43 protein-coding genes and 1 pseudogene (1 of these 44 running past the window's edge) are annotated in these 57,671 nt (G+C 62.7%); 27 read left to right on the forward strand and 17 right to left on the reverse strand.

Annotated elements, in window-relative coordinates; translation table 11 throughout:
- Positions 1-333 precede the first annotated feature (333 nt).
- Positions 334-1,443: a substrate-binding domain-containing protein gene (locus NTD85_RS23965; protein WP_262143370.1), complete on the forward strand. Its 1,110-nt coding sequence runs from the start codon at positions 334-336 to the stop codon at positions 1,441-1,443.
- 212 nt (positions 1,444-1,655) lie between these two features.
- Positions 1,656-14,162: a filamentous hemagglutinin family protein gene (locus NTD85_RS23970; protein ID WP_262143371.1), complete on the forward strand. Its 12,507-nt coding sequence runs from the start codon at positions 1,656-1,658 to the stop codon at positions 14,160-14,162.
- Between the two features lie 45 nt (positions 14,163-14,207).
- Here NTD85_RS23970 and NTD85_RS23975 read toward each other — a convergent pair whose 3' ends face one another.
- From NTD85_RS23975 to NTD85_RS23985, 3 genes are all read right to left on the reverse strand, one after another.
- Positions 14,208-14,576, reverse strand: a complete 369-nt coding sequence (locus NTD85_RS23975; protein ID WP_315975172.1) for a type II toxin-antitoxin system RelE/ParE family toxin — start codon at positions 14,574-14,576, stop codon at positions 14,208-14,210.
- Complete coding sequence (locus NTD85_RS23980) at positions 14,482-14,676, reverse strand: stability determinant (protein WP_095136765.1); 195 nt, start codon at positions 14,674-14,676, stop codon at positions 14,482-14,484. Before NTD85_RS23980 ends, NTD85_RS23975 begins: the two co-directional genes overlap by 95 nt.
- A 253-nt stretch (positions 14,677-14,929) precedes the next feature.
- Positions 14,930-15,877: a transporter gene (locus NTD85_RS23985; protein WP_262143372.1), complete on the reverse strand. Its 948-nt coding sequence runs from the start codon at positions 15,875-15,877 to the stop codon at positions 14,930-14,932.
- Positions 15,878-16,087: 210 nt separating this feature from the next.
- On the opposite strand from NTD85_RS23985, the gene NTD85_RS23990 reads away from it, so the two are divergent.
- The 11 genes from NTD85_RS23990 to NTD85_RS24040 all read left to right on the forward strand — a co-directional run bounded on the left by NTD85_RS23990 (position 16,088) and on the right by NTD85_RS24040 (position 26,917).
- Positions 16,088-17,125, forward strand: a complete 1,038-nt coding sequence (locus tag NTD85_RS23990) for an AraC family transcriptional regulator (protein WP_262143373.1) — start codon at positions 16,088-16,090, stop codon at positions 17,123-17,125.
- Positions 17,126-17,357: 232 nt separating this feature from the next.
- The gene (locus tag NTD85_RS23995; protein WP_003225622.1) at positions 17,358-18,245 is read left to right on the forward strand and encodes a Dyp-type peroxidase; all 888 of its coding nucleotides are present in this window, start codon (positions 17,358-17,360) and stop codon (positions 18,243-18,245) included.
- 25 nt (positions 18,246-18,270) lie between these two features.
- Entirely contained in the window at positions 18,271-19,239 is a 969-nt protein-coding gene (locus tag NTD85_RS24000; protein WP_262143374.1) for a Gfo/Idh/MocA family protein, read from the forward strand.
- Between the two features lie 223 nt (positions 19,240-19,462).
- The gene (locus NTD85_RS24005; RefSeq protein ID WP_047597718.1) at positions 19,463-20,209 is read left to right on the forward strand and encodes a GntR family transcriptional regulator; all 747 of its coding nucleotides are present in this window, start codon (positions 19,463-19,465) and stop codon (positions 20,207-20,209) included.
- A gap of 1 nt (position 20,210) precedes the next feature.
- Positions 20,211-21,941, forward strand: coding sequence for a fumarate reductase/succinate dehydrogenase flavoprotein subunit (locus NTD85_RS24010; protein WP_262143376.1), 1,731 nt, complete (start codon positions 20,211-20,213; stop codon positions 21,939-21,941).
- A gap of 25 nt (positions 21,942-21,966) precedes the next feature.
- The gene (locus NTD85_RS24015; RefSeq protein WP_003225615.1) at positions 21,967-22,212 is read left to right on the forward strand and encodes a ferredoxin family protein; all 246 of its coding nucleotides are present in this window, start codon (positions 21,967-21,969) and stop codon (positions 22,210-22,212) included.
- Between the two features lie 276 nt (positions 22,213-22,488).
- The gene (locus tag NTD85_RS24020) at positions 22,489-23,913 is read left to right on the forward strand and encodes an ABC transporter substrate-binding protein (RefSeq protein WP_262143378.1); all 1,425 of its coding nucleotides are present in this window, start codon (positions 22,489-22,491) and stop codon (positions 23,911-23,913) included.
- Positions 23,914-24,052: 139 nt separating this feature from the next.
- Positions 24,053-24,835, forward strand: a complete 783-nt coding sequence (locus NTD85_RS24025) for an ABC transporter permease (protein ID WP_226499161.1) — start codon at positions 24,053-24,055, stop codon at positions 24,833-24,835.
- Entirely contained in the window at positions 24,835-25,683 is an 849-nt protein-coding gene (locus NTD85_RS24030; RefSeq protein WP_103484088.1) for an ABC transporter ATP-binding protein, read from the forward strand. The genes NTD85_RS24025 and NTD85_RS24030 overlap by 1 nt, the downstream gene beginning before the upstream one ends.
- Positions 25,680-26,642 (forward strand): HEAT repeat domain-containing protein, encoded by a 963-nt coding sequence (locus tag NTD85_RS24035; RefSeq protein ID WP_262143379.1) that lies wholly within the window; start codon positions 25,680-25,682, stop codon positions 26,640-26,642. The genes NTD85_RS24030 and NTD85_RS24035 overlap by 4 nt, the downstream gene beginning before the upstream one ends.
- Positions 26,639-26,917: a DUF971 domain-containing protein gene (locus tag NTD85_RS24040; protein WP_262143380.1), complete on the forward strand. Its 279-nt coding sequence runs from the start codon at positions 26,639-26,641 to the stop codon at positions 26,915-26,917. Before NTD85_RS24035 ends, NTD85_RS24040 begins: the two co-directional genes overlap by 4 nt.
- A 55-nt stretch (positions 26,918-26,972) precedes the next feature.
- Here NTD85_RS24040 and NTD85_RS24045 read toward each other — a convergent pair whose 3' ends face one another.
- A complete protein-coding gene (locus NTD85_RS24045) occupies positions 26,973-27,710 on the reverse strand; it encodes a TorF family putative porin (RefSeq protein ID WP_262143381.1) in 738 nt (245 codons plus the stop codon).
- Between the two features lie 184 nt (positions 27,711-27,894).
- Positions 27,895-29,637, reverse strand: a complete 1,743-nt coding sequence (locus tag NTD85_RS24050) for an amidohydrolase (RefSeq protein WP_262143382.1) — start codon at positions 29,635-29,637, stop codon at positions 27,895-27,897.
- Positions 29,638-29,740: 103 nt separating this feature from the next.
- On the opposite strand from NTD85_RS24050, the gene NTD85_RS24055 reads away from it, so the two are divergent.
- The 8 genes from NTD85_RS24055 to NTD85_RS24090 all read left to right on the forward strand — a co-directional run bounded on the left by NTD85_RS24055 (position 29,741) and on the right by NTD85_RS24090 (position 38,508).
- The gene (locus NTD85_RS24055) at positions 29,741-30,658 is read left to right on the forward strand and encodes a LysR family transcriptional regulator (RefSeq protein ID WP_262143383.1); all 918 of its coding nucleotides are present in this window, start codon (positions 29,741-29,743) and stop codon (positions 30,656-30,658) included.
- 110 nt (positions 30,659-30,768) lie between these two features.
- Positions 30,769-31,386 (forward strand): transcriptional repressor LexA, encoded by a 618-nt coding sequence (gene lexA, locus NTD85_RS24060; protein ID WP_003225601.1) that lies wholly within the window; start codon positions 30,769-30,771, stop codon positions 31,384-31,386.
- Entirely contained in the window at positions 31,386-32,003 is a 618-nt protein-coding gene (gene imuA / locus NTD85_RS24065; protein WP_262143384.1) for a translesion DNA synthesis-associated protein ImuA, read from the forward strand. The genes lexA and imuA overlap by 1 nt, the downstream gene beginning before the upstream one ends.
- 7 nt (positions 32,004-32,010) lie before the next feature.
- Positions 32,011-33,426, forward strand: coding sequence for a Y-family DNA polymerase (locus NTD85_RS24070; protein WP_262143385.1), 1,416 nt, complete (start codon positions 32,011-32,013; stop codon positions 33,424-33,426).
- Entirely contained in the window at positions 33,402-36,500 is a 3,099-nt protein-coding gene (locus tag NTD85_RS24075; protein ID WP_262143386.1) for an error-prone DNA polymerase, read from the forward strand. Before NTD85_RS24070 ends, NTD85_RS24075 begins: the two co-directional genes overlap by 25 nt.
- A gap of 268 nt (positions 36,501-36,768) precedes the next feature.
- Positions 36,769-37,455 (forward strand): CsgG/HfaB family protein, encoded by a 687-nt coding sequence (locus NTD85_RS24080; RefSeq protein ID WP_262143421.1) that lies wholly within the window; start codon positions 36,769-36,771, stop codon positions 37,453-37,455.
- 28 nt (positions 37,456-37,483) lie between these two features.
- A complete protein-coding gene (locus tag NTD85_RS24085; protein WP_003225593.1) occupies positions 37,484-37,852 on the forward strand; it encodes a DUF4810 domain-containing protein in 369 nt (122 codons plus the stop codon).
- Positions 37,849-38,508 (forward strand): DUF799 domain-containing protein, encoded by a 660-nt coding sequence (locus NTD85_RS24090; RefSeq protein WP_262143387.1) that lies wholly within the window; start codon positions 37,849-37,851, stop codon positions 38,506-38,508. The genes NTD85_RS24085 and NTD85_RS24090 overlap by 4 nt, the downstream gene beginning before the upstream one ends.
- Before the next feature lie 164 nt (positions 38,509-38,672).
- Here NTD85_RS24090 and NTD85_RS24095 read toward each other — a convergent pair.
- Positions 38,673-38,783, reverse strand: a pseudogene (locus NTD85_RS24095) (flavin reductase family protein); the annotation flags it as partial.
- A gap of 90 nt (positions 38,784-38,873) precedes the next feature.
- Here NTD85_RS24095 and NTD85_RS24100 point away from each other — a divergent pair.
- The 3 genes from NTD85_RS24100 to NTD85_RS24110 all read left to right on the forward strand — a co-directional run bounded on the left by NTD85_RS24100 (position 38,874) and on the right by NTD85_RS24110 (position 44,636).
- Positions 38,874-39,563, forward strand: coding sequence for a GntR family transcriptional regulator (locus tag NTD85_RS24100; RefSeq protein ID WP_045122485.1), 690 nt, complete (start codon positions 38,874-38,876; stop codon positions 39,561-39,563).
- Between the two features lie 133 nt (positions 39,564-39,696).
- Complete coding sequence (locus tag NTD85_RS24105) at positions 39,697-41,808, forward strand: PAS domain-containing sensor histidine kinase (RefSeq protein ID WP_262143388.1); 2,112 nt, start codon at positions 39,697-39,699, stop codon at positions 41,806-41,808.
- Between the two features lie 194 nt (positions 41,809-42,002).
- Complete coding sequence (locus tag NTD85_RS24110) at positions 42,003-44,636, forward strand: excinuclease ABC subunit UvrA (protein WP_262143389.1); 2,634 nt, start codon at positions 42,003-42,005, stop codon at positions 44,634-44,636.
- A gap of 243 nt (positions 44,637-44,879) precedes the next feature.
- Here the strand turns inward: NTD85_RS24110 and NTD85_RS24115 are convergent, their stop codons facing one another.
- From NTD85_RS24115 to NTD85_RS24140, 6 genes are read right to left on the reverse strand one after another with little or no spacing between them, the layout of a single operon-like run.
- Positions 44,880-46,823 carry a response regulator gene (locus tag NTD85_RS24115; protein ID WP_262143390.1) on the reverse strand — a complete coding sequence of 648 codons (1,944 nt, stop codon included), beginning with the start codon at positions 46,821-46,823 and terminating at the stop codon, positions 44,880-44,882.
- Positions 46,813-47,688: a sensor histidine kinase gene (locus NTD85_RS24120; protein ID WP_003225574.1), complete on the reverse strand. Its 876-nt coding sequence runs from the start codon at positions 47,686-47,688 to the stop codon at positions 46,813-46,815. The genes NTD85_RS24115 and NTD85_RS24120 overlap by 11 nt, the downstream gene beginning before the upstream one ends.
- Entirely contained in the window at positions 47,681-48,691 is a 1,011-nt protein-coding gene (locus tag NTD85_RS24125) for an ATP-binding protein (protein ID WP_262143422.1), read from the reverse strand. Before NTD85_RS24125 ends, NTD85_RS24120 begins: the two co-directional genes overlap by 8 nt.
- Positions 48,688-49,092, reverse strand: a complete 405-nt coding sequence (locus tag NTD85_RS24130) for an anti-sigma regulatory factor (protein WP_003225570.1) — start codon at positions 49,090-49,092, stop codon at positions 48,688-48,690. Before NTD85_RS24130 ends, NTD85_RS24125 begins: the two co-directional genes overlap by 4 nt.
- Positions 49,089-49,451, reverse strand: coding sequence for an STAS domain-containing protein (locus NTD85_RS24135; RefSeq protein ID WP_003225568.1), 363 nt, complete (start codon positions 49,449-49,451; stop codon positions 49,089-49,091). The genes NTD85_RS24130 and NTD85_RS24135 overlap by 4 nt, the downstream gene beginning before the upstream one ends.
- Positions 49,452-49,455: 4 nt before the next feature.
- A complete protein-coding gene (locus NTD85_RS24140; RefSeq protein ID WP_201137441.1) occupies positions 49,456-50,307 on the reverse strand; it encodes an STAS domain-containing protein in 852 nt (283 codons plus the stop codon).
- A 249-nt stretch (positions 50,308-50,556) separates the two neighbouring features.
- Here NTD85_RS24140 and NTD85_RS24145 point away from each other — a divergent pair, with 249 nt between their 5' ends.
- Positions 50,557-50,826, forward strand: a complete 270-nt coding sequence (locus NTD85_RS24145) for a hypothetical protein (RefSeq protein WP_262143391.1) — start codon at positions 50,557-50,559, stop codon at positions 50,824-50,826.
- 65 nt (positions 50,827-50,891) lie between these two features.
- Here the strand turns inward: NTD85_RS24145 and NTD85_RS24150 are convergent, their stop codons facing one another.
- Positions 50,892-51,413 (reverse strand): DUF4142 domain-containing protein, encoded by a 522-nt coding sequence (locus tag NTD85_RS24150; RefSeq protein ID WP_201137443.1) that lies wholly within the window; start codon positions 51,411-51,413, stop codon positions 50,892-50,894.
- Positions 51,414-51,617: 204 nt separating this feature from the next.
- Between NTD85_RS24150 and NTD85_RS24155 the strand changes: the two genes are divergently transcribed.
- Together NTD85_RS24155 and NTD85_RS24160 are read left to right on the forward strand one after the other, a co-directional pair.
- A complete protein-coding gene (locus NTD85_RS24155; protein WP_027613686.1) occupies positions 51,618-51,860 on the forward strand; it encodes a DUF465 domain-containing protein in 243 nt (80 codons plus the stop codon).
- 108 nt (positions 51,861-51,968) lie between these two features.
- On the forward strand, positions 51,969-52,133 hold the full coding sequence (locus NTD85_RS24160; protein WP_003225559.1) for a hypothetical protein: 165 nt from the start codon (positions 51,969-51,971) through the stop codon (positions 52,131-52,133).
- Between the two features lie 498 nt (positions 52,134-52,631).
- On the opposite strand, the gene NTD85_RS24165 is transcribed toward NTD85_RS24160, so the two are convergent.
- The 4 genes from NTD85_RS24165 to NTD85_RS24180 all read right to left on the reverse strand — a co-directional run.
- Positions 52,632-53,702 (reverse strand): SMP-30/gluconolactonase/LRE family protein, encoded by a 1,071-nt coding sequence (locus tag NTD85_RS24165; RefSeq protein WP_262143392.1) that lies wholly within the window; start codon positions 53,700-53,702, stop codon positions 52,632-52,634.
- Complete coding sequence (locus NTD85_RS24170) at positions 53,699-54,844, reverse strand: sterol desaturase/SRPBCC family protein (RefSeq protein ID WP_262143393.1); 1,146 nt, start codon at positions 54,842-54,844, stop codon at positions 53,699-53,701. The genes NTD85_RS24165 and NTD85_RS24170 overlap by 4 nt, the downstream gene beginning before the upstream one ends.
- A 112-nt stretch (positions 54,845-54,956) precedes the next feature.
- Entirely contained in the window at positions 54,957-55,820 is an 864-nt protein-coding gene (locus NTD85_RS24175) for a LysR family transcriptional regulator (RefSeq protein WP_045122483.1), read from the reverse strand.
- 262 nt (positions 55,821-56,082) lie between these two features.
- Positions 56,083-57,671, reverse strand: partial view of a hydrogenase maturation protein gene (locus NTD85_RS24180; protein WP_262143394.1) — the 3' portion only. Its footprint extends 130 nt past the window's final position; 1,589 of the gene's 1,719 nt are visible here — the last part of the coding sequence; the start codon falls outside the window, past its right edge — the gene reads right to left on this strand; its stop codon occupies positions 56,083-56,085.

A 57,671-nucleotide genomic window follows, 5' to 3' on the forward strand; every position in this document is an offset into this window, starting at 1 on the left:
TACCAGGACTTCAGCATCACCCGACCCTCATTTCCCCCATCCTCGGGTTCTCCTTTCTGTCATCTGCAACCACCCCGCAACGGCTGCAGCCAATTTCAGCCAAACACCCAATCCAGACCCCTCGCAATCCCGCGCAAACACCCGAGAAAACCGCCGGAAAATCAGCGCGCAGCTCCCGAGGTTTTTTCCTTTATCTGTCACCGGAAACTGCGAATTTCTCAGTGCGACTTAACCACGGACCCCGCTTGCGAAGGTCGGCGGTGAGTCCTCCCAGTGTCATGCAAGACCCCTGAAAACCTGTGTTCACAACCATCGTTGAAAAGGAGATTCTTCATGTTCAAGCGCACTCTGATCGCAGCTTCCCTGACCGTCGCCGCGCTGGCTTCCGCTCAAGCCATGGCCGTTACCGGTGGTGGCGCTACTCTGCCAGCCGCTCTGTACAAAGGTTCGGCCGACAGCATCCTGCCTGCCAACTTCAGCTACGCCGCCGTGGGTAGCGGTGCCGGCAAGACTGCCTTCCTGACCAACGTCGCCACTGGCTTCGGCACTACCGGTACTGTGCACTTCGCCGGTAGCGACTCGGTACTCAGCGCTTCGGAAATCAGCACCTACAACACCAACTTTGGCGCTGCCTACGGCCCGCTGATCCAGCTGCCATCGGTTGCCACTTCGGTTGCCATCCCGTACAAAAAATCCGGTCAGACCGCGCTGAACCTGACCAGCGCTCAACTGTGCGACGCTTTCTCGGGCACCGTCACCACTTGGGGCGGCCTGCTGGGCACTGCTGACACCACCCCGATCCGCATCGTTTATCGCAACGTGTCCAGCGGTACTTCGGAAATCCTCACCCGTCACCTGAACGCTGTCTGCCCAACCAAGTTCACCACCAACTCGACGTTCGTCAACGCCCGTCCAGCCGGTTCCGCCCTGCCATCGAACTGGGTTGGCGTCGCCAACACTGCTGACGTGGCACCTGCTGTGGCCGCGGTTGACGGTTCGCTCGGCTATGTCGGTCCGGACGGTGTAGATGCCACCAGCAACGCGCTGGTTGCCCGCGTCAACAACGTTCAGCCAACTTCCGCCAACGTTGCGCTGGCACTGTCCTCGGTGACCCCACCTTCGACCGCTGCCCTGGCTGCCGACCCGACTCGCTGGTCGCCGGTGGTGGCTAACCCGGCCATCGGTTACAAGCTGGCGGCCTACACCAACTTCATCGTCGGTCAGTGCTACAAGGATGCAGCCGTGGCCAACGACGTGAAGGCTTTCCTGACCACGCACTACAACACCACCACCAACGACCTGGCGGTCAAGAACCACGGCTTCGTGACCGTGCCTGCCGCCTGGAAAACCAAGGTGTACGAAACGTTCGTCAGCAACGCTGCCGGCTACAACCTGGACATCAACAACACCAGCGTCTGCAACACCATCGGTCGTCCTTTGTAAGACGTTCGATTCAACCCGCAACACGAATGGCGGCCCTTCGGGGCTGCCATTTTTTTTGCCCGCACAAGTCGCCTGCGCCCCGCGAATACTCCGCCAACATGAAGTTTGTGTGACATCCGTTCGGTCGCGGGCCGCGCCAACTGCCTATGTCGTAACAGCAGGTTTTTGCAGGCCTGCGGCCTCGTGTGGCAACTCAAAAGGATCTCGTAGTGATGCTCGCTCGCCCATCCCGTCGTCGTAGCAACGCCCAGTCATTCAAGCGTGAACTCGCGGAGCCGGCGCTGTGGTTGCTCAAGCCGTTGGCACACGCCGTGGCGTTGTGTCTGGTGGCGGGCAGTGCGCAGGCGCAGACGGCGTTCAGCTCGGGCTGGTTTGCCGCCAAGGGCGCGGCACAGCAAGCAGCCGCTGCGCGTCCGAGCGTCGGTGGTTTGCCGGGAATGACCCCGCCGTTGGCGCAGCAGCAGAAAGCCAGTCAGCAGTTGCAGCGTTCGATCCAGACCCTGAACAACACCGTGGCTGCGATTGCCGCGCAACAGGCGGCCCAGGCCGCCGGACGTGCCACGGCGCTTGGCACTGTGCAAACGGTGCCGGATGGCTTGGGCGAGGGTGGCCTGAAGGTCGATAACAGCCTTACGCAAGGTTGGCAGAACGCCAAAGGCCCGCAACAGACTCAGGCCGACGGCAAGACCACGGTGAAGATCGAGCAGACTGCCGACAAGGCCATCCTCAACTGGGAAACCTTCAACGTCGGGCGTAACACCAGCGTCGAATTCGCCCAGCAGTCGGACTGGGCCGTGCTCAACCGGGTCAACGATCCGAATGCGCGCGCCAGTCAGATTCAAGGTCAGATCAAAGGTGACGGCACGGTGATGCTAATCAACCGTAACGGCATCGTGTTCAGCGGCAGCAGTCAGGTCAATGTGCGCAATCTGGTGGCGGCCGCCGCGAATATCACCGACATCCAGTTCCGAGAGCGTGGCCTGTATTTCGACAGCAACGGCACGCAGCCGACGTTCACCGAGGCCGCCGGCAAGGTGTTGGTGGAACGCGGTGCGAGCATCGCCACGCACAAACCGGCAGCGTCCACCGATGCTGGCGGTTATGCCTTGCTGCTCGGCAGCGAAGTGCAGAACGACGGCAGCATCAGCACCGCCAAGGGCCAGACCGTGCTGGCCGCCGGTGATCGCTTCTACATTCGCAAGGGTTCGGGCACCGAAGGCAATGCGCTGTCCACGACCTTCGGCAGCGAAGTCATTCCGGGCTTCAAGGCCGGCGTTGCTGCGGGCAAGGTCAGCAACAACGGCCTGATCCAGTCCGCCACCGGCGACATCACCCTGACCGGCCACGAAGTGGTGCAGAACGGCGTATTGCTCGCCAGCACTTCGGTGGCGACACGCGGCACGATTCATCTGAGCAACCCGAGCACCGACAGCAGCGGCAGCGTCGCGCTGGGGCAGGGCAGCGCGACGGCGATCATGCTCGACAGCAGCGACCTGACGGCGCTCGACAGCCAGCATGACGCCGCCCTGACCGGCGTCAGCGCGAACAACCGGATTCGTGGCGATCAGTCGCGCATCGAGATCCAGAGCGGCGGCAGCGTCGAGTTCCAGAACGGCTCGATCACTCTGGCCACCGGCGGCCAGGTCGCTGTCAGCGCACAGCGCCGCAGCCTGGTGCGTGACGGCGCGTTGATTGATGTGTCAGGTGCGGTTGGCGTCAACGTGGCGATGGAAAACAACAGCATCAAGATCAACGTGCAGGGCAACGAGCAGCGCGATGCGTCGGTCAACCGCGAGAAGGGCGCGCTCAACAGCAACGACATCTGGGTCGATGTGCGTGAGCTGGTGTACGTCCCGGCCGGCACCAACGGCTATGCCACGGATCGCTGGTACACGGCCGGTGGCTTGCTTGAAGTCGGCGGCTATCTCGGCACCCAGGGTCACAGCATCGGCGAGTGGATGGCCCAGGGCGGTACGGTGAGTTTTGCCGGCAATGACGTGGTCACCGAGAAGGGCTCGTTGATCAATCTGTCGGGCGGCACCCTGGATGTGCAGGGCGGCGAGATTCGCCAGAGCTGGCTGCGCGGCGCCGACGGCAAATTGTATGAAGTCTCCCGTGCCCCGGGGGATCTGCTCTACACCGGACTGTACAAAGGTTATGAAGACAGCAGCGAGCGCTGGGGCCAGACCCATTATTACTACAGTCCGCTGATCGCGCCGCGCTCGCGTTTCGAATCGGGTTACACCGTGGGACGCGACGCCGGGCAACTGGTGATCTCCACCGCCAACGCCGTGCTCGATGGGCAGATGCTCGGCGAGGTGTATCAGGGCGAGCGGCAGAACCAGGCGCCACAAGCGGTACTCGATGGTTACGACCAGAGCCAGAACGCACTGGCGCGTCGTGCGCAACTGATCATCGGCAGCTATGACCCGGCCTACGTGGCAGCGGCCAGTGGCCTGTTGTACTCGCTCAATCCCCTGCTTGATCAAGTGCAGATTGGCGGCCAGCGCCCAGTCACCGGCACTGACCCGGATCTGACCGGAGCCGTGGCGGACTCGCGCAAGGGCAAGCTGTTTCTTGATAACGATCAGCTCAACGGTTTCCGTCTCGGCGCGCTCAAGGTCGCGGCCCGGGACCAGATCGCTGTCGCTGGCGCGCTGGGTGTCGACAACGGTGGCGACATCACCCTGTATGCGCCGGATGTGCAGGTTGACGCCAACCTGAGTGCGCGCAGCGGCAGCTTGCATCTGGGCAACGTGCTCAACCAGTTCAACGGCACCGAGCGTACCGATACCCGGCTCACGGCGAAAACCGACAAGGTCACGCAAGTGGCGGTGGCCGCAGGCGTACACCTCGATACCCGTGGGGTGTGGAGCAATCTGCGCACCAATCCCGACGCCAGCGCCGGCCTTGGCGCTCTCAACGGTGGTCTGCTGTCGATCCGCAGCAGTGGCGATATCGACATTGCCTCTGACAGCCTGCTCGACGTTTCTTCGGGCGGCGCGCTGCTCGCCAACGCCAAGACCCGGGGCGGCAAGGGCGGCGATCTGACGCTGGAGTCCAGTGCGATTTCTGCACCGGGCCAATCGCATTTACGCCTGGAGGGTGAACTGCGTGGCTATGGCGTCACGGGTGGCGGCACGCTGACCGTGCAGGCCAACAAGATTCAAATCGGCCAGGCCGATACGTTGCCCGCGACCAACACGCTGCAACTGTCTGCGGACCTGTTCGGCAAGGGTTTCTCGGCTTACAACCTCATTGGCTTGAATGGCCTGGACGTCGCCGAAGGTACGGCGATTGATGTGACGATGCCGGTCTATCGCTATGCGGATTCGGCACCCAATCTGGCCAGCGGCGTCGATCCGCAATCGGCGCTGGAGCTGTGGACGCCGGCGCTGTACCAGGAGAATCCGACCAAGGGCGTCCTGACGCAGCGCGGCGGTGCCAGCCTGACGCTGCAAGGCGGGGCCAGTCTGATCAACCTGATCGATGCGGCCAACAGCCCGCTGACCATTGGCCGCGGCGCGCGCATCAGTGTCGATCCTGGCCAGAGCATCAAACTGCGCGGGGCCGGGCAGATCACCGTGGACGGCGAGCTCAATGCCTGGGGCGGCACGATCGACATTCGCCAGCAGCAATTGGGCTCGATCAAACCGGCCACCTCCGATCAAAAGGCTGACCCGAACGCACACAACCGTTCGATCTGGATCGGTGAACACGCGGTGCTCGACGTGGCCGGGCGGGCCAGCACTGCCGTCGATGCGTTGGGGCGCCGTTACGGTCAGGTCGGCAAGGGCGGCAGTATCATCCTTGGCGGCGAGATCGACGCGAAACTCGCCACGGCCACGGCGGCCGATGCCTACGTGATCGTGCGCCAAGGTGCGCGTCTGGACGCTTCCGGCAGCGAAGCGCTGCTCGACATCGCCGGTCAAGGCCCGACCCGCGTCGCCACGGACGGCGGGCGCATCAGCCTGAGTTCCTACAACGGCCTGTTCATCGACGGTGATCTGCGGGCAACGGCCGGTGGCGTCGGGGCGGCGGGCGGGCGTCTGGAGATCGCTCTGGAAACGCCGCTGTACGCCGACTCGGCGGATAACAGCGTACGAGCGCCGAGGGAGATGATCATCGGCCAAGGCATGTCTGAAGAGCGGCTCGCGGCGGATCTGCGACCGGGGCAGGGCGCCGCTGGCTTGCGCTATGGACAGGCGCGCTTGAGCGCCGATGGCCTGATGGCTGGCGGCTTCGATAATCTGAGCCTGTTGAGCAACGGTTTGCTGTCATTCGATGGCGACGTCAACTTGCACATGAACCAGAGTCTGAGCCTGTACGCCGGTGCGCTGTCGCTGGCTGAATCGGCGAAGGACACTGCGCGTGTCGACGTGAGCGCACCGTATCTGCGCTTGTCCGGTGTTGGCAGCTACTACGGCATCGTCGGTGCGATTCGGCCACGCTTGACGAATAACCCGACCACGCAGTTGTCGCAGGCGCAGTTCAACGCCTCGGCCGACATGCTGGATCTGGGCAATGGCCTGTCGTTCGGTACTCAGGGTTCGATTCTGCAACTCAAGGCGCCGGCCGCTGAATACAGCCGTCGGGCGTTCGGGCAGGTGAGTCTCGACAGCCGTGGCGATCTGCGTTTCCTGGCACCGACCGATGGCGCGCAGAAGTCGCGGTTGTGGACCCCGGGCGACTTGAACCTGAGCGCCGCGCAGATCTATCCCGCCAGTGGTGTTCAGGCCGAGGTGCGCGTCGGTTATCAGGGCGCCGTCCCGGTTTCCCAACACACCTTGCGCATCAGCGGCCACGGCGCGGCACCGGCAGCGATGCCGTATTCGGTGTTTGGCAGGCTGGAACTGTCAGCCGCTTACATCGAGCAGGGCGGCGTGCTTCGTGCGCCGCTCGGCATGATCACCCTGGGCGACGATTTGCTGACGACCACCCGCGAAGTTCGCTTGTTACCCGGCAGTGTGACCTCGGTCAGTGGCGCCGGACTGGTCATGCCTTATGGCGGCACCACCGACGGCATCGACTATCGCTATGACGGCAAGTCTGTGGAGTTGAACGGCATCACTGGCGAGACCGCTGGTGTGTCGATGCGCTCGCAATTGATCGATGTGCAGCCTGGCGCGTTGCTTGATCTGTCGGGGGGTGGTGACCTGCGTGGCGCCGGTTTCGTGTCCGGACGCGGCGGTTCCACCGATGCCCGGTTCAACCCGCTGGTGCGCAACGCCACCGACGGCACGTTCAGCCTGCCGGGGCTGGCGAGCAATCCGGTGTACGCCATCGTGCCGGGCAATCAAAGCATTTACGCACCGATGCTCGCCGAAGGCGGCGCGGTTGATCCGCGTATCGGCCAGCAAATCACGCTCGGTGCCGGTGTCCCGGGGTTGGCCGCTGGCACCTATACGCTGCTGCCTTCGACCTTTGCCCTTTTGCCCGGCGCGTTCCGGGTCGAGGTCAATGGCCAGGCGACGGCGGCAGCACCAGGAGCGGCGTTGGCGCTGCGCAATGGTTCATGGACCAGCAGCGGGCAGCTGTCGATCGCCAACACCGGTTTGCGCGACAGCCTCGCCAGTCAAGTCATCCTGACCTCCGCCGACGTGTTGCGTCGTTACTCGCAATACAACGAAACCAGTTTCACCCAGTTCATCCAGAGCGATGCGGCACGCCGCGGCGTACCACGCGCGCTGGCCCCCATGGACGGCAAAACGCTGGACTTGCGTCTGGTGGCCGGTGGCGAGCAGGACATCGCCTTGCAGTTCAACGGGCGCGCGCAATTCAATGCTGTCGAGGGAGGGCTGGTCGGCACGGCGGCGGTGCGCAGTGGTAACGCCCGCACCCGCTTCGAAATCCTCGGGGCCGGTCAGGCACCGACCCAGGATTTCGACGGCATTTCGCTGTACGCCGACACCCTCAACCAGTTGGGCGCCGCACGCTTGACCCTCGGTGCGTTGCCGACGGTGAACTACAACACCGCCGGCAACATCATCAACTTCACTGGCGACACCAGCGACATCGTGTTGCGTCAGGGGGCCGTTCTTTCGGCACCGGAAGTCTTGTTGCGCACCAACTCCGCGCAGGGCGCGATCACCATCGAAGCCGGTGCCGGTATCAACACGCTGGGGCGCGGCAACGTCGCTTACGACTCGACGGCCGGCTACATCTATCAGCCCGGTGCCGCGAGCCTGTTGGTGATGTCCAACGGCTGGACCAACGTGCTCGCTCCCGAGGCGGGCAGCAATGCTTTCGCCGCTGGCGACATCCGCATCGGCGTCTGCTCGACGGGGCTGTGCAGCAGCCCGACCCAGCTCTATTCCAACGGCAGTATTACCGCCGCCACCGACCGACAGTTCGAACTCGGCGAAGCGGTGCGCTTCGGCACGCGTCACCTGGCGCTGGCCGTCGGTGCGGTGAACGCCGGCAGTGCCGAAGCGCTGGCCGCTGCGGGTAACCGGGTGCCGGCCGGGCTGACCTTGAACCAGAACGTGCTGGATCGCCTGATGCGCGGTGATAGCCAATACGGTGCGCCCGCTCTGGAAACCCTGAGCCTGACCACCCGCGATGCCTTCAATCTGTACGGCAGCGTGACCCTCGACACCCTGGATCCGCAGACCGGACAGAGCAAATTGCAGAATCTGGTGCTCGCCACCCCGGCGATTTACGGGGCGGGCAATGCCAATGATGTGGCGACCATCCGTACCGCCAACCTGATCTGGAACGGCGCGACTCAGGATCCGGGCAGTGTGATCGCCGGTGGTGCCGGCACCGGCAGCGGCACGCTGGAGATTCAGGCTCAACGTATCGAACTGGGTTACGGCCCGATGCCGCAACCGAACGGGCTGGATCACAACGCCCGTCTGGCGCTGGGGTTTGCCAACGTCAACCTGACGGCGAGCGAACGCATTACCGCCAACCACAAGGGCAGTCTGGCGGTATATCAGGAACAGGGCGCTTACGATCCGCTCAAGGGCTACCTCTACAGCGGCGGCAACCTCAATCTGCGTACGCCGTTGCTTACCGGCGAAGCGGCGTCGGTCAACCTGCTCAAGGCTGGTAACAACCTGACGCTCAGCGGCACTGGCGCCGGCAATTCTGCCGCGGCGGATGCCCTGGGCGCCGAGTTGAATCTGCAAGCCGAGCGCATTGTGCTCGACAGTCGTATCGCGCTGGCCAGCGGCAAACTGGCGGTCACGGCCGAGCACGATCTGACCCTCGCCAACGGCGCGCAGCTGGACCTCGCCGGGCGCACCTTGCCGTTCAACGATGTCAGCAAGTACAGCTGGGGCGGCGACGTGTCGCTGTTGAGCCAAAGTGGCAATATCCGCCAGGCGCCCGGTTCGCGCATCGACCTGTCGGCGAAAAACAATCAGGCCGGCAACCTCAGTGCGGTCGCGTTGGCGAGCGCGGCGGGCATCGTCGACTTGCAGGGTGAAATTCGCGGTGGCAGCAGCGGCTATTACGACGCTGGCGGCACGCTCGTGCCGTACAAGTCCGGTGGCGTGGAGATTCGCGCCCAGCGTCTGGGCGCAGACGCGAGTGAACAGTTCGCCGCCCTCAATCAGCGTCTGAATGCCGGTCAGGTTTTCGGCAGTCGCAGCTTGCAGCTCAAACAAGGTGATCTGTTTATTGGCGACGGCATGAAGGCGAGCGAGGTCAATGTATCGGTGGACGCCGGCAAGCTGACGGTCGGTGGTCTGATCGATGCCAGTGGCGAGCGTGTCGGCAGCATTCGGCTGTCGGCCAGGGACGGTCTGACCCTGGCCGGCAACAGTGTGCTCGACGCCCATGGCCGCGTGTTGCGCGTCGACAGTTACGGCAAGATCATTGATGCGCCGAACCGCGCGATGGTCGAACTCAACTCCGGTGACGGCGTGTTGACCCTGGCTTCCGGCGCACGCATCGACCTGCGTCATGGTACCGATGCGGTACCGGGGTATCTGGCGGGGCAGCATGACCAGATGCTGCGTGGCACGCTGGAACTGAACGCACCGCGCCTGGGTGTCGGCGACATTGCCATTGATGCCAGCGGCACCCTGACTATTCAGGGCGCGCGTTCGATCGGCCTCAATGGCATGCGACGTTACACCGATGCTCGCGATGGGCTCGATCCGGCAGTCAGCGGTCGGCCTTATCAAGTGATCGATCAGGCCCTGTTCGAGCGTATCGATGGCGACAGCACTACGTTCATCAATGCCGCGCTGGGCAACACTGATCTGCTGCAACGCAAACTGGCGGGGCTGAACAATGCCACTTACGCCGATGCGTTCCATCTGCGTCCCGGGGTCGAGATCGCCAGTAAAACCGCCGATGGCGATCTGGTGGTGGAGGGCGACATCGATCTGTCCCGTTACCGCTATGCCAGCCTCAACCCGCACACGCAGAAAGTCGCCGGCGTCTACGGCTCGGGCGAGTCCGGCAGTCTGGTGATTCGCGCCGGCGGTAATCTCGATATCTACGGCAGCCTCAACGACGGCTTCGCGCCGCCACCGGAAACCGCTGACGATGCCGGCTGGAAACTGTTGCCGGGCGTGCAACCGTTCGGGGGCGACCTGATTGTGCCGGGCACCGGCGTGACGCTGGCTGAGGGTACGCAGTTCCCGTCGGGTACCACGCTGAACTACGACTTGCCGATCCAGGCCACCACGCTGGTCAGCGGCACGCTGTTGCCGGTTGAGGTGCAACTGGCCGCGCCTTATACCTTCAATGCCGGCACCGTGTTGGCGGGTTCCGTGCACGACGCATCGGGCAATCTGTTGTACGCCGCCGGAACGCTGCTCAGCGAAAACCTGACCTTGCCCGCCAACAGCCGTCTGGGCGCCGGCATTCGTTTGAACCGTAATACCGCCTTGCAGGCGATTAACTGGCCAAAAGGTGTACCGCTGCCGGGGGCGTTCGACGCCGATACCGGCAGCAACAAAAACCTGCTGTTGCGCGGTTCGCTGGCGCTGTTGCGCGGCTCGTTGATTCCGTCCATGACCAACGTGGTCCTGGCTGACGGCGCTGCCTTTGTCGAACTGCGTCCGTTGGCCGGGACACGCCAGGGCGCGAACTGGGCGTTGGCAAGCATGTTGCCGGCGGGCAGCTCGTCGTGGTCGATGCGCGTGGTGGCGGGCGCGGATTTGGGTGCGGCGGATAACCGTGCGGTGCAGCCGCTGACCCGCGAAGGCAACCTGCGTCTGGCGGACACTCATTACGGCGCCAAGGTGACGCAGGGCAATCCGAAACCGGTGTGGTCGGAGACCAATCAGTACGGCTTTCCGGCCTTTGAACCGGTGCCTGAAGAGTATCTGGTGCTGTGCGACATCGACCCCGGAGCCTGTGCACCGATGGCGCGCTGGACCTGGGCGCCGGGCAATATGTTCGGGTTCCAGGATTACGCGCCGATTCCCGAAGAGTATTTGGCCCTGTGCGACAGTTATCCGGAAGTCTGTGTCGAGAGCAATCCGGCGACCAGTGCGCGGATCCACAGCCAGATGTTCAGTGTGCTGCGCACCGGCACCGGGGATCTGGACCTGTTGGCGGCGGGTAACCTGAGCATGAATTCGCCGTTTGGCGTGTACACCGCCGGTACGCAGTCGAGCGATGTCGATGCACGTTTCAATCAAGTGCGCGGACGCCTGTCGGACGACGGATCAGTGCTGGGCAGCGCTGGTGCTGACTCCGAGAAGTGGGTCAACGGCGGCACCGAAAGCCTTTATCAGGCCTGGTACCCGCAAATGGGCGGCAACCTGACGGTCAGCGCTGGCGGTTCTGTTTCCGGTGACAGCCTGGGGCGTCGGGAGACCGCTACCGGTGGCACTTACCGGGAGCAGCAGTCGAGCGTGGCCGTGGGTAACTGGCTGTGGCGTCAGGGCACCGGCAGCAGCGATGTGCCGACCGCGTGGTGGATCAACTTCGGCAGCTACGCCAGTCAACCGCTGCCGGATGAAGGCGCCGACGCCGCGCCATACCTGGTGGGATTCACCGGTTTCGGCACGCTGGGTGGCGGCAACATCAGCCTGCGCGTCGGTGACGATGGCGGCATGCTCAGACCGCTGGGCGATTCCCGGGTCAATCTGCGCAGTCAGGGGCTGATTGTCGCCGTGGGCAGCACCGGCCGGGTCGGCAGCGATGGCCGTCTGGAGTTGACCGGTGGCGGCGACATGGATATTCGTATCGGCGGCACGCTCAATCCGTCACTGCAGGCCCGGGCGGGTGCGCTGGGTACCAGTCAGCCGAAGCACGACCTGCAAGGCGCCCTGATCAATCTGCGCGGCGCTGCGCAATTGACCGGCAGCGCGGTGGGCGGGATCAACCTGCAATACGGCGCGAACAAGTCAGTTCACGATGCCCGTGAAACCCGCGCGGCCGATCCGTTTACCTCGACCAGCAGCAATGCTTCCGGTGGCCTGGTGCTGATACCCGGTGACTCGGGCATGCGCATCAACACCCGGGGTGACCTGGTGCTGGGGGGCGCGGTGGACCCGGGCCGGGTGCAGTTGCAGAACGCCACGCCGCTGTTCGACAGCGACGGCACGGTCAGCAAGGGCGGGCTCCTCAGCGGTTTCTCGCTGTGGACTGCGCACACGGCCATCGATCTGTTCTCGGCCGGGGGCAACCTCACGCCGAGCACGCAATTGGCCGAAACCGATACCAACGGGCCACTCACCGGTCACAACACGTCGCCCACCGACAGCCGTTTCGTCTACCCGTCGATACTGCGTGCGGTGGCCGCACAAGGTTCGATCTATGCCGGGTCGTCGGCCACCTACGGGGTGGGCAATGAAGCGCCGGCGATGGGTTATTCGCTGCTGTTGGCACCTTCGACTGCCGGTCAGCTCGAGTTGCTGGCCGGTGATTCGATTTATGCCGGCGGCTATGCGATCAACCAGTCCGGTGCCAGCCCGTTGGCGATTGCCACACCGTTCGCCCCGGCGTTCAACGGGTTTGCCAGCAACAAGTCGCAAACTCCGTTCATCAGCAACAGCGGCAGCGATGGCGTCGCGGCCGATGCCAACAGGCGTTACCCGTTGTTCGCGTTCGGCAGTAACACCTATTCGGGTCTGAATGACGTGCAGGGGCCTGCGCGCTTCTATGCGTTGACCGGCGATCTGGTCGGCGTGCGCAGCGGCGAGACCCTGCGGGCGAGTGATTCGCTGCGTACCTGGTACGAAGCTGCCGGCCCGGTGTGGATGCTGGCCGGTCGCGACATCGTGGCGTCCGGCACCAACCTGGGCAGTCCGACGACGTCTGCCAAGGACGGGGTCGGCACCACCAAGGACACGATCTACTCCACCGGCAACCTGTTCGTGCATAACGATCCACGGGATGTTTCGAAGGTTTCAGCCGGGCGCGACATTCTGTACAGCAGCTTCGACATCGCCGGCCCCGGCACGCTGGAAGTCAATGCCGGGCGCAATATCCTCATGGAGGATCGCGCCAGTATCACCAGCACCGGGCCGCTGGCGCCAGGTGACAAGCGTGCCGGGGCAAACGTGGTGTTGCAGGCCGGGGTTGGTGTGCAGGGGCCGGATTATTCGCGGTTCATTGCCCGTTATCTGAATCCGCAGAACGTTGCCAATGTGGACGTGGCGCTCAGTGCGCAACCGGGCAAAGTGGTCAAGACCTACCTCGACGAGTTGCAGAGCTGGCTGAGCCTCGGCTACGGCTTCAGCGGCAATCAGGAGCAGGCGCAAGCGTTCTTTGCCGCGCTGCCGAGTTCCGCGCAGGCGATCTTCGCGCGGCAGGTGTACTTCGCCGAATTGCGCGCCGGCGGCCTGGAATACAACGACGTCGACGGCCCGCGCAAAGGCAGTTACCTGCGCGGTCGCAACGCCATCGCCGCGCTGTTCCCGACCACCGACGTGGCGGGCAATCCGCTCCGCTACGACGGCGACATCACGCTGTACGGTGGTGCCGGGGTCAAGACCCTGTTCGGCGGCGACATTCAGATGCTCACGCCGGGCGGCGGTCAGGTGTTCGGCATCGAAGGCGCGGCGCCACCGTCCACCGCCGGGATCATCACCCAGGGTTCGGGCAACATTCAGCTCTACTCGCAGGGCAGCATTCTGCTGGGGCAAAGCCGGATCATGACCACCTTCGGCGGCTCGATCCTCGGCTGGTCGGCAGAGGGCGACATCAACGCCGGTCGCGGCTCGAAAACCACGGTGGTCTACACCCCACCGAAACGCGTGTACGACACCTGGGGCAACGTAACCCTGTCGCCATCGGTGCCGAGCACTGGCGCGGGTATCGCCACACTCAACCCCATCGCCGAAGTGGCGCCGGGCGACATCGACCTGATTGCTCCGCTGGGCACCATCGATGCGGGGGAGGCGGGGATTCGTGTTTCGGGCAACGTCAACATCGCCGCGCTGACCGTGGTCAACGCCGCCAACATCGCGGTGCAGGGCAAGACCAGCGGCGTACCGGTGGTGGCGTCGGTGAACACTGGGGCGATCACCTCAGCCAGTTCGGCGGCGTCTTCGGCAACCCAGGCCGCTGAGGACGTGGCGCATCAGCAGCAAGCAGCGGCGCGGCAGAGCCAGGCATCGGTGTTCACCGTGCAGGTGCTGAGTTTCGGCAACGAGCAACTGGCGCCGAACCGCGATGGAGCAAGCCGTGCGCCGACGACCGGCTACAACCCGAACAGCCCGGTGCAGGTGCTGGGCGCCGGGGCGCTGGATGAACAGGCGAAACAGCAGTTGACCGAGGAGGAGCGGGGCCAACTGACGTTGTAAAAGACTCTCGTGTAGTACTTTGGGCGGCCTGATGGCCGCCCTTTTTTATGTTGATGAGGTTCGTGGGTATTGTCGTCGGGTGTGGACTAACGTCAGTATTTTGATGCGCCCGTTCACTCGATAGACCAGCAGATAGTTCGGATTGACCACCATTTCCCGAGTGCCTGGCACTCGACCGGCCCGGTAACCATAGGGGATTGATGAAAGCCTTTGCGTTGCTGCACCAACCTTGTGCTGTAGAGCCACTGAAGCGTTGGAGTTGTATTGTTCAACGTAATCGATAATGTCAGCCAGATCGTTCAGAGCTTGATCGCTCCATTCAAGCAGCAGCGCGGCGCTTCCTGCGCATCTCTTCCAGCATCTGGTCAAGCATTGCCATAGCTTCATCATGGGGAATGCCAGGGCTGGGGTCATCGAGTGCCTCCTGCACCTTGGCACGAAACCAGCGATCGTAGCTCTCTGCCTCTTCTTCGGATTCGAAGTCAGAGTAAAACGGGGAAAGTAATAAGCTCATAGTGATCTCCGTGATCAATCTCAGCAGTTTAAGGGGGAATGGCCCATTGTCGTCACTGGCAGACGATGTACCCCATGAGCTCTCGAAGAACCATGGGATAACGAAGCCCAGTATCTGCAAGCGCCCCTTTGGAATCTGCCGGACGTTTCCCTCCGTTGTCCGGCAATCTCGACCGCCGTTGTAGGCCTATTCCTCCACTCTGTTTTTCAGGTTTCCAGCCTACAAATCCGCGCGCACCTTCCTACAAATGCACTCAGAACGCATACGGAATACTCACCTTCGCCCACAACATTTCCCCCTCTGGCCGGTTCTCCACGTCAAACTCCTTGGCCCAGCGAATCTCCGCGCTGGCGTACTTGAGAAAGGTGAAATGCAGCGCCGGGCCAATCGCGAAGACTTTGCCGCGCACGCCGTCGTCCACATCCTGCCCCGCGAACTGCACAGTGTGGCCGTACTGTTTGTCGTCGGTGGTCTGCTTGAGGTAGTAGCCGTTGAGGCCGAACATCACATCGTCGGTGATCTTGTAGCTGGCCGAATAATCGAAGTGGAAGATCTGCCCGGACTTGTAGTCGGTGTCCTTGTTCTTCTCGTTGAAGCTGTAGGTGGTCTTCATCGACACTTCGGTCTTGTCGGTCGGCAACCAGGTGAAGGAGAACAGCGGCTTGTAGGTGTAGAAATTGTTGCTGGTGTTGGCCAGCCGATCGACGCTGTATTCACCCGTGGGCAAGGTGACTTCAAGGGCGGCGCCGAGGGTCAGGTTCTTTCCCATGTCCCACAGGATGATCGGCGCAATGGTGGTATCGCCCATGCCTTCGCGGGTATCGCTGACGCCGTAGACTGAGACTTCCTGCTTCAGCCATGGCTGGGCGATGTAGCCGGCCAGACGTCCGCCGAACACTCGTATCGGGCTCAGGTAATCAATACGCGGGATCACCGCTGTGGATTCGATCTCGACATTCGGCACTTTGCCGCCCAACGAGCTGATGTTGAGCTTCGTCGACTTGTAATGGTTGTAGTAGAGGTTGAACGCGACCATGTTCTCCGGAAGGCTGTCGACCTCCAGCGGCAGCATGAAGAACCCGTCGGTGCCGGGGCCGATGTTGTCGACCCCGGCTTCGGTGGCCAGGGCCGGCAGGGCCGCGGAGCAACCGAGCAGAGTCAGTGCCAGACGCAAGGGGAATGTGGCGCGGTTCGGGCTCATGGCTGTCCTCATTATTATTGTGTTGGGACGTGGCGCCGGTACGCAGAACGTCCGGCACCATAGAAATAAGCGCTTGGCGCCCGACGGGGCAGGGTATTGGCGGACAGTTAGGGGGGCTTCTGCGGACAGTCGGCCAACCCTGTGCTAACTTCCTTCGACATAACCGGTTACAAAAATAACAATCAAGCGTGATCCGGAATGTCAGCCCCCATGAACGTAAAAGTCCAAGACCCCACTTTTGAACTGGCGCTGGTCTCGCCGTTTCTCCTGCAAACCCTCGCCGAAGTCGCGCAGAACAAAGGCATCGACCCCGAAAGCCTGTGCCGTGGCCTGGGTTTCACCTTTGAAGATCTGCAGGATCCGGCGCAACGCATTTCCTACCGCCAGGCCGTGGCGATGATTCAACGCGCGCTCAAAGTGCTGCCCAATCAGGGGCTGGGGCTGTGGGTCGGGGCGCAGAATGTGTTGGGTACGCTGGGGTTGCTCGGGCACGTGCTGTCGCTGTGCAAGACCTTGCGCGATGCCTTTGCATTGGGTATCCGCCACCAGCACACCTCCGGCGGAATCGTGGTGTCCAGTGTCGATGTGGTCGGCGACCAGGTGCGCCTCGATGCCGAATGTCGCTTGCCGTTCGCCGATGTGCAGGTGTTCGCCGTCGAAGAGTTTTTCGCCAGCCTGCTGGTGTATGGCCGGGCCTTGGTGGGCCATGAGTTCAAGGCGATTGCCGTGGAGTTCGTGCACGCCGCGCCGGATTACCTGAGCGAATACCACCGCCTGCTCGGGCCCGATGTGCGCTTCGGCTGCCTGCACAATCGCATGCTGATCGATGTCCAGTGGCTGGACGTCAATCTGCCCAATCATCATTCACTGGCGCTGCGTCAGGCGGTTGCCTTGCTAGAGCTGGAAGCGGCACAGGTACATCAGAAACTCGATCTGATCCAGGCAGTGGAACGGGCGATTGCCCGGGACTTGAGCCGGGGCAGCCATATCGAAAAAATCGCCGGCGACCTGAACATGAGCAGCCGCACCCTGCGCCGCCGTTTGACCGAGCATGCACTGACGTTCGAGGGGCTGCTGGAACAGGTGCGCCAAGCGCGGACCATGAGTCTGCTGGCCAATCCTGAGATGCCGATTGAACGCATCACCGAAGAGGTTGGCTACAGCGACGTGCGCAGTTTTCGCCGAGCGTTCAAGCGCTGGACGGGGATGAGCCCGAGTGCGTGGCGCCAGGATGCAAGCACCGCTTAGACATCGGTCCCCTGTGGCGAGGTAGCTTGCTCCCGCCGGGCTGCGCAGCAGACCCAAAACCTGCCACGCCATTCCTCCAGACACACCTTGCCGGCGGGGTTTGCGGGTGCTTCGCCCCCGAGCGGGAGCAAGCTCCCTCGCCACAGGCTTCCGTGCGCCACTCACCAGTATTTCAACCCCACAAACCCTCCGGCCACAGGTAAACTCCCGCGCACTTTCCCAAGGAGTTCACATGAGTTACTACCAGCCGGGCATTCTCGCCACCCCTGTTCCTGCGCAAGCACGTCACCTGTTTTTCGCCCTTGAGTCGGTAGCCGCACTGCCGCAGGCGATCGACAACCTGATGAATCTGGTGGACGGCAAATCGGCTGTGATCGGTTTCGGTGAATCCCTGACCAAGGCCCTGAATGTGCAGATCGACGGTCTGCGCAGCTTCCCGGCCATGACCGGCGTCGGCGTGGAAAACCCGTCGACCCAGCACGCACTTTGGGTCTGGCTGCACGGTGTCGACCGTGGCGAACTGCTCAATCGCTGCAACGCCTTCGAAGCCGCGCTGGCCCCGGCGCTGCGCCTGGTGCAGGCGCAGGAAACCTTCCGCCACAAGGACGGCCATGACCTGACCGGCTACGAAGACGGCACCGAAAACCCGCACGATGACGCCGCGATTGCCGCCGCGTTGCTGGGCGAGGGCGCTGATGGGCTGGTCGGTGGCAGTTTCGCCGCGATCCAGCAGTGGCAGCACGACCTCAAGGGTTTCCACAAGCTGTCCGCCGAAGACAAGGACAACATCATGGGCCGTCGCCTCAGCGACAACGAAGAGATCGACGACGCGCCGGTCTCCGCCCACGTCAAACGCACCGCCCAGGAAAGCTTCGCCCCCGAAGCCTTCGTCGTGCGTCGTTCGATGCCGTGGATCGAAGGCGAGCGTGCCGGCCTGATGTTCCTCGCGTTCGGTGTTTCGCTGGACGCCTTCGAAGCCCAGCTGCGGCGCATGAGCGGTCTGGAAGACGGCATCACTGACGGTCTGTATCGCATCAGCCGGCCGATCACCGGCGGCTACTACTGGTGCCCGCCGCTGAAGGACGGCCACCTCGATCTGCGCGCGTTGCGCATCGGCTGAGTGTTTCAAACAAAGGGAGTTGAGCATGGACGTGGTGCGGTGGGGCATGATCGGTTGCGGCAGCGTCACGGAACGCAAGAGCGGGCCGGCCTTCTACAAAGCGCCCGGCTCGGCGCTGGTGGCGGTGATGGGCCGCCGCCTTGAAGCGGTGACCGATTACGCCGCGCGCCATGGCATCGCTCGGGTTTATACCGATGTCGATGCATTGATCAACGACCCCGAGGTGGACGCGGTGTACATCGCCACGCCACCCGACAGCCACCACGTCTACAGCCTGAAAGTCGCCGCCGCCGGCAAGCATTGCTGCGTCGAGAAACCGATGGCGCTCAACGCCGGGCAAAGTCGCGAGATGCAGCAGGCATTTGCCGACACCGGTTTGCACCTGTTCGTTTCCTACTACCGCCGTTCGTTGCCGCGTTTTGCCCAAGTGCGGCAATGGCTGGAGCAGGGCCGCATCGGCGAGGTGCGGCACCTGAGCTGGACGCTGACCAAGGCCCCATCGGCAGCAGATCTGGACGGCAGCGCCAACTGGCGAACCGATCCGAGCGTGGCCGGTGGCGGTTACTTTGCCGATCTGGCCAGCCATGGTTTCGACCTGTTTCAGTATTTGCTCGGCGATATCGTCGAAGTCGCCGGTTTCACCGCGCGCCAGGCCGGTTTGTATGCGGCGGAAGACGCGGTCAGCGCCAGTTGGCGCTTCGCCTCCGGAGCGCTGGGCATGGGCTGCTGGAGCTTTGTCGCGGATCGGCGCGAGGATCGGGTCGAGATTATCGGCAGTGGAGGGCGCATCAGTTTTTCCGTATTCGATGAGCATCCGGTCCAGCTATTTGCCGACGAACAGATCAGTCTGGAAATCCCCCATCACGAACACATTCAGTGGCATCACGTCCTCGGCATGAATGCGCACATCCGTGGCGATTCGCAACATCCGGCGGTGGCCGAACAAGCCCTGAAGACCGATTGGGTGATGGACCAAATCCTCAAACGGTACTGATCCTCCAGACCACAACACCATTTCCTTGTGGGAGGGGGCTTGCTCCCGAAGAGGCCGGCATTGCTGGCATTTCCATCGCCTGAGACACCGCCTTCGGGAGCAAGCCCCCTCCCACAAAGGTCTGTGTGTCGTCGTGTCTAAGGTTATGCCCATTCGGTATTTCTCAAGCTTGTCATAACGTCTCTAAGATCACGTCATAACTCGTTATAACAAGTGATCCCTGATGACCGATAACGTCCTGTCCCTCAGTAGCGTCCCGCTGCACACCCAACTGCGTGACGTCCTGCGCGCACGCATTCTTGATGGCGAATACCCGCAAGACAGCCAGATGCCGTCCGAAAGCGAACTCGGCACGCTGTTCAAAGTCAGCCGCATCACCGTGCGCCAGGCGCTGGGTGATCTGCAGAAAGAAGGGCTGATCTTCAAGATCCACGGTAAAGGCACCTTCGTCGCCAAGCCGAAAACCTTTCAAAACGTCAGCAGCCTGCAAGGCCTCGCCGAGTCCATGACCGGGCGCGGTTACGAGGTGATCAACCGTCTGCGCAGTTTCAAATTCATCCCCGCCGACAAACGTGTCGCCGAGCGCCTGCAAGTCGCCGAAGGCGAGACCGTGGCGCAGATCAAACGCGTTCGGCTGATCAACCGCGAGCCTATTTCGCTGGAAATCACCTACCTGCCCAAAGCCATCGGCGAACGGCTGGAGAAGGCCGATCTGGTGACTCGCGACATCTTCCTGATTCTGGAAAACGACTGCGGCATCGCCCTCGGTCACGCCGATCTGGCGATCGACGCGGTGCTGGCTGACAGCGACCTGACCCAGGCGCTGAACGTCGAGGCCGGCTCGCCGATCATGCGCATCGAACGTCTGACCCACGACGCCAACGGCCAGCCGCTGGACTTCGAACACCTTTACTACCGTGGCGATGCGTTCCAGTACCGCCTGCGGATCGACCGGCAAAAAGGGGCGTGACATGACCCGCAAGACCTTAGAGCAGGAATACGACATCGTCGTGATCGGCGGTGGCACCGCCGGCCCGATGGCGGCAATCAAGGCCAAAGAGAAGAACCGTGATTTGCGCGTGCTGCTGGTCGACAAGGCCAACGTCAAACGCAGCGGCGCGATCAGCATGGGCATGGACGGCCTGAACAACGCGATCATCCCCGGCCACTCGACGCCGGAGCAGTACACCAAGGAAATCACCATTGCCAATGACGGCATCGTCAATCAGGCGGCGGTGTACGCCTATGCGACTCACAGTTTTGAAACCATCGAGCAACTCGACCGTTGGGGTGTGAAGTTCGAGAAGGACGAAACCGGCGATTACGCCGTGAAAAAAGTCCACCACATGGGCGCCTACGTGCTGCCGATGCCGGAAGGGCACGACATCAAAAAGGTCCTTTACCGCCAGTTGAAACGTGCGCGGGTGAGCATCACCAATCGCCTGGTCTGCACCCGTTTGCTGACCGACGAGGAGGGCGCGGTCAACGGCGTGATGGGCTTCGACTGCCGCACTGCCGACTTCCATGTGATCAAGGCCAAAGCGGTGATCCTCGCCTGCGGCGCGGCCGGTCGCCTAGGCCTGCCGTCCTCAGGCTACCTGATGGGCACCTACGAGAACCCGACCAATGCCGGCGACGGCTACGCGATGGCGTATCACGCCGGGGCCGAGCTGGCGAACCTCGAATGCTTCCAGATCAATCCGTTGATCAAGGACTACAACGGCCCGGCCTGCGCCTATGTCACCGGCCCGCTCGGCGGCTACACCGCCAACAACAAGGGCGAACGCTTCATCGAGTGCGACTACTGGAGCGGGCAGATGATGTGGGAGTTCCACCAGGAACTGGAAAGCGGCAACGGCCCGGTGTTCCTCAAACTCGATCACCTGGCCGAGGAAACCATCCAGAACATCGAGGAAATCCTGCACAGCAACGAACGCCCGAGTCGCGGCCAGTTCCACGCCAATCGCGGCACCGATTACCGCACGCAGATGGTCGAGATGCACATCTCGGAGATCGGTTTTTGCAGCGGCCATTCGGCGTCCGGGGTGTGGGTCAACGAGCGTGCCGAGACCTCGGTGAAAGGTTTGTACTCGGCAGGTGACATGGCCGCTGTGCCGCACAACTACATGCTCGGCGCGTTCACCTACGGCTGGTTCGCCGGGCACAACGCGGCGGATTTTGTCGCCGGGCGCGAGTTTTCCGCGCTGGATGCCGCACAGATCGAAAAGGAGCAAGCGCGGGTCTACGCACCGCTCGATCGAGAGCACGGGCTGCCGCCGGCGCAGGTCGAGTACAAGCTGCGGCGCTTCGTCAACGACTACCTGCAACCGCCGAAAGTGACCAAAAAAATGCAGATCGGTCTGCAGCGCTTCAGCGACATCGAACGTGATCTTGAGCAGATGAAAGCCAACAACGCTCACGAGCTGATGCGTGCCATGGAAACCAGTGTGATCCGCGACTGCGCCGAAATGGCCGCGCGCGCTTCACTGTTCCGCGCCGAGAGCCGCTGGGGCCTGTACCACTGCCGCGTCGATCACCCGCAGCGCAACGACAGCGAGTGGTTCTGCCATTGCCATCTGAAGAAGGGTGAAGACGGCCGCATGACCAGTTTCAAGAAACCCGTCGAGCCGTACATCATCCCGCTCGATGCCGAAGAAATGCAGGCTTACGACCGCTTGCGGGTGGGCGCGTTCGCCGCTTGATGCATCACCAGAGAGAGTCCGAACCATGGCCTATCAAGCCCAGGAAATCTTCTTCCGCTCCAACGCCCCGGTCACCGTGGACGAGGACAAATGCATCGCCGAAAAAGGCTGCACCGTGTGCGTCGACGTCTGCCCGATGGACCTGCTGGCAATCAACCCGGCCACACAAAAGGCCTACATGGCGTTCGATGAATGCTGGTACTGCATGCCGTGTGAGAAGGATTGCCCGACTGGTGCCGTCAAGGTCGACATCCCTTATCTCCTGCGCTGATCCTGCTCGAAATGTGGGAGCGAGCCTGCTCGTGAAAGCGGTGGGTCATTTAGCAATGATGTCGACAGATACGCCGCTTTCGCGAGCAAGCTCGCTCCCACAATGGATCGAGTTACTGCACAAATTGAGTACGCCAAAACCCTGTGGGAGCGAGCTTGCTCGCGAAGAGGCCCGCCCAGACAACCCAAAGCCATCCGGAAACCCCGGACGCTGGATTCACCGAAACCCCTCGTTTCCCACCGCGCCCTGATCGCGGCGGAGACGAACATCCAATAAATGATTCGAGGGGAAACACTCATGTTGCGTGCAGCAATCGCCGGTCTGGTACTGGCTTCATTCACTCTGTCGGCCTCGGCCGAAACCATCCGTATCGCCATCGGCACCCAGGACACCACCATCAACTGCGCCGCCGGCGGACTGTTGATTCGTGAGCTCGGTCTGCTCGACAAATACCTGCCGCACGACGGCGCCTATAAAGACGCGAAATACGACGTGCAGTGGAAGAACTTCACCAGCGGCGCGCCGCTGACCAACGAAATGGTCGCCGGCAAACTCGACTTCGGCGCCATGGCCGATTTCCCAGGCGCGTTCAACGGTGTGGCGTTCGAAACCGCCGGCAAGCACAGCCTGTTCATCAGCGTGTTGTCGGGCAGCATCAAGGGCAGCGGCAACGGCATCGTGGTGCCGAGTGCGTCCGGGGTGCAGGCGCTGAGCGAACTCAAGGGCAAGACCATCTCGGTGCCGTTCGCCTCGACCGCCCACGGCATGCTGCTGCGCGCGGTGGCGGAGCAGGGCTGGGATCCACTGAAAGACGTGAACATCATCGCTCAGCCACCGGAAGTCGCCGGCTCCGCGTTGCAGGCCGGCAAGATCGACGCCCACGCCGATTTCGTGCCGTTCGCCGAGCTGTTCCCGAGCCGTGGTTTCGCCCGCAAGATCTACGACGGCGCCCAGGCCAATGCGCCGACTTTCCACGGCGCGCTGGTCGATCAGGCCTACGCGAAACAGTACCCGGAAATCGTCGTCGCCTACCTGCGCGCGAGCATCGAGGCCAACCAGTTGCTGGCCGCTGAACCTGAGAAGTACAGCGAGCTGATCGCCAAAGTCACCGGCGTCGATGCCGAGGTCAACTACCTGTTCCACGGCCCGCTCGGCGTACAGACCCGCGACCTGAGCTGGAAGCCGGAGTACCGTCAGGCGGTGGGTACGGCGATCGACACCCTGAAGCTGCTGAAGAAGGCTGATCGCGGCCTCGACCTCAACACCTTCATCGACGATCAGTACATCCGCGCCGCCTTCAAGGCCTCGAATCTGGACTACACCGCGCAACTCGCCAATTACGCGCAGACGCCGTTGAAAGCGCTGGATGCGGCCAGCGGCAAAGCGATCACTGACTTCAGCCACGTCGCCGAAATCTGGGTGCGCGGCGAAGACAAGGTGCGCCAGTACGCCTCGGCTGAATCGGCGTTCACTGCGCTGGCCGCGTTGAAGCAGGAAGGCAAAAACATCCGCGCGGTGTATGCCCAGGCCAGTGACAGCGGGATCAAGTTGCTCGCCGATCAGGCGTGGTTCGCCAGTGATGCCAAGGGCCGCCTGAGCGCGTTTCTGCTCAAGGGCCAGGCCCAGCAATATGCGGCGGCGCAGGGTGGCAAGGTCTTCGATTTCACCGATGCCACGACCCAGGCTGTGGCCGTGCGCTGATCTTAGGCACACCACATTCCCTTGTGGGAGCGGGCTTGCTCGCGAATCCGGTGTATCAGTAAGCAAATGATTGCCTGACACCCCGCATTCGCGAGCAAGCCCGCTCCCACAAGGGGGATCTCGGTTGAGAGGAAAAATTGTGTACCGATCATTTTCACGCTGGGTTCCAAGGGCCGCTTCTTTGCTGCTCTGCCTGCTGTTCTGGCAACTCGCCGCCAGCCACCACTGGAACCTTGGCCTGGTCACCTTCGCCAACGTGCCCACTCCACTGGCCGTGATCGAAGCGGCGCTGGGTCTGGGCGATTCCGGCAAGTTGCTGCAACACTTGACTGCCAGCCTCAGCCGCGTGTTCGCCGGCTATCTCGCGGCATTGATCATCGGCATCGCCCTGGGTCTCGCCATCGGCCGCTCGAAATGGGCCGAAGACCTGCTGTTGCCACCACTCGAAGTGCTGCGTCCGATTCCGGCGGTGGCATGGATTCCGCTGGCGATCCTGATGTTCCCGTCGTCGGAGCTGTCGATGGTATTCATCACCTTCACCGGTGCGTTGTTCCCGATTTTGCTCAACACCGTGCACGGGGTGGAAGGGGTCGACCCACGGTTGATCGCCTCGGCAAAAAGCCTCGGGGCAGGGCGCCGGGCGATTCTGCTGGAAGTGATTTTGCCGGGTGCCGCCCCGAGCATCATTACTGGCCTCGCCATCGGCATGGGCACCTCGTGGTTCTGCCTGGTCACGGCGGAAATGATCTCCGGCCAGTTCGGCATCGGTTACTACACCTGGGAGTCCTACACCATTCAGAACTACGCCGACATCGTCGTCGGCATGCTGCTGATCGGTGTGCTGGGCATGGGCAGCAGTCTGCTGATCAAGCGTCTGGGCGGGCTGTTCACGCCCTGGCACCGACCACGAGGAAAAGCCTGATGAGCGCAATGCAAACCCCCGAAGGGCGGATCGATATTCGCCAGTTGTCGATCGTTCTCGGCGAAGGCCAACACGCTTTCGAAGCCGTGCAGGGGCTGGATTGTCAGATCGAGCCGGGCCAGTTCGTGTGCATTCTCGGCCCGTCCGGTTGCGGCAAATCGACCTTGCTCGGTGCACTGGCCGGGCACCTGCAAGCCCATGCCGGCAGCCTCAAAGTCGATGGCGGCGAGGTCTGCGGGCCGTCGCCGCAGCGCGGCATGGTGTTCCAGCATCACACGCTGTTTCCGTGGCGCACGGTGCGCGACAACGTCGCTTTCGGCCTGAAGATGCGCGGCATCGGCAAGGCTGAGCGCCATCGCGCGGCGGATGAAATGCTCAAACTGGTCGGCCTCGACGGCTTCGCCGAACGCTGGCCCGATCAGCTTTCCGGCGGCATGCAACAACGGGTCGAGATCGCTCGGGTGCTGGTCAACCGTCCACGGCTGTTGTTGATGGACGAACCGTTTGGTGCGCTGGATGCCTTGACCCGCTTGAACATGCAGGAACTGCTGCTGGACATCTGGACGCGCATCCGCACCACCGTGGTGTTCGTTACTCACGATATCGACGAGGCGCTGTTTCTCGCCGATCGCTTGCTGGTGATGAGCGCGCGACCGGGGCGAATCATCGAGGACCTGCGCCTGGACTTCCCGCGTCCGCGTACCAGCGAACTGGTGACCAGCCCCGAATTCTCCCGCCTCAAACGCCATTGCCTCGACCTGCTGCGCCACGACAACCCCCGACCGCTGCCGCGCCTCAACCCGCTCGGCCTGCCTCCCGAAAACCCTTTGCCGCGATTTGCACTATGACCTCATTTTTTGCTGTGACCGATAACGACGACATCCTTGCCCTGCAACCGCGTCTGACCGCTGACGATGCCGGTGTACGGCGCATTGCCCTGATCGAACTGGCTGATCTGGAAGAGCCGGACGGGCTGCTGTGGCTGGTTGAAAAACTGAGCGAAGATCCTGCCGAAGAAGTCCGCGCCGAAGCCGCGCGGCTGCTGGAAGCCTGGGAGGACGAACCGGTGGTGGCTGCGCTGTGCCGGGCGCTGACCGATCCGTCTCCGGCCGTGCAGGCGGCCGCCGCGCAAAGCCTGAGTCTGCTCAAAACCGAAGCGGCAGGCCGGGTGATTCTGCCGTGGACCGATCACGCCGAAGTCAGTGTGCGAATCGCCGCGTTCCGTGCCTTGCGCGAACTGCGTTTCGCCGACGCCGCACCGGCTGCAATTGCGGCACTCAACGACAGCGACGCCAACGTACGCCGCGAAGCCGTGGGCGTTCTGGGCTGGCTCAAACAGCTCGACGCACTGCCGGCCCTGGCGCGACTGGCCAGCGCCGACCCGGACACCGAAGTGCGCCGCGCCGCCACCGGTGCCCTCGGTCTGGCGTCCGGTGCCGAAGTGCTGCCGGCCCTGCGTCAGGCGCTGCAGGACGCTGCCTGGCAAGTGCGCGAAGAAGCGGCCACGACGCTGGGCAAAGTCGGCCACAGCGACGCTGGTCCGGCGTTGATCGCCGCCCTCGGCGATGACTATTGGCAAGTGCGCTTGCGCGCCACTCGCAGCCTCGGTCGTTTGCGTTTTGCACCGGCGCTGGACGCTCTGATCGAGACCCTCGGCCATCGCATCAGCAACCTGCGCAAGGAAGCCGCGCTGGCCCTCGGTGAGTTGAATGATCGCGGCGCGGTGGCGGCGTTGCAGGCGGCGCAGGATGACGGTGATCCGGAAGTGCGCAAAGCGGTGCGGATTGCCTTGAGTCAGCTGCAATGAACCCGCTGTCGCTGGGCAATTCGCAGAGCGAGCAGACCCTGCGCCTGAGCTGGCCGGACGGCCGCGAGTCGCTGTTCAATCACGCCGAACTGCGCCGCCAGTGCCCGTGCTCGCAGTGCCGCGCGTTTCGCCTGAAAGGTGTTACTCCGCTGGTGGATGACCGTGTTCGTCTGATCGAGATCAACCCGCAGGGGTATGGCGTGCAACTGGTGTTCAGCGACGGCCATCAACGCGGGATCTACCCGTGGGGCTATCTGGCACAACTTGGTTCTTAGCTTCACCACAATCATCTGGGGGAGCAAGCCTGCTCCCACAGGGGAATCGTGATTTTCAGAAGGATTGACTCAGGCTGGCGACGACAGTGGCGGTGCACACATCCTTGAATCCCCAGTTGCTCAGGCACTGGCTCTGCGACAGATCGGTGTCGATGTAGCTCAGGCCCAACACCACCCCGGCCAGATTGTGGGTCACTTTGACCTCCCATTCGCGATAGCTGTTCTCGCCATGCCCGGACGCCGAGTACAGGTGCGGGTCCTTGAAGTCCATGTTGCCGTAACGCAGTTTCAGCCCGGAATCGAACGGCAGCTCGGTTTCATAACCGACATAGGTGTAGAGCGAGCTCTGCTTGCTGTCGACCCCCGGCGCATCGCTGGAGTAATACGCCGCCAGCTTCACCCCGTAGACGCCGAGAATCCCGTAGACCTCGCTCTGGTTGAACTGGCTTTCCTTGGGGTAGGCGTACTTGAGGTAACCCAGATCGAGGCTGACGTCCTCGGTGGCCTGCCACAGCCAGCCGGCGTAGTAATCGACTTCCTGACGGGTTTTCAGACCACCGCCGAAATCGACGTTGGAGCTCCAGGCACCCGCGTACAAACCGCTGCTGTGCGTCAGGGTCAGGCCGGCTTGCAGGGCCGGGTCGTTTTGCGTTTGCGAGATGCCGCGGGTCCGGTAGTCGCTGGCCAGAGTCAGGTCGACCAGCACGGCGAAGTCGTCGTTCAGGGGGATCGCCTGGCTACTCAGGGGCAACAGACTCAAGGAACTCAGGGCGAGCAAGGGCAAGGCTTTCATGTGAAGTCCCGATGTTGTGATTGTTATAGGGGCTGGAAAATGCAGTGGAAATGCTTGGGTAGGGTGAAAGTCCCTGTGGGAGCGGGCTTGCTCGCGAAGACGGTGGGTCAGGTATCGAAATGTTTGCTGACCGGACGCCTTCGGGAGCAAGCCCCCTCCCACAAAAGAGGGAGGGATCCTGTTGTTATTGGGCGGCGGTGTAGACCTGACGCCCACCAAACCAGGTCTGCAGGACCTGGGTGTCATGCAGGGCTTTTTCGTCGACGCTGAACACGTCGCGGTCGACCACGATGAAATCGGCCTGTTTGCCCGGCGTCAGCGAGCCGATCTGCTGGTCGAGGCCGATGGTCCGCGCCGCGTTGGCGGTGTAGGCGTAGAACATGGTTTCGCGGTCCAGACGCTCGTCGGCATTCAGCACCCCCAACGGGCCGACGCGGGTGATGGCCTGGGCCATGGCGTTGAACGGATTGGGCGACGACACCGGCCAGTCGCTGGCACCGGCAATCGTCGCGCCCTGTTTCAGCAGCGAGTGCGCCGGGTATTGATAGCGGAAGGCGAGTGCGCTGACGTAGGGCTTGATCATGTCGGTGGTGTAGTCATCGGCGCTGGCCCACAGCAATTGCATCGAGGCGACCACGTTCAGCGGTTTGAAGCGGGCGAACTCTTTTGGATTGACCATTTGCAGGTGGGTGATCGAGTGAGTAATGCCGCTCTGCCGATCCTTGCGCGCGCGTTCGATGCCATTGAGTGATTCCCGCACCGCACGGTCGCCGATGGCGTGGATGTGCACCAGCCAGCCGCGCTGGTCGATGGCGCTGACCAGTTCGCCGAAATGCTGCGGGTCGATCAGCAGCTCGCCCTGTTTGTGCGAGTTGCGGTACGGATCGATCATCGCCGCGCTCTGCGCCGGGTACTCGATCACGCCATCGGCGAAGATCTTGACTCCGGGCAGGGTCAGGTTGGGGATGCCCTGAAATTGCTGGCGCACCTTATCCAGCGTATCGAGATCGGCCGGCAGGCTTTTCGGGTTGGCGACCAGCAACGCTGCAACGTGCACGCTCATGTCGCCGCTTTCCGACAGCGCTTTGTAGGCCGGCAGCACGCCGACGGTTTTCTCGGTGGGTTTGAGGGCGAAGACCGGCTCGCCCGGTGCGGCGTTGGCGGCGGGGTCCATCCACGCGGTGATGCCGAGGCTGTTGTTGAAGCGCACAGCGGATTTGGCCGCGGTGAGCATATCGGCCGGGCTCGGCACCGGCATTTTCGCGGCGACCCGATCCCAACCGGCATCGACCAGAAAACCGTTGGGCTCGCCGCTGGCCAGTTTGCCGATCGTGTCTTGTTCCGCAGCGGGCAGGGTCTTGAGCAACGCCGCGTCGATGCCGGCGCGCTTGAGCATCACGTTGTTGGCCCACGCGGTGTGGTGATCGCTGCCGGTGAACACCACCGGCACGTCAGCCCATTCGCCGTGGTTGAAGGTCTTGCCCAGCGCTTCGGCCTGCGCCCAGTACGCTGAACTCATGCCGGCAATGCTCAGCACATCGCCATGTCTGGCCTTGCCGTCGTCACGCCAGGCGCGCAGGCGTTTTTCCAGTTCATCGAGGGCGACGACTTCGTCTTCCATGTTGGCAGAGACCATTTCCAGGCCACCGAAAATCGCGTGGGAATGGCTGTCGATCAAGCCAGGCATCAGCGTCTTGCCGCCGAGGTCGATGACCTGGGTGCCGGGCTCGATCAGCGCCTTGATCTGTGCGTCGCTACCGACTTTCAGCACTTTGCCGTTTTCCACGGCCAGCGCCTGCACCTCCGGTTGTGAACGATCGGCGGTGAAAATCTTGCCGTTGACCAGTACCAGATCGGTGGCGGCCATGGCTTCCATCGAGGCAAAACTTATAGCGGTAACCAACAGGCTCGGGATGAATCTTTTCATTGAAGATTTCCTTGTTATTGCGTCTGATGGCCAGATTAGTGGCTGACACTGGCCGACAGAACGCCTTCCTCACGAAAAACGTTTTTGCCTGAATGGAAAAAGCATGGACAAGCTGGGTGCACTGAAAATGTTCGTGGTCACCGCACAGCTCGGCAGTTTCAGCCGTGCGGCCGAGCAACTGGGCAAGACTCCGTCGGCCCTGACCAAAGCGGTCAATCACCTGGAAACGGAACTCGGCGCGCGACTGTTCGAGCGCAGCACACGGCGGATTCTGCTCACCGAAATCGGCCGGGTCTATCTGGAAACCGCGCGGCTGGTGTTGCAGCGGCTGGAGGAGGCCAGCGAGGAAATCGAGCAGTTGCAGCACGGTCTGCGCGGCAGCCTGAAAATCACCGCACCGCTGGCGTACGGGCGAGCGTTTCTCGATCAGGTGTGCGACGGCTTTTTGCAGCAATACCCGCAGATCAGCCTGCAAGTGGATCTGTGCGACGCGTTCGTCAATCTGCTGGAAAGCGGCTATGACCTGGCCTTGCGCGAAGGCCATGACGACCTGCCGGGGCTGATTGCCCGGGTGGTCGGCAGCAACCGTCTGGCCTTGTGCGGCAGCCCGGACTATCTGGCGCGCAAAGGGTTGCCGGTCACCCCGCAAACCCTCGAACAGCATGAATGGCTGCTGTATCAGCATCCGTTGCTCAGCCGCGAGTTCTGGTGGGCCGAACGCGACGGCCAGCGCCTGAGCCTGGCGCAACCGACGGCGCCGCGCTTGCGCAGCGACAATTACGACCTGTTGCTGGCCAGCGCGCTGGCCGGACGCGGCTTGCTGCACACGCCGCTGTGGAGCGCCGCGCCGTACATTGCCGATGGGCGTCTGGTGCGGGTCATGGCTGACTATGAAATCGACCCCGACACCTTCGGCCCGCACATTCTCGCGGTGTACCCGAGCCATCGACGGGCCACGGCCAAGGTCGTCGCATTCATCGATTACATCGCCTCCTTCCTCGCCGAACGTGGCCTCAACTGACACCCCGTTCCCCTGTAGGAGCTGCCGCAGGCTGCGATCTTTTGATCTTTGTGGAAGGTCGGCTTGGGCCGACTGGCGGTGCTTGTCAGTAAAATCCCACAGGAGTACAAATGTACTCCATGACCAATTTGACTCCCCGCCGTACCGCCATCCTGACCTTTATCCGCGAACGCATCGCCGAACACGGTCAGCCCCCAAGCCTCGCTGAAATCAGCGAGGCTTTTGGTTTTGCCTCGCGCAGCGTGGCGCGCAAGCATGTGCTGGCGCTTACCGAAGCCGGGTTTATCGAGGTCAATCCGCATCAGGCCCGGGGCATTCGCCTGCTCGGGCAGCCGGCGCGGCCGGAGCTGCTGGATATTCCGGTGCTCGGCCGGGTGGCCGCCGGTGCGCCGATCGGTGCCGATGCCGATATCCATAGCCGCTTGATGCTCGACCCGGCGCTGTTCTCCCGTACCCCCGACTACATGCTGCGGGTGCAGGGCGACTCGATGATCGAGGACGGCATTCTCGACGGCGATCTGGTCGGCGTGCGGCGCAATCCCGAAGCGCTCAACGGCCAGATCGTGGTGGCGCGGCTCGACGGTGAAGTGACGATCAAACGCTTCGAGCGCGTCGGCGATGAGGTTCGGCTGCTGCCGCGCAACCCGGCGTACCAGCCGATTGTCGTGCGCGATGATCAGGACCTGGCCATCGAAGGCGTGTTCTGCGGTCTGGTGAGGCAAGGCTGATGGGCGCCGTCGTTGCACTCGATACGCTGTTCAATGGCGGCCAGGTCTGGAAGGGCCGGCCTGCGCCGCCGACGACCAGCCCGCAACCCACCGGCCATGCCGCGCTGGATGCGGCACTGCCCAGCGGTGGCTGGCCGGAAGCGGCACTGAGCGAAATCCTCCTGGCCGGCCCCGGGGTTGGCGAGCTGCAACTGGTGTGGCCGACGCTGGCGCGGCTGTCGACGGCGGGCGAGCGCATTGTGCTGGTGGCACCACCGTTCGTGCCGTACCCGCAGGCGTGGGCGAACGCCGGGGTCGATCTGCGTCAGTTGTCGGTGATTCAGGCCAGCGAACGCGATGCCTTGTGGGCGGCGGAACAATGCCTGCGCTCGGGCAGTTGCGGCGCGGTGCTGTGCTGGCCGCACAAGGCCGATGACCGCGCGTTGCGGCGCTTGCAGGTGGCGGCGGAAACCGGCCAGACCCTGGCGTTTGCCTGGCGCCCGTTGAGCGAGGCGATCAATCCCTCGCCGGCCGCGTTGCGCATCGCCATCGACGCCAGACCGGCTCAGTTGCGCGTGCTCAAGTGCCGTGGCGGGCTGGCGCGCACGGCGCCGATTGCGTTTGCCGTGGGGCACTGAGGTCGTCATGCGCTGGGTGTGTATTCTGTTCCCGCAATTGGCCCTCGACGCCGTGCTGCGTCAGCGTGCCGATCCCTCTGAGCCGTTGGTGCTGCTCAGTGGCCCGGCCCAGCGCCGGGTGCTGCAAGCGGTCAATCCGGCGGCGCGTCAACTCGGCCTGCGCGCCGGTCAGTCGATGACCGCCGCGCAGGCCCTGAGCAAAGGCTTTGCCACCGCCGATTACGACCTGGCCGAGGTCGAGCGCTGGCAGCAGTTTCTCGCCGCGTGGGCTTACCGGTTCAGCGCGCAGGTCAGCGTGCATTACCCGCGCACCGTGGTGTTCGAGATCGAGTCGAGCCTGGGTCTGTTCGGCTCCTGGGCGCAGTTCGAAGCGCGGCTGCGCAAGGAACTGACTGAGCTGGGTTTCCGGCATCGCATCGTTGCCGCGCCCAATCCGGTGGCGGCGCGGGTGCTGGCCAACGCCTACGACGGCCTCGTAGTACCGGACGGCGAAGCCCTGCAGCATCACCTCGGGCAGTTGCCTGTCGACCGCGTCGGGCTGGAGCCGCAGGTCGCCACCGCGCTGACGCGTATGGGCCTGCGCAACCTGAACCAACTGCAGAGCCTGCCGCGTCAGGCCCTGGCCCGGCGCTTCGAAGCATCGATGCTCAAGCATCTCGACACCTTGTTCGGCGCACGGCCGCTGGCCTTGGCGTTCTATCTGCCGCCGGATCGTTTCGATGTGCGCATCGAACTGAATTTCGACGTGCAATCCCATCAGGCGCTGCTGTTCCCGTTACGGCGTCTGACCGCTGACCTGTCGGCGTTCCTCTGCGGGCGTGACAGCGGCGTGCAGCGTTTCGACCTGCATCTGGAACACGCCGGGCTGCCGGACACGCTGATCAAGGTCGGCCTGCTCAGCGCCGAGCGCGATCCGGCGATGCTTTTCGAACTGGCCCGTGGACGACTGGAGCAAGTCCAGGTCGAGGCCCCGGTGCGCGGCTTCCGCCTGCGTGCCGAAGATCTGCCGAGTTTTGTGCCGCAGTGTCAGGAACTGTTCGATGACCGTCCGCAACAGACCTTGCCCTGGGAGCAATTGCGCGAACGTCTGCGTGCACGGCTCGGCGATGACGCGGTGCAGGGCCTGCGCTTTCAGGCCGACCACCGCCCGGAATGCGCGTGGCAGCACGGCGTCGACAAGCAGCGTTGCAGCGGTTTGCCGAGCGTGCAGCGACCGGGCTGGCTGCTCGGCGAACCGCAGAGTGTGCCGGAAGGTTCGGCGCGAATCCTCATGGGCCCGGAGCGCATCGAATCCGGCTGGTGGGACGGTGACGATGTGCGTCGCGATTACTACCTGATCCAGAACCGTGCCGGTCAGCAAGGCTGGGCCTATCGGGCCGTGGGCGAGGGCGGTCCGTTGTGGCTGCAGGGCTGGTTTGCATGAACGACGGCTATGCCGAGCTGCACTGCCTGTCGAACTTCAGTTTCCAGCGCGGCGCCTCCAGTGCCCTTGAGCTGTTCCAGCGGGCGAAAAAGCACGGCTATCAGGCGCTGGCGATCACCGATGAGTGCACGCTGGCCGGGATCGTTCGCGCCTGGCAAGCGGCGAAATCGGTTGAACTGCCGCTGATCATCGGCAGCGAAATCCGCATCGACAACGGCCCGAAACTGGTACTGCTGGTGGAGAACCTTGCGGGCTATCAGGCCTTGTGCGGCTTGATCACTCAGGCCCGACGGCGTACGCAGAAGGGCCAGTACCAAGTGCTGCGCGAGGACTTCAGCGAGCCGTTGCCGGGTTTGCTCACGCTGTGGGTGCCGGATAGCGTCGATGACGTGGAGGAGGGGCGCTGGCTGAAGCAGACCTTCGGCGAGCGCCTGTATCTGGCCGTGCAATTGCATCGCGGGCAGGACGATCAGCGTCGGCTGGCGGCACTGTTGAGTCTGGCCGATCAGTTGCAGATTCTCGCCGTGGCCAGCGGCGATGTGCACATGCACGCCCGTGGCCGGCGCGCCCTGCAGGACACCATGACCGCGATCCGCCATCACGTCCCGGTGGCCGAGGCCGGGTTGCGCCTGCACCCCAATGGCGAGCGGCACCTGCGCAGCCTCGAGGTGTTGCGCGAGCTGTATCCGCCGGTGCTGCTCGACGCCTCGGTGCAACTGGCCCGGCGCTGTACTTTCGAGCTGAGCGAGTTGCGCTATCAATATCCGAAAGAGCTGGTGCCAGAGGGTCACACCGGCAGTTCCTGGCTACGTCAGCTGACTAAAGAGGGCATCGCCTGGCGCTGGAAAAAAGGCGCGCCCTTCAAGGTGCTGAGGCAGATCAACAAGGAACTGAAGCTGATCGCCGAACTCGGCTACGAAAGCTACTTCCTCACCGTGCACGACGTGGTGCGCTTTGCCCGCGATCAGCAGATTCTCTGTCAGGGCCGCGGTTCGGCGGCCAATTCGGCGGTGTGTTTTGCCTTGGGCATCACTGAGATCGACCCGGATCGCACCACGCTGCTGTTCGAGCGTTTCATGTCGAAAGAACGCAACGAGCCGCCGGACATCGACGTCGACTTCGAGCACGAACGCCGTGAAGAAGTCCTGCAATACGTGTTCCGCCGTTATGGCCGGCAGCGGGCGGCGCTGACGGCGGTGGTCAGCACTTACCACGCCGCCGGGGCGGTGCGTGACGTGGCCAAGGCCCTCGGTCTGCCGCCGGATCAGATCAATGCACTGGCCGATTGCTGTGGCCACTGGAGCGACGAAACACCGCCACTGGCGCGTTTGCTGGAAGGCGGGTTCGACCCCGACAGTCCGGTGCTGCGTCGGGTGCTGAGCCTGACCGGGCAACTGATCGGCTTCCCCCGGCACTTGTCGCAGCATCCTGGCGGCTTCGTGATTTCCGAGCAACCGCTGGACACGCTGGTGCCGGTGGAAAACGCCGCCATGGCCGAGCGCACGATCATTCAGTGGGACAAGGACGACCTCGATGCGGTCGGGCTGCTCAAGGTCGATATCCTCGCCCTCGGCATGCTCAGTGCCATCCGCCGTTGCTTCGATCTACTGCGTCGTCATCGCCATCTCGATCTGAGCCTGGCGACGATTCCAGACAAAGACAAACCGACCTACGAGATGATCAGCCGCGCCGACACCATCGGCGTGTTTCAGATCGAGTCGCGGGCGCAGATGTCGATGCTGCCGCGGCTGAAACCGGCGAAGTTCTACGATCTGGTGATTGAAGTGGCGATCGTCCGCCCAGGGCCGATTCAGGGCGGGATGGTCCATCCGTACCTGCGCCGGCGTAACAAGGAAGAACCGGAAACCTATCCCTCGCCGGAACTTGAAGTGGTGCTCAAACGCACCCTCGGCGTGCCGCTGTTTCAGGAACAGGTGATGCAGATCGCCATCGTCGCCGCTGACTACAGTCCCGGCGAGGCCGATCAGTTGCGTCGTTCGATGGCCGCGTGGAAACGCCACGGCGGCCTGGAGCCGCATAAGGAGCGCCTCGCCGCCGGCATGAAGAAAAACGGCTACACCGAGGAATTCGCCGCGCAGATCTTCGAGCAGATCAAGGGTTTTGGCAGCTATGGATTTCCCGAGTCCCACGCCGCCAGTTTCGCCTTGCTGACCTACGCCAGTTGCTGGCTCAAGTGCCACGAACCGGCGGCGTTTGCCTGCGCGTTGATCAACAGTTGGCCGATGGGTTTTTACAGCCCGGATCAGATCCTTCAGGACGCCCGTCGGCATCAGTTGCAGATCCGTCCGGTGGACGTGCGCGCCAGCGACTGGGATTGCAGCCTGGAACCGATCAGCGGCGCGCAGCCGGCGATCCGCATGGGCCTGCGGATGATCAAGGGCTTTCGCGAGGATGACGCCCGGCGCATCGAAGCGGCGCGGGCGCGCGGGGCGTTTGCCGATGTCGCCGATCTGGGCGAGCGGGCCGCGCTCGACAGTCGCGCCCAGGCGCTGTTGGCTGACTCCGGCGCGTTGCGCGGCATGGCCGGGCATCGGCATCGCGCACGCTGGGAAGTGGCCGGGGTGCAGAAACAGCTGGGCCTGTTTGCCGGGTTGCCGAGCCAGGAAGAGCCCGATGTGCTGCTGCCCAAACCGAGTGTCGGTGAAGACCTGCAGGCCGATTACGCGACCATCGGCACCACGCTGGGGCCGCATCCGTTGGCGCTGCTGCGTGGCGAACTGAAGGCGCGACGTTGTCGCAGTTCGCAGGAGTTGCTGGACGTCGAACACGGGCGGCCGGTGAGCGTCGCCGGGCTGGTCACCGGGCGGCAGCGACCGGGCACTGCCAGCGGCGTGACTTTCGTCACCCTCGAGGACGAGTTCGGCAACGTCAACGTGGTGGTCTGGCGCGATCTGGCCGAGCGTCAGCGTCAGGTGCTGGTCGGCTCGCAACTGCTCAGGGTCGATGGCCGCTGGGAGCGCGAGGGCGAAGTGCGGCATTTGATCGCCGGACGGCTGAGCGACCTGAGTCCGCTGCTGGATGGCATTCGCGTGCAGAGCCGCGATTTTCACTAAATCCAGAACACCACAAATCTCCCCTGTGGGAGCGGGCTTGCTCGCGAAGACGGTGTGTCAGTCAGCACAAATGTATCTGACAGAACGCCTTCGCGAGCAAGCCCGCTCCCACAGGGGATTTGTGTGCGTCCAGACAAGCCAATTCATTGGCGTCAAAAATATCTGTCGCCAATGATGGCACTTTGTCATAATGCCGCCCCTTTTCCGCTCCCCACCGCCTTGCCGTGCCGGGACACACCGTTTTTTTCAGAAGGAATGCACAGTGAGAATGATCTCCCGGATGTTGGTCTCAGGCGTTGCGATTGCCGTGCTCGGCACTATCGCCGGCTCCCTTGCCGGCTGCGCCACCGAAAGCTCCCGCGCACTGCCGGTGGCCAAGGTCGAGAGCGCCACGCAAGCCTGGACCGGTGCTCGCGTACCGATGGCGGTGGGCAAGTTCGATAACCGCTCCAGCTACATGCGCGGGATTTTCTCCGATGGCGTTGATCGTCTCGGTGGCCAGGCCAAGACCATCCTGATCACTCACTTGCAGCAGACCAACCGTTTCTCGGTACTGGATCGCGACAACATGGGCGAGATCCAGCAGGAAGCGGCGATCAAGGGCCAGGCCCAGCGCCTCAAGGGCGCCGACTACGTGGTCACCGGTGACGTCACCGAGTTCGGCCGCAAGGAAACCGGCGACCACCAGCTGTTCGGCATTCTCGGCCGTGGCAAGACCCAGGTCGCCTACGCCAAGGTCAACCTGAACATCGTCAACATCAGCACGTCCGAAGTGGTGTATTCGACTCAGGGCGCCGGCGAATACGCCTTGTCCAACCGTGAAATCATCGGCTTCGGCGGCACCGCCGCGTACGACTCCACCCTCAACGGCAAAGTCCTCGATCTGGCCATGCGCGAGGCGATCAATCGTCTGGTTGATGGCATGAATGCCGGCGCCTGGAAACCGGGTAACTGATCGACACCCATTGCAAGGAGCAACACCCATGAATCTGACTTTGTCGCGGTCGCTGCTGGCCCTGACGCTGGCCGCCAGCGCCTTGCTGGCCGGTTGCAGCAGCCCGAAAACCCTGTACCAGTGGGAAGATTACCAACCGCAGGTTTACGAATACTTCAAAGGCGAAGAGCCAAAAGAAGCCCAGGCCGAAGTGCTGGAGCGCGACCTGCAGAAGATCCGTTCCACCGGCAAGGCCGTACCGCCGGGTTACCACGCGCACTTGGGCCTGCTGTACCTGAGCATGGGCAAGGACGATCAGATGGTGCAGCAGTTCCGCACCGAGAAAGCGCTGTTCCCCGAGTCCGGCCCGTACATGGATTTTCTGCTTAAAAACGCCAAGACCGGAGACGCCAAATGATCTCGCGTACCCTTAAACTGCTGGCCGCCGGATTGGCCCTGACCGTGCTCGGTGGCTGCGTCGCACCGAAAACCGTCGACTATTCGGCGTACAAGCAGGCGCGCCCGAAGACCATTCTGGTGCTGCCACCGCTGAACACCTCGCCGGACGTCAAGGCTTCCTACAGCTTGCTGTCGCAGGTGACGTTCCCATTGGCCGAAGCCGGTTACTACGTGCTGCCGATCACTCTGGTGGATGAAACTTTCCGCCAGAACGGCCTGACCACGCCGGATGACATTCATCAGGCACCGGCCAACAAGCTGAAGGAAATCTTCGGCGCCGACGCTGCGCTGTACATCACCGTGACCGAGTACGGCACGCGCTACATGGTCATCAGCAGCGAAACCGCCGTGACCGCCACCGCCAGACTGGTGGATCTGAAATCCGGCACCACGCTGTGGACCGGTTCGGCACGGGCGTCGAGCGAAGAGGGCGGCAACAACAGTGGTGGCGGACTGATCGGCATGCTGATCACCGCCGCGGTAAAGCAGGTGATCAACAGTTCGACCGATGCCGGATACCCGATTGCCGGGGTGGCGAGCAATCGCCTGTTGTCGGCCGGTCAGCGCGCAGGCCTGCTGTATGGCCCGCGTTCGCCGAAGTACGGTACTGACTGACAATTACCGGCACGCCTGAAATCTCCTGTGGGAGCGGGCTTGCTCCGGGCGGCGTTCCGACGAAGACGGTGTGTCAGCCACTTATTTGCCAACTGACACACCGCTTTCGCGAGCAAGCCCGCTCCCACAAGGGGAAGGCATTTCTCAGCCGATTTATTTGGCGTCGGCCAAAACCGCTCGCCAACGCCCGGTGCTTCCGTCCACGCTTGCAATGAGCGGGTCGGCAAATCGAAATCATCCCGCCGACCAATCGTATCCAGACCCTGCATCTCGACGCCGAAGGCGATATCCTGCGCCACACTTATCTGTGCAACGGCGCATAACGCTGGAACACCGTGTTCGCCCGAGGCTAAAGGAGTGTTCGAATGACCGAGAAGAAACTGGAAACCACGGTCGACCGCGTCTACCAAGGGATTTACCAGGCGATCAGCAAGCGTTCGCTGCGTCCGGGGATGAAGCTGGGCGAAGCGTCGCTGGCCGAACTGTTCAATGTCAGCCGCACGTCGGTACGCGCCGCGCTCAAGCAACTGGAAGCCGAGGGGCTGGTCACCACCGAGCCCAATAAAGGTGCATCGGTGTCGCTGCCGAGCAACGAAGAGATCCGCTCGCTGTTCGAAACCCGCCGGCTGATCGAGATCGGTATGGTCACCGAACTCTGTCGGCGCAAGGACACCGCCGCCATGCAGGTCTTGCGCGAGCACCTGCTACTGGAAGACGCAGCCCACGCGGCGGGCGATCACGAGCAACTGATTTACCTGCTCGGAGAGTTCCACCTCAAACTGGCGCGCAGCCTCAATAACCCGGTGCTGCTCGACTGGTTCCAGAAGCTGATTTCCCGCGCCTCGCTGTACGTCGCCGCGCTGGATGACGACAGCCATGAAGCCTGCCGCGACAACGAACATTTGCGCCTGATCGAATACATTGAAGCGGGTGACCAGAGCGCCGCCATCGAACTGACCTGCACGCATTTGAACGGCATCGAGAAGGCGATTCTCGACGTCGCGGCGAAGATGAAAACTGGCTACCATCCGCTCAAGCACCTGATCGGGGTTTAAAGTCGAATCGGGTGTGAAATCGGCTATAACCTAATGAAACCATTACGGCCGGTGACGCTCGAAACAGACGGGCGTCACGGCGTTCTGCCGTCGCGATGTATCGGGCAAACACCACAGGACACCGAGTCAATCGATGCAGTTTTTATCCGATAGCCACGGTTGTGAGGGCTGGAAAGGCGAGATGGCCGGGCGCATTTGTGCGTTCGACTGGAGTCAGACCGAACTCGGCCCGCTGGACGCCTGGCCCGCCAGTCTGTGCAGCGCCGTGCAGTTGATGCTGGCGTCCCCCTTGCCGATGGTGATGCTCTGGGGCCGCGCCGGCTACATGATCTACAACGACGCCTACTCGCAGTTTGCCGGTGGCCGCCACCCGTATCTGCTGGGGGTGCCGGTGGAACTGGGCTGGCCGGAAGTCGCCGAATTCAATCGGCATGTGGTCGATACCTGCCTGGCGGGTGGCACCTTGTCGTTTCGCAACAAGGAACTGGTGCTGTTGCGTGATGGCGTGCCCGAAGACGTCTGGATGGATCTGTATTACAGCCCGGTGGCCAACGATGACGGTGTGCCGGCCGGGGTAATGGCGATGGTGGTCGAGACCACCGACTTAGTGCGCTCCGAGCGCCTGCGTCAGGCGGCTGAAGATGCCTATCGCGCCGACAATGAGCGGGTACGTCTGGCACTGAATGCCGGGGCTTTGCTTGGCTCGTTTGTCTGGGACGTGAAGAACAATGTGTTGTCGGCGGACGAGCGTTTCGCCCGCACGTTTTCGTATCCACCGGGTCAGGACCTGAGCAATCTGCCGCAGTCCTACTGCGAAGCGCGGATCCACGCAGATGATCTGGCGTGGGTGAATGATCGGGTCAGCCATTCGCTGCAGACCGGTGAGCCCTACAACGCCGAGTACCGGGTACAGCGCCCGGACGGCAGTTATCTGTGGGTGCTGGCCAGCGGCGCCTGCGAGTTCGACGAACACGGTTCGCCGTTTCGATTCCCCGGGGTGTTGATCGACATTCACGAGCGCAAGAACGCCGAAGAGTCCCTGCTCAAATTCACCCGCAACCTCGAACAGCGTGTGGCCGATGAAGTCGGGGCGCGGCTGGCGGCCGAGGAGCAATTGCGTCAGTCGCAGAAGCTCGAAGCCATCGGCGGACTGACCGGCGGCGTGGCCCACGACTTCAACAACCTGCTGCAGGTGATCGCCGGCAATCTGCACCTGCTGGCGCGGCATGAGCCGGACAATGCCAACGTGCAACGGCGGGTCAACGCGTCGCTGGCGGCGGTCGAGCGTGGGGCCAAGCTGTCGTCGCAATTGCTCGCCTTCGCCCGGCGTCAGCCGTTGTCACCGGCGGTCTGCGATCCACGGCAGATCTTCGATGGTGTTGGCGAACTGCTGCAACGCGCCCTCGGTGAGACCATTCAAATCGACGTGCAATTGCCGCATGAGCCGTGGCACATCAACGTCGACCGCAATCAACTGGAAAACGCCATTCTCAACCTGGCGATCAACGCCCGGGACGCGATGAAGGGCGAGGGCACCATTGTCCTCAGCGCCGTCAATACTCGGCTGGACAGCAGCTTTTGCACCGGCAAAGGCATCGTTGCCGGCGATTTCGTGCGGGTGATGGTCAGCGATACCGGCGTCGGCATTGCACCGCAAATGCTCGAGCAAGTGTTCGAGCCGTTCTTCACCACCAAGGCCGATGGTCAGGGCACCGGGCTCGGTTTGAGCATGGTGTTCGGCTTCGTCAAACAGAGTGGCGGCCACGTCGAGATCGAAAGCACCGTGGGCGAAGGCACTCGAGTGCAATTGTACTTTCCGCGCAGCCTGCGCCCGATCCTCGAAGAGTCACCGAGCCTCGGCAAGCAGCAGGGCGGTGGCCATGAAACCATTCTGGTGGTCGAGGACAACGACGCGGTGCGCGCCTCGGCCGTGGAGTTGCTGCGCGAAGAGGGTTACCGCGTGCTGACCGCCGGCAATGGCGACGTGGCGATGCAGATGCTGCTGGACGGCGCGAAGGTGGATCTGATTTTCACCGACGTGGTGATGCCGGGGCTGATCAAAAGTTCTGATCTGGCCGCGTGGGCCAAGGTGCAGAGGCCAGCAGTGGCTGTGCTGTTCACCTCCGGCCACACCCGCGACATCATCTCGCGCAACCACCAGTTGAGCCCGGACACGCACTTGCTGGGCAAACCGTATGGCCCGCAGGCGTTGTTGCAAATGATTCGCTCGGTGCTCAGTGCCTGACTGGCTAATTCCCAATTCCCTGTGGCGAGGGAGCTTGCTCCCGCTCGGCTGCGCAGCAGTCGTAAACCCGGGAACCGCAGTTTACCTGCCGGGTTGATTCGTCTGGATTTGGGGCCGCTTCGCAGCCCAGCGGGAGCAAGCTCCCTCGCCACAGGTTTTGGGTTCGACTTACATTTTCCGATCAAGGCCCGCCAATGACTTCCAAGCGTAATTCCAAGGCACCCTCCGGCATGGTTCGGGTGCGTGGCGCCCGGGAACATAATCTGAAAAACGTCGACGTCGATATCCCCCGCGATGCGCTGGTGGTGTTCACCGGTGTATCCGGTTCGGGCAAGTCGTCGTTGGCCTTTTCGACGCTGTACGCTGAAGCCCAACGCCGCTATTTCGAGTCGGTGGCGCCGTATGCGCGGCGGCTGATCGACCAGGTTGGCGTGCCGGATGTCGATTCCATCGAAGGCCTGCCGCCGGCCGTGGCCCTGCAACAGCAGCGTGGCACGCCGAGCACGCGTTCGTCGGTGGGCAGCGTGACCACTTTGTCGAGCCTGATCCGCATGCTCTATTCCCGCGCCGGCAGTTACCCGCCGGGGCAGCCGATGCTCTACGCCGAGGATTTTTCGCCGAACACGCCACAGGGTGCGTGCCCCGAGTGCCATGGCCTTGGGCGAGTCTATGAGGTGACCGAGGCGCTGATGGTGCCCGATCCGAACCTGACCATCCGCCAACGCGCCGTGGCCTCCTGGCCGCTGGCCTGGCAAGGGCAGAACCTGCGCGACATCCTCGTGACCATGGGCATCGACGTCGATATCCCCTGGAAGAAACTGCCGAAAAAACAGCGTGACTGGATTCTGTTTACCGAAGAAACCCCGACCGTGCCGGTGTACGCCGGGCTGACCCCGGAAGAAACCCGGGTCGCCCTCAAGCGCAAGATGGAGCCGAGTTATCAGGGCACCTTCACCGGCGCCCGCCGCTACATCCTGCACACCTTCACCCACTCGCAAAGTGCGCTGATGAAGAAGCGTGTTTCGCAGTTCGTGCTCGGCAGCCCGTGCCCGTTGTGCGACGGCAAGCGCCTCAAGCGTGAAGCGTTGTCGGTGACCTTTGCCGGTTACGACATCGGTGAACTGTCGCAGATGCCGTTGCTGCAAGTGGCCGAAGTACTGCGGCCAGTCGCAGCTGCAACGTATCTGCAGCAGTCCGAGGAAAGCGGCGAAACCCTCAGTCATGCGCAAACCCGTGAGGCCCGCCAGCAGCGTGTCGCTCATGGTGCCAGCGGCCATGCAAGTGCGCCGGACGTGCGCCACACACCGAACCTGTCGCTGGAAAAACGCTTGGCGGCGCAACGGATTGCCGAGGACTTGCTGGAACGGGTCAGCACCCTGACCGATCTGGGTCTCGGTTATCTGGCGCTGGAGCGCAGCACGCCGACGCTGTCGTCCGGCGAGCTGCAGCGTCTGCGTCTGGCGACGCAATTGGGTTCGCAGTTGTTCGGCGTGATCTATGTGCTCGACGAGCCGTCCGCCGGTCTGCATCCGGCCGATGGCGAGGCGCTGTTCGAAGCCTTGCAGCGCTTGAAGGCCGACGGCAATACGCTGTTTGTGGTCGAGCACGATCTGGAAACCATGCGCCGCGCCGACTGGCTGATCGACGTCGGCCCGGCAGCGGGCGAGAAGGGTGGGCAGGTGTTGTACAGCGGCCCGCCGGCCGGGCTGGCCGAGGTTGCAGCGTCGCAGACCCGCGCCTATCTGTTCGCGGAAAGCCAGCGGCAGGTCCGCACTGTGCGCAAGCCGACCGGGTGGCTGAAACTCGATGGCATCAGCCGCAATAACCTGCACAACCTCAGCGCTGAATTTCCACTGGGCTGTTTCACCTCGGTGACCGGGGTTTCCGGTTCGGGCAAGTCGAGTCTGGTCAGTAAGGCGTTGCTGGAGCTGGTCGGCGCGCAACTCGGGCGGACGGTGGTTGAGGACGAGCCGGAGGAGCTCAGCCTGGAAGACGATGCGCCACAGGCCAGCAGCGGTCAGGTGACGGCGGGGCTGGAGACGATCAAGCGCCTGGTCCAGGTCGATCAAAAACCCATCGGCCGCACGCCACGCTCCAACCTGGCGACCTACACCGGGCTGTTCGACAACGTGCGCAAGCTGTTCGCCGCCACGCCCGAGGCACGGGCGGCGGGGTATGACGCCGGGCAGTTTTCCTTCAACGTCGCCAAGGGCCGCTGCCCGACTTGCGAGGGCGAGGGTTTTGTCAGCGTCGAGTTGCTGTTCATGCCCAGCGTGTATGCGCCGTGCCCGACCTGTCATGGCGCGCGCTACAACCCGCAGACGTTGGCGATTGAGTGGCAAGGCCTGAGCATCGCGCAGGTGTTGCAACTGACCGTGGATGAAGCGGTCGAGGTGTTTGCCGAGCAGCCGGGGATTCGTCGTTCGCTGGAGGTGCTGAGGGATATTGGCCTCGGATATCTGCGTCTGGGCCAACCGGCCACCGAGTTGTCGGGTGGCGAGGCGCAACGGATCAAACTGGCCACCGAGTTGCAGCGCAATCAGCGCGGCGCGACCTTGTATGTGCTGGACGAGCCGACCACCGGGCTGCATCCGCGTGACGTCGATCGGTTGTTGGAGCAACTGGATACGCTGGTCACGGCAGGACACACGGTGATCGTGGTCGAGCATGAAATGCGCGTGGTCGCACAGAGTGACTGGGTGATCGACATCGGCCCGGGGGCCGGGGATCAGGGCGGCAGGATTGTTGTGGCTGGCACGCCGCAGAAAGTCGCAGCGAGCAAGAAGAGCCGCACGGCGCCGTTTCTGGCGCGGGCCTTGAGCCGATAGCACCCGCCCCATCGCCAGCAGGCTGGCTCCCACAGGTTTTGAGTGTGCACACGGTTGGTGATCAACACAGATCCAGTGTGGGAGCTGGCTTGCCAGCGAAAGCGGTGTGTCAGGCAATGATGATGCTGGATGTACCGACGCCTTCGCGAGCAAGCTCGCTCCCACAGGATTTTGTGGTGTGCTCACGGTAGTTGATCACCACAGATCCAATGTGGGAGCGAGCTTGCTCGCGAAGGCGGTGTGTCAGGCACCATCAAGCGTGCGGCGGACCTTGTCCAGCAGTTCGCTGATCTGGAAGGGCTTGACCAGCATATCCATGCCGCTGCCGAGGAACACCTGACGATTGATCGCGGTTTCGGCATAACCGGTCATGAACAGGATCGGCAAGCCGTCACGCCAGCCCCGCGCCACGTCCGCCAGCTCGCGGCCACTCATGCGCGGCAGGCCAACGTCGCTTAGCAGCAGGTTGATCGTCGGGTCATTCTGCAAACGCTCCAGTGCGGTTTCGATATCCGCCGCCTGGGTGCAGCGATAACCGGCATCCTCCAGCACTTCGGTGACGAACATGCGCACCGCCGGCATGTCCTCGACAATCAGCACATGCTCGCCCGAGCCCTGCGGATCGACAACCACTGGCGCGATATCAGCTCCGGTCGGGTCACTGGTGGCCGGCAGCATGATCGTCACTTCCGTACCACGCCTTGCCACGCTGCGGATATGTGCATCGCCACCGGACTGGCGAGCGAAACCGTAGATGGTCGACAGCCCCAACCCGGTGCCCTGACCCAGCGGCTTGGTGGTGAAGAACGGGTCGAACACCTTGTCGATCACACTGTGCTCGATGCCGGTGCCGTCGTCGCGTACCGACAACGCAACATACGCGCCATCGGCCATGTTCGGATCGCCATGGGAGTACGCGGCATAGGTGTTGACCCAGATATTGCCGCCCTTGGGCAGCGCATCGCGGGCGTTGATTACCAGGTTCAGCACCGCGCTTTCCAGCTGCACCGGATCGACCAGGGCAATCGCCGGTTTGCTGGTCAGTTCAAGCTTGAGGGTGATGCGTTCGCCGATGGTACGCACCAGTAATTCTTCCAGTGAGCGCACCTGCTCGTTGATGTCTACCGGCCGCGTGTCCAGCGGCTGTTGGCGGGCGAAGGCCAGCAGGCGATGGGTGAGGGACGCCGCGCTCATCGCCGAATTGAGTGCCGCTTCGGCGTAGAACTGCACCTTGTCCGGCCTCGCGTCGGCTGTGCGTTTCTGAATCAGCTCAAGGCTGGTGATGATCCCGGTCAGCAGGTTGTTGAAGTCGTGGGCGATGCCGCCGGTGAGTTTGCCTAGCGCGTCCATTTTCTGCACTTGCAGCAGTTGTGATTCGGCGCGCACGCGCTCGGCGACTTCCTTGGCCAGTTGCGTGGTGGTGTCATCCAGTTGCGCCAGATGCGAGCGCTCGCGACGGCGGTGTTCAGTGACGTCCTCGACAAACACCAGGCTCAACTGCGGCGTGCGGTACGGCGAAATCTGCCACTCGGTTTCGCGGATCTCGCCCTGCACGCGCATGTTCAACGTGCCTTTCCAGCGCTCGCCATCGACCAGCCGCAGGCGCAGCTCATTGAGGATCGCGCCCTGGTCTTCGTCGAAGCATTCGCTCAGGGTTTCGGGGTTGCGATTGTCCTGAATCATCTGCGTGAAGGCGTGGTTGCACTCATGCACCTTCAAGTTGGCATCGAGTACGGCAATTGGCGCCGAGACGTTGACGAAAATCTCGCGAAAGCGTGCCTCGCTTTCACGCAGCGCGTTTTCCGTGTCGCGCACCCGCAGCAGGGTGCGCAGGGTCGCCAGCAAGACGTCCGGGTCCACCGGGTGAATCAGGTAGGCATCGGCGCCGGCGTCGAGGCCGGTGATGATGTCGCCCGTCTGAATCGACGCGGCGGACACGTGGATCACCGGCAGCAACGCAGTACGTGCATCGGCGCGCAAGATGCGCACGATGTCGAAGCCGCTCATGTCCGGCAGGTTGACGTCGAGGATCAGCGCATCGAGCGGCTCGCTCGCGATCAGCGCCAGGCCCTCGCTGCCGGTGCCGGCCTCCAGCACTTCGTAGCCATGGCGCTCCAGGCGCCGGCGCAAGGCGTAGCGGGTGGCGACGTTGTCGTCGACGATCAACAGACGGATGTCACGTTTCATCGACGTTCTCCAAGGCGAGCGCCAGTGGAATGATCACGAAAAAGGTCGAGCCGACCCCCGGTGTGCTGTCCATCCCGACCTCGCCGCCGAGCAGCGCCGCGAAGCGCTTGCACAGCGACAAGCCGAGGCCGGTACCACGCAGGCGTTTCTGCAATGGCGAGTCGACCTGCGAGAAGTCCTCGAACAATGCACCATGCAGCTCCGGCGCGATACCGATACCGGTGTCGCTGACGGCAAAACGTACTTTGTCCGAGCCTTCCAGGCGCGCCGAGACTCGCACTTCGCCACGGGTGGTGAACTTCAACGAGTTGGAAATGAAATTGCGCAGAATCTGCGCGAGTTTCTTGTCGTCGGTGTACAGGCGCGGCAGGCCGACCGGTTCTTCGAAGATCAGGTCCACCGCCGAGGCATCGACGATCGGCCGGAACATCCCGCGCAGGGCGGAAAACAGGTCGAACATGTCGAACCACGCCGGTGAAATGGTGATTCGCCCGGCTTCGATCTTCGCCAGATCGAGCAAGTCATCGACCATGTCGCTGAGTTCACGGGCGGCGCTGCTGACGAATGCCACCTGCTTGTGCTGCTCGGGGCTGAGCGGGCCGTCGAGTTCGTCGGCCAGCAAACTGTTGATGCTCAGGATTGAGCCCAGCGGGGTGCGGAACTCATGGCTCATGTACGACAGGAAACGGCTTTTCAGGTCCGAGGCTTGCTTCAGCTCTTCCGCCTGGGTATCGAGTTCGGCGTAGAGCGCCAGCACGCCCTGGTTGGTTTCGTCGAGTTCTTCGCGCAGGGCGGCGGTCTCGCTCTGCAACTGGGCAATCAGCGCAGCCTGCTCGGCGGGGTTCAGGGTTGGCGACTCAGCCATGGGCGGCCTCCAGGGCAACGACCAGCACCGTTACGTCGTCGCGCCCGCGACAGAAGTCGCGGTGCAGGACGCTGGCTATCACGGCGGGATGGCGGTGCACCAGGCCGGGATAGTTTTGAAGATTCCAACGGGACTGCAAGCCGTCGCTGTACATGATCAATAGATGTCCGTTCACGTGAGCATAGTCAAAAGGCTGGGCTTTCCGGTATTGGCCGCCGACGATGCCCGGATGCGAGGCCAGCCCCCGCGACTTGTCGGCGGTGATCAGGCTGGCGCCGATGTTGCCCACGCCAGTAAAGGTCAGGCCGTCGCGGGCGGCATTGAACTGGGCGAACGCTGCGGCGCCGCCACGGCTGCCGATCATGTCGCGGTGCATGTCCTCCATCAGCAGCACCGGGCTGGCGAACGGGGTCGCGGCGAACACCCGCTCGCCGGCCTTGGCCGCGCGCTCGGCATCCTCACCGTGGCCGAGGCCATCGATGATCAGCGCACTGACGTTGGCGCCGTTGTACGCCAGGTGCCAGGTGTCGCCGCACGCCGGATCGTTGTGCAACGAGTGCTGGCTGACGCCGTAGCGCAAGTCCGGTTGACGGTCGCCGCGCGGGTATAAGCGCGCCAGCAGCACCGCGCCACGGGCGTCGGCATGGACGTCGAAGACTTCGGTCTGCCGCGCCACGGCACCCAGGCCAATGCCTTGGGTGCCGCCGGTGGAAAAGCCATCGGTCAGGCAGGCGTCCAGATCAAAACCCTGGGCGCGATCAACCGCGAGCATCTCGATGCCGAATCCGCCGGGGCGCGGCAGCAGGCGCAGGTGAACTTCGCCGCGGCTGGCATGCTTGAGCACATTGCTCGCCAGTTCGGTGGCGACCAGCGCCACCCGCCCGGCATCGGTTGCATCAAAGCCGTGTTGCTCGGCCAGCCGTTGCGCGGTGCGCCGGGCATGGCCGATCTGGCTGCTGTCTTCGATCAGCAGCACCTGGGTCAACGACCCTGCAATATTCATGTCCATCGGGTGATCGTTATTCGCGTGCCCTTGCCCGGCTCGGTGTCCAGTTCGAACTCCTCAACCAGGCGTTTTGCCCCGGTCAGGCCCAGACCCATGCCGCTGCCGGAGGTCCAGCCGTCGGTCATCGCCAGTTTGATATCGGCAATACCGGGGCCTTCGTCGCGGAACGTCAAGCGCAGACCGACCTTGTGATCTTCATCGAGAATCTGCCAGTCCATGTCGCCGCCACCACCGTAAACCATGGTGTTGCGGGCCAGTTCGCTGACCGCCGTGACCATTTTGGTCAGGTCGATCAGGCGCATCCCGCATTCGGTGGCCAGTTTGCGGGCGGTCTGGCGTGCGAGCACGACATCCTGCTCGATATGGATGGGTTGAGTACCGCTGCTGCGTACGGTCATTGCCGGTTTACTCGTTCCTGCAGCAGTTTCATCCCGCGCTCGACGTTCAGTGCGGTGCTGACACCCGGCAGGGTCAGGCCGAGCTCGACCAGGGTGATCGCCACCGCCGGCTGCATGCCGACCAGCATGGTTTCGGCGTCCATGATTTTTGACAGGGCGGAAATCGTGCTGATCATCCGGCCAATGAACGAGTCGACCATGTCCAGCGCCGAGATGTCGATCAGCACGCCACGCGCCGAGGTGTTGCTGATGCGCTCGGACAAGTCGTCCTGCAACGTGAGGGCGAGTTGGTCATGCATGTCGACCTGAATGGTGACCAGCAGGAACTTGCCCATTTGGAGAATCGGGATACGTTCCATCGGCTCAGACCGCTTGGCCGAGGCTGATGCCCAGGCGAGTGAGGGCGAGTTTCAGTGCGTCGGCCAGGTTCGCCTTGGTCACCACACCTTGCAGGTCGAGGCCGAGGTGCACGATGGTCTGGGCGATTTGCGGACGTACGCCGCTGATGATGCAGTCCGCACCCATCAGACGAATCGCGGTCACGGTTTTCAGCAGGTGCTGGGCGACCAGCGTGTCGACGGTCGGCACACCGGTGATGTCGATGATGGCGATTTCCGAACCGGTGTCGACGATGCGTTGCAGGAGCGATTCCATCACCACCTGGGTACGTTGCGAATCGAGGGTGCCGATCATCGGCAGCGCCAGAACGCCGTCCCACAGCTTGACCACCGGAGTGGACAGCTCCAGCAGTTCTTCCTGCTGACGCTTGATCACCGCCTCGCGGGATTTCTGGAAGGTGCGGATGGTGTGCAAGCCGAAGGCGTCGAACAGCTCGGAAATTTCCCAGAGTTGTTCGGCCAGCAGCGCGGGTTGTTCGCGATAGTGACTTTGCAGCAGGGAGAACAGCGGGCCTTTGAGGGCAAAGATGAAACTGGCGGTCTGTTGCGAATCCTGACCGAGCAGGGCACGGCTATGGGAGAGCTTTTCGAGGAACTGGCGGGTGGACTCCCAGCCCGGCGCATTGATGTTGGTGCCATTGTCGTCCTGCAGGCCGTTGATCACCAGTTGCAGGAATTCGCTGGTCTGCTGTTGCAGGTCGTGTTCTTTGAGGTTGCGGTTGGCGCCGCTGGCTTCCAGTCCGTTGATCCATTCGCCCAGCAGTTGTGGTTGTTTGTTCTTCATCGCATCGAGTGTGCTGTTCTGCAGTGCTGCCATGTGCCTGTTGCTCCGTAGCGTATTGGGGCCGGTTCTGTAAAAAATGACCGGTGCGAAGTCAGTGACCTTTGCCGTTCGAAATAGTTGTTCGAGTCCGGAAGGATATTTTTGATCTGAGGCATGGAACGCAACGGTATTCTAGTTGGCGAGTTGGCAACCAGCGATGTTTTGAACGTTGGCGCTACCCAGGCTTCGAATCTTCAAGGCCGGCCGGTTTCAGTCGCGCCGGTAGTGAAAAACGAGGTAGCCATGAACGAGCAAACCAAGCAACAACAGAACCAGGGTTCAGAACCGATCAATCGCAACGACCCGGCCATCGACCCGCAAGTGCCAGGACAGAGCCCGCCAACCCAACCCACGGGTGGTACCGAGCAGGCGCAGAGCGCCGATCCGGCGGTGGATCAGAAGAACAAACACACCGATAACGACAACGAGTTCAGCCCGGGGTTTGAACCTGAGCCAGATCGTCCGAAGCCCGGTGAAGAAACCGATGCCGACATCGACACCGACGGCGGTTAAATCGCTCTGAAACGACAAAAGGCCGCATTCAATGAATGCGGCCTTTTTAGTGTGCAGCGCCCGGTCTATTTGCTCGGGTGTTTGGCCTGCAACTCTTTGGCGGCGGTCAGGTGTTTTTCCAATGCCGGGAGCATTTTCTGCGCAAAGGCCTTCAGCTCGGGGGCGCCTTTGACTTTGTCGTCGGTCACGGTGTTGGCCTCTTTCTTGAACAGCTCGATGGTTTCTTCGTGGGCCTTGACCTGATTGTTGGCGTAGGCCGCATCGAACGATTCATCGCGCATGTCGAGGATCTTTTCCTTGGCCTGCTTGACCAGGGTGGTGGTGTCCGGAACCTTGATGTCATGGGCCTGGGCAATGCTGGCCAGCTCATCGTTGGCTTTGCTGTGGTCAGTGATCATCATGTTGGCGAAGGCCTTGATGTCGGCCGACTGGCTTTTTTCCAGGGCGAGACGGCTGGTTTCAATCTCGGAAATGCCGCCGGCTGCGGCGTTGTCGACAAAGCTGTTCGAGGTGGCGGCGAAGGCACTGCCCATGCCGGTGCTCAGAGCTACAGCCAAAACGAGATGACGCAGGTTGAATCCGTCCATTGATGTTTCTCCACACAGGTTTTTGTTGACGTTATGCAATGGAGGGAGCGGAGCGGGAAAAGGTTTGATCGCGTTTCCGACAGGGCGACGAACGGCCACCGCTGGTCTGACAGGAGGTCGACAGAACGGCCCGACCAAGGCCATTCTGATAACTGCCAGCGCAATCGGTCGCGTTGGCTGCCGATCAACTGACGGAGGTGTTCCATGCCGGTGACTCATGACCTGTATCAGGATTTGAAGCTAACGAAGGAAGAGGTCCAGCAAAAACGCACCGAGGATCCGTTTCTGGATGCGCTGATCAACAAGTACTCCCAGGCGGACGCCGAAGTAGTCAAGGCCGAGACGGCGACCTCGGATGCACCCAGCGATGACACACTGAAAAAGCTCAAAGAGAAACGCTTGCAGGTCAAAGACAAGATCGTCGCGCAGTTACAGGCTCGATCCTGACCGTCAGTCGCTTCACCGATCCGCGATGGTGAAATGACTGAACGCAGCCCCCGACAGGCACCTCGAATGTACAGAGTCTTCACTTAGCGACTCATTGCGAGGTGCCTAATGAACACACCCAGATTCCCCAGTGAAGAGCAGGGCGGTTTTGACCCGGTTCCCACGCATCCCGAACCCAACAGCCCGGCGCACACCACCACCCACCCCGAAGAGCCGGATGAGGATCTGCCTGAGGACGAAGATCCGGACAAGTTCGACAGGTCGGGCAACTGATAGACCGCTATCGCGAGCAGGCTCACTCCTACAACTGGAATGCAATCCCTCTGTGGGAGCGGGCTTGCTCGCGAAGAGGCCTGCACAGGCGAAATCATTGTTGCCTGACACACCGCTTTCGCGAGCAAGCCCGCTCCCACATTTGCCATGCATCATTTCAATGCATCCGCCAACGGCAACCGCGCCATGTGCGAGGCCTTCAGCGACCCCAGATACAGCCAGTCCCCATATTCCCGCGCCGTGGTGAAAGTTGACCCAGTCCCGCTCCCACATTTGCCATGCATTATTTCAATGCATCAGCCAGTGGCAATCGCGCCATGTGCGTAGCCTTCAGCGACCCCAGATACAACCAGTCCCCATATTCCCGCGCCGTGGTGAAAGTTGACCCAGTCCCAGTGTGGGAGCGGGCTTGCTCGCGAAGAGGCCTGCACAAGCGACATCATTGTTGCCTGACACACCGCTTTCGCGAGCAAGCCCGCTCCCCACATTTGCCATGCATCATTTCAATGCATCCGCCAACGGCAACCGCGCCATGTGCGTAGCCTTCAGCGACCCCAGATACAGCCAGTCCCCATATTCCCGTGCCGTGGTGATCGGCGAGTAATTACCGCTGCTGGCGTCCTGCAGATTGGCGATCACCTTGCCCTCAAGATCCAGCCCCAGGACAAACCCGCGTTTCTCCACCGGTTTGGGCAATACCGTCAGCGCGCGCACGATCATCTTGCGTACGAACGGATGCCCGGCGGTGCCATCGAGCAAGGCACTGCGCGGCGCGTAGAGCGCGACCCAGAAGCGGTTGCTGCCGTTGAATGCGAGGTTGTCCGGCAGGCCGGGCAGGTTGTCGATGAACAGGTCATGGGTGCCAGCCTTGGGCCCCGTCAGCCAGTAGCGGCTGATGCGGTAGGCGCCGGTTTCGTTGACCAGCACATAGGCGTCATCCGGGCCGAGGGTCACGCCGTTGGCAAACTCCAGTTTGTCGAGGAGTACGCTGGTTTTGCCGGTCTGAAAGTCATAACGCAGCAAACGACCGTCGCCAGCGTGTTCGATGATCGCTTCGCCGTCATGGCCATAGCCCCAGCGGCTGCTGGCGTCGCTGAAATAGGCGTAGTGCCCGGACTTGTCGATCGCCACATCGTCGGTAAAACCGAAGGGCAAGCCATTGGCCTCGGTGGTCAGAGGAATCAATCGACCCTGAGCGTCGAGCGACAGCAGACCTTTGACCGCGTCGGCGATCACCAGCAAACCATTGGGATGTCGCGCCAGACCCAGCGGCCGGCCGCCAGTGTCGGTCAGCACCTTGCGCTCCTTGCCATCAAGGCTGGTGCGGATCAGTCGCCCGTCATGCAGGCCGGTGATCAGGAAGTCGCCCTCCAGCAGCAATGCTTCGGGGCCGTCGATGTCGCTCGGGCCTACCTGTTTGGCGGCCTTGAGCCGCTGGTTTTCCGCGTACGGCCCTTCGCTCAGAGACGGCGCCGCTGGCGGCTTCCACGCCACCGGTTGCACCTTGGTCGGCATCAGCAGCAGAAACGCGATGACGAGGATCACCAGCACTGACAGCAGGCGCTTCATGAACGGTGCCCCGTCAGCGCCAAGTGTCTGAGCGCCATATCACGCAGGGCCTGCATCGAGGTCGCCGATTCGCGTTCGATGCGGCGCTTGAGCAACAAGCGATTGGCAAGGCGCATGCCCAGGCCATCGAATTGGTAATCCAGGGTGCGCACGAACCGCGTGCCATCGGCTGCGGCCGCGCATTCGTAGGTCAACAGCAGTGATAAACCGTGATCGCCGCGCGCTTTTGCGCACCAGCGTCGACCGGGCAGGTACTCGGTGACTTCCCAGCGCAAATGGCCGGCGCGCCCACCGGCATGAATGTCTTCTTCGAAACGCGCACCGGCATGCAGCGGGCCTTGCGGGCCGTCGATTTTCAGCGACGACGGGTGCCACTCGGGCCAGTGGCTGACACTGGCGGCGTAGCGGAGCACGGCAATCGGCTCGCCGGCGATGTCGATCTGATGCTGCATGCGGGTCATGGGCGATCTCGAATAGCGCAACGGGGCGGGTTGCGGCTCCCAGTAGAGGGTGCCGAACAGGTAATCCATCAGCGGGAAAACGATATTGAAATTACGCTCCTGCATGCACTCGCGGCGGTGATGCAGCTCGTGCAGATGCCGCATCTGACGGATCCACGGCAGGCGGGTCAGCAGGTTGTGCGGTGGCAAATGCTCGCAGGCGTGAAACACCTCGTAGGCCAGATAGCCCAGCACCATGCAGCCGCCGAACAGCCCGGCGACATTGGTATTGAGCTGCGCAAGCAGCCACCACAACGGCAGGGTAATGACTAGCGTATGCACCACGATCAGCCAGGCCGGAAACAGAATCACCCGCCAGTCGCGAGCGCCGTCATAGGTCATGTGGCCGGGGGTGAAAAAGCTGTGATGATCGCCGGCGTGCCGGGCGTAGAACAGCCTGGCGAAAGTCTTTTTGTGATGGCCGAGATGGCGATGAACCATGTACACGCCGAAGTTGAAGAACAGCAGGGTCAGCGGCACGCTCAGCCATTCCAGCGGCTGTACCTGATGCGCGCTGCTCCAGAATGAGCCGATCGCCAGCACGCCGAACAGCAGCACGAAGGCGCCATGCAGCCACGGGTTGTACAACGGATGAATGGCCGCACGGTAGCGGCTGCGGAATGCCTCGGTGGTCTGCCTCACTGCGTTCACCTGTGGGTATTGTTGTTATACCCGGCAGATTAGCCGATCCGGCCGTTTGTGCAGGCCGCACCTTGAGGTCACTTGCGCCATGCTCCGGTGTAAAGCGGCCGATTCAGCTCAACGGGTTCCAGCGTTGCGACCAGTCGTCATCGGTGGCGATCACCTGGCGCAGCAGATCGAAGGCCTGCTGCAGCGTGGCCGAGTCACGTTCGCGGGCGTACACCAGATAGGTCGGGTAACCGAATTCCGGGGCTTTGGTCACCGCTTCCAGCGCGCCGGTTTCCAGATAGCTGCGTACCACGCGCGTGCGGAAGTAGCCGCTGCCGCCGTGTTCGAGGATGTATTGCAGGGCCAGCGGGCCGAGGTTGAAACTCAGCGCGGCTTTGGCCTTGTCCGGCAGGGCGGCGTCGTGTTGCCGACGGAAATCTGGACCCCAGTCGATGTAGACGTAGGGATCCGGGCGGTTCGGCGCACGCACCAGAATCAGCTTCTCTTCCAACACCTGCTCGACCTGCAGGCCCGGCCAGTATTCGGGCTGATAGACCAGTGCGGCATCGAGCACGCCAAGTTCGAGTTGACGCAGGAGGTTTTCGCCGTCGCGGATTTCCATGCGCAGGGCATGCCCGGGGATCTTCTCGCGCAGTTCGGCGGCCCAACTGAGCATCAACGGATTGCACAGGCTGACTTCGCCGCCGATGTGCAGCACGTTGTGATAACCGTCCAGCAGCGGCAGGTCACGCCGCGCGGCTTCCCAGGTCTGCACCAGTTGATTGGCATAGACTACAAAGGCTTCGCCATTGGCGGTCAGTTTCGCCCCGGCACGGTTGCGCACGAACAGCGTGCTGCCCAACTGACTTTCAAGTTTCTGCACCCGGGCGGTGATCGCCGTCTGCGTGACGAACAGCTTCTGCGCCGCCGCAGCGAGACTGCCGTGGCGAACGATTTCCAGAAAGGTGCGGGCGAGATCGATGTCCATGGGCGGGCCGGTGTCTGAGGTGCGCGCATTGTAAGTGCCGGCTCGCTACCGCGTCATCGTTCATCGCGAGCAGGCTCACTCCTGCAAGGCTCTGCGGTGGCCATCGATGTCGCGAACCGTCAAACCAAAATTGCCTGATCCACCGCCTTCGCGGGCAAGCCCGGCTCCCACAGGGTTGGGCGGTGGCCATGGATTTTGTGAACGACACCGTACCCTGTGGGAGCGGGCTTGCTCGCGAAGAGGTTCGCCGTTCACCACAAGATCAACCCGCCAACTCAACCTTGCGCACCCGCGCCCAGTCTTCCACCAACCGCGCCGGTGTGCCGCAGGCCTTGCGCTTGTAGACGAAGTGGCGGCACTTCTCGGCAAACTGGTTGCGGTTGTAGAGCATGTCTTCCTGCATTTCCTGCAGTTCGTTTTCCCGGCACTGCTGGATCAGCACCTGATCGACCCGCAACTTGCGCTCGCGCACGGCGGCGTAGGTCGGATCGCTCAGCGTTGCGTTGGCCCTCTGCAGCAGCCACAGCGAAAACTCGTCCGGGCAGCGCGGGCCGATTTCCTGGACCATGCCCAGTTGCAGCGCCTGCGTGGCACTGACCGGCAGACAGGCCTGGGTCAGTTGCTCGGCCATCGCCGGGCCGACGGCGCGGGGCAGGCTGTAGGTCCAGTATTCCGAGCCATACAGGCCCATGCTCTTGTAATGCGGATTGAGCACGATGTCGGCGCGGGCAAACACGATGTCGGCGGCCAGCGCCAGCATCACGCCGCCGGCCCCGGCATTGCCCGTTACGCCGCTGACCACCAGTTGCCGCGCGCTGAGCAGTTCGGCGCAGACATCGTCGATCGCCTGAATATTCGCCCACGCTTCGGCCCCCGGGTCCTGCGCGGCCTGGATCACGTTCAGGTGCACACCGTTGGAGAAGCTGCCGCGCCCGCCCTTGATCAACAGCACGCGAGTGTCCCGAGACTTGGCCCAGCGCAACGCGTCAACCATGCGCTGGCACTGTTCGGTGCTCATCGCGCCGTTGTAGAACTCGAACGTCAGCTCACCGACATGCCCGGATTCGCGATAGCGGATCGGCTGATAGGCCTCGTCGCTGAACGGCTGGCGGGCAATCGACCAGTCGAGGATTGGTACGCCGGCCAATTGCCCGGCCAGCACATGCCGCGCCGGTTGCTTGAAGGTTTCTTCGCCGGGTAGCGGTTTGCGCCGCAGCGAGCCGATCCACAGGCTGTGATCGCCGGTCGCGACCAGCACCGCGTCGTCATGTACCGCGAGAATCTTGCCGGGGATGCCGGTGCGCTGATCGAGGTGCGCGTCGTACACGTAATACTGCCCGCCGGCCAGACTCGCCAATACCCCGGGCTGGCCATCGGCGGCGTCGATGCAGCGTTTGATGAAGCGCGAACAGTCGTGCCAGCTGAAGGTACGGTCGTCCTGCTTCATGTTCGGCTGCAAGCGGCCGCGGACTTTGGGGTCGGTGTAATCCAGTGCGACCGGTTGCACGCCGTCGATGAATTTCTCGACCACTTCGCGAATGCAGCGAATCGCCGCATCGCTGACCCGACCGTTGTACAGCTCGGACTTGCGCAGGCCCGAGGGCAGATTGAATTCGCAGGTGGCCCAGACCGGGCCGGCGTCCATTTCTTCCACCGCTTGCAGGGCGGTCACGCCCCAGCGCGTCAGTTCATTGCTGATCGCCCAGTCCAGCGCGCTGGCGCCACGATCGCCGACGATTCCCGGGTGGATGATCACCACCGGACGCCGGGCATTGCTCCACAGCGCATGCGGCACGCGGTCCTTGAGGAACGGGCAGATCACCAGATCGGCGCCGCTGTGTTCGATCTGTT

The sequence above is a fragment of the Pseudomonas sp. 13B_3.2_Bac1 genome (genome assembly GCF_025466205.1).
Lineage (GTDB): Bacteria > Pseudomonadota > Gammaproteobacteria > Pseudomonadales > Pseudomonadaceae > Aquipseudomonas > Aquipseudomonas fluorescens_H.

Coding starts and splice junctions, on each gene's coding strand:
- imuA (WP_262143384.1), top strand. CDS start 31,386: ATGGGCGCCGTCGTTGCACTCGATACGCTGTTCAATGGCGGCCAGGTC.
- NTD85_RS24005 (WP_047597718.1), top strand. CDS start 19,463: ATGACCGATAACGTCCTGTCCCTCAGTAGCGTCCCGCTGCACACCCAA.
- NTD85_RS24055 (WP_262143383.1), top strand. CDS start 29,741: ATGGACAAGCTGGGTGCACTGAAAATGTTCGTGGTCACCGCACAGCTC.
- NTD85_RS24175 (WP_045122483.1), bottom strand. CDS start 55,820: ATGGACATCGATCTCGCCCGCACCTTTCTGGAAATCGTTCGCCACGGC.
- NTD85_RS23970 (WP_262143371.1), top strand. CDS start 1,656: ATGCTCGCTCGCCCATCCCGTCGTCGTAGCAACGCCCAGTCATTCAAG.
- NTD85_RS24115 (WP_262143390.1), bottom strand. CDS start 46,823: ATGAAACGTGACATCCGTCTGTTGATCGTCGACGACAACGTCGCCACC.
- NTD85_RS23995 (WP_003225622.1), top strand. CDS start 17,358: ATGAGTTACTACCAGCCGGGCATTCTCGCCACCCCTGTTCCTGCGCAA.
- lexA (WP_003225601.1), top strand. CDS start 30,769: ATGTACTCCATGACCAATTTGACTCCCCGCCGTACCGCCATCCTGACC.
- NTD85_RS24100 (WP_045122485.1), top strand. CDS start 38,874: ATGACCGAGAAGAAACTGGAAACCACGGTCGACCGCGTCTACCAAGGG.
- NTD85_RS24010 (WP_262143376.1), top strand. CDS start 20,211: ATGACCCGCAAGACCTTAGAGCAGGAATACGACATCGTCGTGATCGGC.
- NTD85_RS24090 (WP_262143387.1), top strand. CDS start 37,849: ATGATCTCGCGTACCCTTAAACTGCTGGCCGCCGGATTGGCCCTGACC.
- NTD85_RS24165 (WP_262143392.1), bottom strand. CDS start 53,702: ATGAAGCGCCTGCTGTCAGTGCTGGTGATCCTCGTCATCGCGTTTCTG.
- NTD85_RS24040 (WP_262143380.1), top strand. CDS start 26,639: ATGAACCCGCTGTCGCTGGGCAATTCGCAGAGCGAGCAGACCCTGCGC.
- NTD85_RS24030 (WP_103484088.1), top strand. CDS start 24,835: ATGAGCGCAATGCAAACCCCCGAAGGGCGGATCGATATTCGCCAGTTG.
- NTD85_RS24130 (WP_003225570.1), bottom strand. CDS start 49,092: ATGACCGTACGCAGCAGCGGTACTCAACCCATCCATATCGAGCAGGAT.
- NTD85_RS23990 (WP_262143373.1), top strand. CDS start 16,088: ATGAACGTAAAAGTCCAAGACCCCACTTTTGAACTGGCGCTGGTCTCG.
- NTD85_RS24045 (WP_262143381.1), bottom strand. CDS start 27,710: ATGAAAGCCTTGCCCTTGCTCGCCCTGAGTTCCTTGAGTCTGTTGCCC.
- NTD85_RS23965 (WP_262143370.1), top strand. CDS start 334: ATGTTCAAGCGCACTCTGATCGCAGCTTCCCTGACCGTCGCCGCGCTG.
- NTD85_RS24070 (WP_262143385.1), top strand. CDS start 32,011: ATGCGCTGGGTGTGTATTCTGTTCCCGCAATTGGCCCTCGACGCCGTG.
- NTD85_RS23975 (WP_315975172.1), bottom strand. CDS start 14,576: ATGACCCCAGCCCTGGCATTCCCCATGATGAAGCTATGGCAATGCTTG.
- NTD85_RS24015 (WP_003225615.1), top strand. CDS start 21,967: ATGGCCTATCAAGCCCAGGAAATCTTCTTCCGCTCCAACGCCCCGGTC.
- NTD85_RS24125 (WP_262143422.1), bottom strand. CDS start 48,691: ATGAATATTGCAGGGTCGTTGACCCAGGTGCTGCTGATCGAAGACAGC.
- NTD85_RS24150 (WP_201137443.1), bottom strand. CDS start 51,413: ATGGACGGATTCAACCTGCGTCATCTCGTTTTGGCTGTAGCTCTGAGC.
- NTD85_RS24135 (WP_003225568.1), bottom strand. CDS start 49,451: ATGGAACGTATCCCGATTCTCCAAATGGGCAAGTTCCTGCTGGTCACC.
- NTD85_RS23980 (WP_095136765.1), bottom strand. CDS start 14,676: ATGAGCTTATTACTTTCCCCGTTTTACTCTGACTTCGAATCCGAAGAA.
- NTD85_RS24110 (WP_262143389.1), top strand. CDS start 42,003: ATGACTTCCAAGCGTAATTCCAAGGCACCCTCCGGCATGGTTCGGGTG.
- NTD85_RS24050 (WP_262143382.1), bottom strand. CDS start 29,637: ATGAAAAGATTCATCCCGAGCCTGTTGGTTACCGCTATAAGTTTTGCC.
- NTD85_RS24120 (WP_003225574.1), bottom strand. CDS start 47,688: ATGGCTGAGTCGCCAACCCTGAACCCCGCCGAGCAGGCTGCGCTGATT.
- NTD85_RS24080 (WP_262143421.1), top strand. CDS start 36,769: ATGATCTCCCGGATGTTGGTCTCAGGCGTTGCGATTGCCGTGCTCGGC.
- NTD85_RS24155 (WP_027613686.1), top strand. CDS start 51,618: ATGCCGGTGACTCATGACCTGTATCAGGATTTGAAGCTAACGAAGGAA.
- NTD85_RS24020 (WP_262143378.1), top strand. CDS start 22,489: ATGATTCGAGGGGAAACACTCATGTTGCGTGCAGCAATCGCCGGTCTG.
- NTD85_RS24105 (WP_262143388.1), top strand. CDS start 39,697: ATGCAGTTTTTATCCGATAGCCACGGTTGTGAGGGCTGGAAAGGCGAG.
- NTD85_RS24035 (WP_262143379.1), top strand. CDS start 25,680: ATGACCTCATTTTTTGCTGTGACCGATAACGACGACATCCTTGCCCTG.
- NTD85_RS24145 (WP_262143391.1), top strand. CDS start 50,557: ATGAACGAGCAAACCAAGCAACAACAGAACCAGGGTTCAGAACCGATC.
- NTD85_RS24000 (WP_262143374.1), top strand. CDS start 18,271: ATGGACGTGGTGCGGTGGGGCATGATCGGTTGCGGCAGCGTCACGGAA.
- NTD85_RS24085 (WP_003225593.1), top strand. CDS start 37,484: ATGAATCTGACTTTGTCGCGGTCGCTGCTGGCCCTGACGCTGGCCGCC.
- NTD85_RS24160 (WP_003225559.1), top strand. CDS start 51,969: ATGAACACACCCAGATTCCCCAGTGAAGAGCAGGGCGGTTTTGACCCG.
- NTD85_RS23985 (WP_262143372.1), bottom strand. CDS start 15,877: ATGAGCCCGAACCGCGCCACATTCCCCTTGCGTCTGGCACTGACTCTG.
- NTD85_RS24140 (WP_201137441.1), bottom strand. CDS start 50,307: ATGGCAGCACTGCAGAACAGCACACTCGATGCGATGAAGAACAAACAA.